General features: G+C 35.8%; 52 protein-coding genes, 1 pseudogene and 1 other annotated feature (1 of these 54 running past the window's edge). Of the genes and pseudogenes, 26 read left to right on the forward strand and 27 right to left on the reverse strand.

The features are described 5' to 3' along the window. The first annotated feature begins 583 nt into the window (after positions 1 to 583). The 3 genes from AB5M32_RS05600 (at position 584) to serS (ending at position 4,049) form a co-directional block, all read left to right on the forward strand. Positions 584 to 1,273, forward strand: coding sequence for a response regulator transcription factor (locus tag AB5M32_RS05600; protein WP_010736768.1), 690 nt, complete (start codon positions 584 to 586; stop codon positions 1,271 to 1,273). After that, positions 1,260 to 2,468, forward strand: a complete 1,209-nt coding sequence (locus AB5M32_RS05605; RefSeq protein WP_178287007.1) for a cell wall metabolism sensor histidine kinase WalK — start codon at positions 1,260 to 1,262, stop codon at positions 2,466 to 2,468. Before AB5M32_RS05600 ends, AB5M32_RS05605 begins: the two co-directional genes overlap by 14 nt. 38 nt (positions 2,469 to 2,506) lie before the next feature. Beyond that, positions 2,507 to 2,725: a binding site (T-box leader), on the forward strand. A gap of 52 nt (positions 2,726 to 2,777) precedes the next feature. Then, complete coding sequence (serS, locus tag AB5M32_RS05610) at positions 2,778 to 4,049, forward strand: serine--tRNA ligase (RefSeq protein WP_053766574.1); 1,272 nt, start codon at positions 2,778 to 2,780, stop codon at positions 4,047 to 4,049. 229 nt (positions 4,050 to 4,278) lie between these two features. On the opposite strand, the gene fabF is transcribed toward serS, so the two are convergent. The 16 genes from fabF to rpmH all read right to left on the reverse strand — a co-directional run bounded on the left by fabF (position 4,279) and on the right by rpmH (position 22,083). After that, positions 4,279 to 5,508, reverse strand: a complete 1,230-nt coding sequence (fabF, locus tag AB5M32_RS05615) for a beta-ketoacyl-ACP synthase II (protein WP_094940640.1) — start codon at positions 5,506 to 5,508, stop codon at positions 4,279 to 4,281. 416 nt (positions 5,509 to 5,924) lie between these two features. Continuing rightward, positions 5,925 to 7,409, reverse strand: coding sequence for an IMP dehydrogenase (gene guaB, locus AB5M32_RS05620; protein ID WP_010720519.1), 1,485 nt, complete (start codon positions 7,407 to 7,409; stop codon positions 5,925 to 5,927). A 320-nt stretch (positions 7,410 to 7,729) separates the two neighbouring features. After that, entirely contained in the window at positions 7,730 to 8,425 is a 696-nt protein-coding gene (locus AB5M32_RS05625) for a DUF1129 domain-containing protein (RefSeq protein WP_010720518.1), read from the reverse strand. Positions 8,426 to 8,511: 86 nt separating this feature from the next. Further along, complete coding sequence (gene ychF / locus AB5M32_RS05630) at positions 8,512 to 9,612, reverse strand: redox-regulated ATPase YchF (protein WP_368024362.1); 1,101 nt, start codon at positions 9,610 to 9,612, stop codon at positions 8,512 to 8,514. Positions 9,613 to 9,620: 8 nt separating this feature from the next. Next, positions 9,621 to 9,812 carry a DUF951 domain-containing protein gene (locus tag AB5M32_RS05635; protein WP_010720516.1) on the reverse strand — a complete coding sequence of 64 codons (192 nt, stop codon included), beginning with the start codon at positions 9,810 to 9,812 and terminating at the stop codon, positions 9,621 to 9,623. Between the two features lie 119 nt (positions 9,813 to 9,931). Continuing rightward, the gene (locus AB5M32_RS05640) at positions 9,932 to 10,822 is read right to left on the reverse strand and encodes a ParB/RepB/Spo0J family partition protein (RefSeq protein ID WP_010720515.1); all 891 of its coding nucleotides are present in this window, start codon (positions 10,820 to 10,822) and stop codon (positions 9,932 to 9,934) included. Then, positions 10,809 to 11,576 (reverse strand): ParA family protein, encoded by a 768-nt coding sequence (locus AB5M32_RS05645; RefSeq protein ID WP_010736770.1) that lies wholly within the window; start codon positions 11,574 to 11,576, stop codon positions 10,809 to 10,811. The genes AB5M32_RS05640 and AB5M32_RS05645 overlap by 14 nt, the downstream gene beginning before the upstream one ends. 11 nt (positions 11,577 to 11,587) lie before the next feature. After that, positions 11,588 to 12,301 (reverse strand): 16S rRNA (guanine(527)-N(7))-methyltransferase RsmG, encoded by a 714-nt coding sequence (gene rsmG / locus AB5M32_RS05650; RefSeq protein WP_010720513.1) that lies wholly within the window; start codon positions 12,299 to 12,301, stop codon positions 11,588 to 11,590. 342 nt (positions 12,302 to 12,643) lie between these two features. After that, positions 12,644 to 13,675, reverse strand: coding sequence for an FUSC family protein (locus AB5M32_RS05655; RefSeq protein WP_178287003.1), 1,032 nt, complete (start codon positions 13,673 to 13,675; stop codon positions 12,644 to 12,646). 568 nt (positions 13,676 to 14,243) lie between these two features. Continuing rightward, a complete protein-coding gene (gene mnmG, locus AB5M32_RS05660) occupies positions 14,244 to 16,142 on the reverse strand; it encodes a tRNA uridine-5-carboxymethylaminomethyl(34) synthesis enzyme MnmG (RefSeq protein ID WP_010720510.1) in 1,899 nt (632 codons plus the stop codon). Between the two features lie 15 nt (positions 16,143 to 16,157). After that, positions 16,158 to 17,555, reverse strand: coding sequence for a tRNA uridine-5-carboxymethylaminomethyl(34) synthesis GTPase MnmE (mnmE, locus tag AB5M32_RS05665; protein WP_063627679.1), 1,398 nt, complete (start codon positions 17,553 to 17,555; stop codon positions 16,158 to 16,160). A gap of 607 nt (positions 17,556 to 18,162) precedes the next feature. Further along, complete coding sequence (locus AB5M32_RS05670) at positions 18,163 to 19,641, reverse strand: hypothetical protein (protein WP_081248848.1); 1,479 nt, start codon at positions 19,639 to 19,641, stop codon at positions 18,163 to 18,165. 233 nt (positions 19,642 to 19,874) lie between these two features. Continuing rightward, a complete protein-coding gene (gene jag / locus AB5M32_RS05675) occupies positions 19,875 to 20,642 on the reverse strand; it encodes an RNA-binding cell elongation regulator Jag/EloR (RefSeq protein WP_063627680.1) in 768 nt (255 codons plus the stop codon). A gap of 14 nt (positions 20,643 to 20,656) precedes the next feature. After that, positions 20,657 to 21,478 (reverse strand): YidC/Oxa1 family membrane protein insertase, encoded by an 822-nt coding sequence (locus AB5M32_RS05680; protein ID WP_010720506.1) that lies wholly within the window; start codon positions 21,476 to 21,478, stop codon positions 20,657 to 20,659. Next, a complete protein-coding gene (rnpA, locus tag AB5M32_RS05685; RefSeq protein ID WP_010720505.1) occupies positions 21,475 to 21,831 on the reverse strand; it encodes a ribonuclease P protein component in 357 nt (118 codons plus the stop codon). Before rnpA ends, AB5M32_RS05680 begins: the two co-directional genes overlap by 4 nt. Before the next feature lie 117 nt (positions 21,832 to 21,948). Then, positions 21,949 to 22,083, reverse strand: coding sequence for a 50S ribosomal protein L34 (gene rpmH, locus AB5M32_RS05690; protein ID WP_002293121.1), 135 nt, complete (start codon positions 22,081 to 22,083; stop codon positions 21,949 to 21,951). Positions 22,084 to 22,614: 531 nt separating this feature from the next. Here rpmH and dnaA point away from each other — a divergent pair. From dnaA to rpsR, 9 genes are all read left to right on the forward strand, one after another. Next, the gene (dnaA, locus tag AB5M32_RS05695; protein WP_010720504.1) at positions 22,615 to 23,949 is read left to right on the forward strand and encodes a chromosomal replication initiator protein DnaA; all 1,335 of its coding nucleotides are present in this window, start codon (positions 22,615 to 22,617) and stop codon (positions 23,947 to 23,949) included. Between the two features lie 189 nt (positions 23,950 to 24,138). Continuing rightward, complete coding sequence (gene dnaN / locus AB5M32_RS05700) at positions 24,139 to 25,269, forward strand: DNA polymerase III subunit beta (protein ID WP_010720503.1); 1,131 nt, start codon at positions 24,139 to 24,141, stop codon at positions 25,267 to 25,269. Between the two features lie 211 nt (positions 25,270 to 25,480). Continuing rightward, positions 25,481 to 25,723, forward strand: coding sequence for a S4 domain-containing protein YaaA (gene yaaA, locus AB5M32_RS05705; RefSeq protein ID WP_010720502.1), 243 nt, complete (start codon positions 25,481 to 25,483; stop codon positions 25,721 to 25,723). After that, positions 25,710 to 26,831, forward strand: a complete 1,122-nt coding sequence (gene recF / locus AB5M32_RS05710; protein ID WP_034697664.1) for a DNA replication/repair protein RecF — start codon at positions 25,710 to 25,712, stop codon at positions 26,829 to 26,831. The genes yaaA and recF overlap by 14 nt, the downstream gene beginning before the upstream one ends. Then, positions 26,832 to 28,778 (forward strand): DNA topoisomerase (ATP-hydrolyzing) subunit B, encoded by a 1,947-nt coding sequence (gene gyrB / locus AB5M32_RS05715; protein ID WP_010736776.1) that lies wholly within the window; start codon positions 26,832 to 26,834, stop codon positions 28,776 to 28,778. It begins immediately after the preceding gene. 19 nt (positions 28,779 to 28,797) lie between these two features. After that, positions 28,798 to 31,296 (forward strand): DNA gyrase subunit A, encoded by a 2,499-nt coding sequence (gyrA, locus tag AB5M32_RS05720; protein WP_010720499.1) that lies wholly within the window; start codon positions 28,798 to 28,800, stop codon positions 31,294 to 31,296. 399 nt (positions 31,297 to 31,695) lie between these two features. Beyond that, positions 31,696 to 31,995, forward strand: a complete 300-nt coding sequence (gene rpsF / locus AB5M32_RS05725; RefSeq protein WP_010720498.1) for a 30S ribosomal protein S6 — start codon at positions 31,696 to 31,698, stop codon at positions 31,993 to 31,995. Positions 31,996 to 32,046: 51 nt separating this feature from the next. Next, entirely contained in the window at positions 32,047 to 32,559 is a 513-nt protein-coding gene (gene ssb / locus AB5M32_RS05730) for a single-stranded DNA-binding protein (protein WP_010720497.1), read from the forward strand. 25 nt (positions 32,560 to 32,584) lie between these two features. Continuing rightward, positions 32,585 to 32,821 (forward strand): 30S ribosomal protein S18, encoded by a 237-nt coding sequence (gene rpsR / locus AB5M32_RS05735; protein ID WP_002288370.1) that lies wholly within the window; start codon positions 32,585 to 32,587, stop codon positions 32,819 to 32,821. Between the two features lie 147 nt (positions 32,822 to 32,968). On the opposite strand, the gene AB5M32_RS05740 is transcribed toward rpsR, so the two are convergent. Then, positions 32,969 to 33,376: a hypothetical protein gene (locus tag AB5M32_RS05740; protein WP_063626388.1), complete on the reverse strand. Its 408-nt coding sequence runs from the start codon at positions 33,374 to 33,376 to the stop codon at positions 32,969 to 32,971. 238 nt (positions 33,377 to 33,614) lie between these two features. Between AB5M32_RS05740 and AB5M32_RS05745 the strand changes: the two genes are divergently transcribed. Both AB5M32_RS05745 and rplI read left to right on the forward strand, forming a co-directional pair. Next, positions 33,615 to 35,588 (forward strand): DHH family phosphoesterase, encoded by a 1,974-nt coding sequence (locus AB5M32_RS05745; RefSeq protein WP_063626389.1) that lies wholly within the window; start codon positions 33,615 to 33,617, stop codon positions 35,586 to 35,588. 5 nt (positions 35,589 to 35,593) lie between these two features. After that, positions 35,594 to 36,046: a 50S ribosomal protein L9 gene (rplI, locus tag AB5M32_RS05750; RefSeq protein ID WP_010720494.1), complete on the forward strand. Its 453-nt coding sequence runs from the start codon at positions 35,594 to 35,596 to the stop codon at positions 36,044 to 36,046. 393 nt (positions 36,047 to 36,439) lie between these two features. On the opposite strand, the gene AB5M32_RS05755 is transcribed toward rplI, so the two are convergent. Further along, positions 36,440 to 36,622: a hypothetical protein gene (locus AB5M32_RS05755; RefSeq protein WP_368024363.1), complete on the reverse strand. Its 183-nt coding sequence runs from the start codon at positions 36,620 to 36,622 to the stop codon at positions 36,440 to 36,442. A gap of 228 nt (positions 36,623 to 36,850) precedes the next feature. Next, positions 36,851 to 37,102: a hypothetical protein gene (locus AB5M32_RS05760; protein ID WP_256736250.1), complete on the reverse strand. Its 252-nt coding sequence runs from the start codon at positions 37,100 to 37,102 to the stop codon at positions 36,851 to 36,853. A 465-nt stretch (positions 37,103 to 37,567) separates the two neighbouring features. Between AB5M32_RS05760 and dnaB the strand changes: the two genes are divergently transcribed. From dnaB to AB5M32_RS05785, 5 genes are all read left to right on the forward strand, one after another. Then, complete coding sequence (dnaB, locus tag AB5M32_RS05765; RefSeq protein WP_010720492.1) at positions 37,568 to 38,935, forward strand: replicative DNA helicase; 1,368 nt, start codon at positions 37,568 to 37,570, stop codon at positions 38,933 to 38,935. A 437-nt stretch (positions 38,936 to 39,372) separates the two neighbouring features. Then, positions 39,373 to 40,665, forward strand: a complete 1,293-nt coding sequence (locus AB5M32_RS05770; RefSeq protein WP_010720491.1) for an adenylosuccinate synthase — start codon at positions 39,373 to 39,375, stop codon at positions 40,663 to 40,665. Between the two features lie 336 nt (positions 40,666 to 41,001). Then, positions 41,002 to 41,865, forward strand: a complete 864-nt coding sequence (locus tag AB5M32_RS05775; RefSeq protein ID WP_010736781.1) for a DegV family protein — start codon at positions 41,002 to 41,004, stop codon at positions 41,863 to 41,865. A gap of 261 nt (positions 41,866 to 42,126) precedes the next feature. Then, entirely contained in the window at positions 42,127 to 42,207 is an 81-nt protein-coding gene (locus tag AB5M32_RS05780; protein ID WP_368024379.1) for a putative holin-like toxin, read from the forward strand. A gap of 383 nt (positions 42,208 to 42,590) precedes the next feature. After that, positions 42,591 to 42,677: a putative holin-like toxin gene (locus AB5M32_RS05785; protein ID WP_223603319.1), complete on the forward strand. Its 87-nt coding sequence runs from the start codon at positions 42,591 to 42,593 to the stop codon at positions 42,675 to 42,677. Between the two features lie 317 nt (positions 42,678 to 42,994). Here the strand turns inward: AB5M32_RS05785 and AB5M32_RS05790 are convergent, their stop codons facing one another. Continuing rightward, positions 42,995 to 44,617, reverse strand: a complete 1,623-nt coding sequence (locus AB5M32_RS05790; protein ID WP_010720489.1) for an ABC-F family ATP-binding cassette domain-containing protein — start codon at positions 44,615 to 44,617, stop codon at positions 42,995 to 42,997. A 408-nt stretch (positions 44,618 to 45,025) separates the two neighbouring features. Here AB5M32_RS05790 and AB5M32_RS05795 point away from each other — a divergent pair, with 408 nt between their 5' ends. Beyond that, positions 45,026 to 45,547 (forward strand): HdeD family acid-resistance protein, encoded by a 522-nt coding sequence (locus AB5M32_RS05795; RefSeq protein WP_053766578.1) that lies wholly within the window; start codon positions 45,026 to 45,028, stop codon positions 45,545 to 45,547. A gap of 99 nt (positions 45,548 to 45,646) precedes the next feature. On the opposite strand, the gene spxB is transcribed toward AB5M32_RS05795, so the two are convergent. Next, a complete protein-coding gene (gene spxB, locus AB5M32_RS05800) occupies positions 45,647 to 47,377 on the reverse strand; it encodes a pyruvate oxidase (RefSeq protein ID WP_178286999.1) in 1,731 nt (576 codons plus the stop codon). Between the two features lie 167 nt (positions 47,378 to 47,544). Between spxB and AB5M32_RS05805 the strand changes: the two genes are divergently transcribed. After that, positions 47,545 to 48,363 carry a ZIP family metal transporter gene (locus tag AB5M32_RS05805; RefSeq protein WP_010720486.1) on the forward strand — a complete coding sequence of 273 codons (819 nt, stop codon included), beginning with the start codon at positions 47,545 to 47,547 and terminating at the stop codon, positions 48,361 to 48,363. 98 nt (positions 48,364 to 48,461) lie between these two features. Here AB5M32_RS05805 and AB5M32_RS05810 read toward each other — a convergent pair whose 3' ends face one another. Next, positions 48,462 to 48,653: a hypothetical protein gene (locus AB5M32_RS05810; RefSeq protein WP_010720485.1), complete on the reverse strand. Its 192-nt coding sequence runs from the start codon at positions 48,651 to 48,653 to the stop codon at positions 48,462 to 48,464. 216 nt (positions 48,654 to 48,869) lie between these two features. Here AB5M32_RS05810 and AB5M32_RS05815 point away from each other — a divergent pair, with 216 nt between their 5' ends. After that, entirely contained in the window at positions 48,870 to 49,451 is a 582-nt protein-coding gene (locus AB5M32_RS05815) for a TMEM175 family protein (RefSeq protein WP_010720484.1), read from the forward strand. Between the two features lie 90 nt (positions 49,452 to 49,541). After that, positions 49,542 to 49,682 (forward strand): hypothetical protein, encoded by a 141-nt coding sequence (locus AB5M32_RS05820; RefSeq protein WP_014834373.1) that lies wholly within the window; start codon positions 49,542 to 49,544, stop codon positions 49,680 to 49,682. 504 nt (positions 49,683 to 50,186) lie between these two features. On the opposite strand, the gene AB5M32_RS05825 is transcribed toward AB5M32_RS05820, so the two are convergent. Further along, a complete protein-coding gene (locus tag AB5M32_RS05825) occupies positions 50,187 to 50,636 on the reverse strand; it encodes a hypothetical protein (RefSeq protein WP_010720483.1) in 450 nt (149 codons plus the stop codon). Between the two features lie 530 nt (positions 50,637 to 51,166). On the opposite strand from AB5M32_RS05825, the gene AB5M32_RS05830 reads away from it, so the two are divergent. Both AB5M32_RS05830 and AB5M32_RS05835 read left to right on the forward strand, forming a co-directional pair. After that, positions 51,167 to 52,615, forward strand: a complete 1,449-nt coding sequence (locus AB5M32_RS05830; RefSeq protein ID WP_178286997.1) for a helix-turn-helix domain-containing protein — start codon at positions 51,167 to 51,169, stop codon at positions 52,613 to 52,615. A 374-nt stretch (positions 52,616 to 52,989) separates the two neighbouring features. Then, complete coding sequence (locus tag AB5M32_RS05835) at positions 52,990 to 53,541, forward strand: hypothetical protein (protein WP_010720481.1); 552 nt, start codon at positions 52,990 to 52,992, stop codon at positions 53,539 to 53,541. Positions 53,542 to 53,913: 372 nt separating this feature from the next. Here the strand turns inward: AB5M32_RS05835 and AB5M32_RS05840 are convergent, their stop codons facing one another. From AB5M32_RS05840 to AB5M32_RS05850, 3 genes are all read right to left on the reverse strand, one after another. Next, a complete protein-coding gene (locus AB5M32_RS05840) occupies positions 53,914 to 54,345 on the reverse strand; it encodes an IS3 family transposase (RefSeq protein ID WP_218620175.1) in 432 nt (143 codons plus the stop codon). 190 nt (positions 54,346 to 54,535) lie between these two features. Continuing rightward, entirely contained in the window at positions 54,536 to 56,446 is a 1,911-nt protein-coding gene (locus AB5M32_RS05845) for a P-loop NTPase fold protein (RefSeq protein WP_178286995.1), read from the reverse strand. Positions 56,447 to 56,491: 45 nt separating this feature from the next. Next, positions 56,492 to 56,683 (reverse strand): DNA methyltransferase, encoded by a 192-nt coding sequence (locus AB5M32_RS05850; RefSeq protein ID WP_368024364.1) that lies wholly within the window; start codon positions 56,681 to 56,683, stop codon positions 56,492 to 56,494. Here AB5M32_RS05850 and AB5M32_RS05855 point away from each other — a divergent pair. Continuing rightward, a pseudogene (locus AB5M32_RS05855) lies at positions 56,651 to 57,093 on the forward strand (site-specific integrase); the annotation flags it as partial. The gene AB5M32_RS05850 and the pseudogene AB5M32_RS05855 sit on opposite strands and share 33 nt — an antisense overlap. 190 nt (positions 57,094 to 57,283) lie before the next feature. Here AB5M32_RS05855 and AB5M32_RS05860 read toward each other — a convergent pair. After that, positions 57,284 to 57,671, reverse strand: partial view of a restriction endonuclease gene (locus AB5M32_RS05860; RefSeq protein ID WP_178286991.1) — the 3' portion only. 170 nt of this gene lie beyond the right edge of the window; 388 of the gene's 558 nt are visible here — the last part of the coding sequence; its start codon lies off the right edge, out of view; the stop codon is at positions 57,284 to 57,286.

The raw sequence follows: 57,671 nt of genomic DNA on the forward strand, positions 1-57,671 counted from the left end.
GTTGAGATTGCCGTAGCAACTTTTATATCATATCAGAGCGACGTTTGTTTGTCAACTCTTTTTTTAAAAGTTTTTTTGACTTCGTTTTATTAGAAGTGTTTCAGCAACTCATTTATCATAACTCGTCGTTTGTTATTTGTCAATAACTTTTTTGAAGTTTTTTTCGATAGAATCAAGCTTCATAAGCTGTCTTTTTTTACGACTCAGTTATCTTATCATGGTGCGATCCCTCTGTCAACAGTTTATTTCAACTATTTTCACTAGCGATCTTTGCTCTTTCGAACAAATAATAATATACCAACAGCAAAAATAAAAGTCAATAAGAAAAAAGCTGTTTTATCAACATTTTTAGCGTAATCGATCGTTCTAATCCTATAAGTGAAAAACGTTCGCTTTTAACCAGTTTTTCATTAATGATAGCCTTCTCAGCACTGTGATTGTTCAGTTTTCTATTTATGAGCCACTTCACTTAGCTCTTACCTTCTAAAATTTTCCTTAACAAAGTGTTGCTTTTATCTATTTAGACATTTTTTTGCTAGAATGAATAGTAAATAGTATCATTCTAACTCTGGAGGAACAATCTATGAAAATATTAATTGCTGATGATGATAAAGAAATTGTTGAATTACTAAGTATTTATGTTCACAATGAAGGATACGAAGCTGTTAAGGCTTATGATGGGAAAGAAGCATTATCAAAGATTCGAACGATACCTGATATTGAGTTATTGATTTTGGATATTATGATGCCTGAAATGGATGGCATGCAGGTCGTTAAAGAATTACGAAAGGAATCGCAAATACCGATTATCATGTTGACAGCAAAAACAACCGATATGGATAAAATTAAAGGGCTTGTTGCTGGTGCTGATGATTATGTTACAAAACCATTTAATCCTTTAGAAGTTATGGCACGCGTAAAATCTTTGCTTCGTCGAACAAAAATGCAAATCACACCGGATCAACCGGATATATTAGAAGTAAACTCTTTGATTATTAACAAAGATTCCCATGAAGTAAAAACAATTGATGGGAAAGAGATTCAGCTTACAGCATTAGAATTTGGGATTCTATACTTATTAGCAAGTCATCCTAATCGTGTGTTCAGTGCAGATGAAATCTTTGAGCGTGTATGGAAACAAGAAAGTATTGTTTCCGCAAAAACTGTTATGGTCCATGTTAGTCATTTGAGAGATAAGATCGAAGAAGCAACTGGTGGAGAAAAAGTCATTCAAACCGTTTGGGGAGTGGGCTATAAAATTGATGCAAGATAAAAAAAGAGGAACAGAAAAACGGCGACGAATCAATCTAACTTCTAAGGAAATCAGTGAGTTATTAGCAGAAGGTATTATCACCGTGATTCTCCTTCTACTATTAAATGTTGCGATTTTGGTTGTCCTTACTTCAATAATTAGTAGTTCCCCTTCATTGACTAATGCGATTTGGGATTCAAAAAATATTTTTGCTCAACGATTGAATAGTGATTTATTTTGGAACGGTCGAAATTTTCTGATTCCCCTTTTCTTTCTTTTAGATATCGGCGTATTATACTGGCGGTTGATCCGTCGCTACCGACAAATGCAACTACGTCATATTATTAGCGAGCTTCACTATATCGCTAATGGTAATTATGACCATCGAATCCCTTTTGAATTAACAGGTGATCTTAGTCGTGTAGTAACAAGCATTAATGGTTTAGTCGATAGTACAGTAGCTGCGATCGAAGATGAACGGAAAATTGAAAAATCAAAAGATGAATTGATTACTAATGTGAGTCACGATATCCGTACCCCTTTAACCTCTATTATTGGTTACTTAGGATTAATCGAAGATGGCCAGTATCAAACAAAAGAGGATCTTTTGAAGTATACCCATACAGCTTATATCAAAGCAAAACAAATGAAATTACTAGTGGATGATCTTTTTGAGTATACTAAAGTCAGACAACCAGCTGTTCCGGTCAATTTTTCGGCTTTTGATCTGATCCAGCTAATTGAACAACTAGCTGCTGATTTTGAATTAGAAGCATCAAAAAAACATATCCAAATCCTTGTATCATCACAGGTTCCATCATTAACTATGGATGGGGACACTGAAAAACTAGTTCGTGTCTTTAATAATTTACTGACGAATGCTTTAAAATACGGCAAAGGCGCTACAAAAATTGTCATTGAAGTCGAAAAAGTTGGCTCAGAAGTCGTTGCGACAGTAAAAAACAATGGAGCTATGATTCCTCGAGAATCAATCGATAATCTTTTTGACCGTTTTTACCGAGTAGAAGAGTCTCGTTCACAAGAAACCGGTGGGACGGGTTTAGGTTTAGCCATTGCTCAAAGTATCGTTGCTTTACATGGTGGTTATATTTATGCTAAATCTGATAAACAATGGACTTCATTCATCATGCATCTCCCAATAAAAAGAAATGAAAAATTACCAATCAAAAGTCAGGAACATATTGACGAAAATTAAAATATCCGATATTCTTATTACAATCATTTCTATATATCATATCTATATAGCACAGAACCCAGTACATTTTATTTTTTTCAAGAGAGCTGATGGATGGTGTAAATCAGCAAAAAATAAGTTGGAAGTTCCAGTTCTTTGATGTGTACCTTTCGAAATAAGAAAGGTCGGCAAAACAGCCGTTATCTGTTAACAAGAGCAGCATATTTATATGTTGAACTCGGGTGGTACCGCGAATGTTAGACCGATTCGTCCCAAGATAATTGAGGGATGGATTGGTCTTTTTTTTATTATATTTAAGGAGGAATTGCAATGTTAGATGTAAAAATGATGCGTCAAAATTTTGATTATGTCCAAGAAAAATTAATGACTCGTGGGGTCAAAAAAGAAACCTTAGCTGAATTTATGGAATTAGATGAAAGTCGTCGAAAATTACTTGTTAAAACGGAAGAATTAAAAAAATATCGTAATGATGTTTCAGCAGAAATTGCACAATTAAAACGGAACAAAGAAGATGCAACAGCTAAAATCAATGAAATGAAAGAAGTTGGGGGCAACATTAAAGCCCTTGATGAAGAAGTAGCGCAAGTAGATGAAAAGTTACATCAAATTGCGACTACCTTACCAAATTTACCAGATGATTCTGTACCTGTTGGAAAAGACGAAGAGGACAACGTGGAAGTTCGTCGTTGGAACACGCCTCGTAATTTTTCATTTGAACCGAAACCACATTGGGAAATCGCTGAAAACTTAGGTATCTTAGACTTTGAAAGAGGGGCAAAAGTTTCTGGAAGTCGTTTTGTTTACTATAAAGGATTAGGCGCTCGCTTAGAACGTGCCGTTTATAACTTTATGCTAGATCAACACATCTATGAACATGACTATACAGAAATGATTACTCCTTATATCGTAAATAGTCGGGCTATGTTCGGAACTGGGCAATTTCCTAAGTTTAAAGAAGATGTTTTCCAATTAGAAGATACAGATTTGACATTGATCCCAACAGCGGAAGTTCCATTAACAAACTATTACAACGATGAGATCTTAGATGGGCAAGATTTACCGATTTATTTCACTGCTCTTAGTCCCGCATTTCGTTCGGAAGCAGGGAGTGCCGGCCGTGATACCCGAGGATTGATTCGTTTACACCAATTTAATAAAGTAGAAATGGTCAAATTCTCTGATGCAGAACATTCTTATGATGAGCTAGAAAAAATGACAGCCGATGCTGAAGATATTCTACAAAAATTACATTTACCTTACCGTGTAGTAGCATTATCTACTGGAGATATGGGCTTCTCTGCTGCCAAAACATATGACTTAGAAGTATGGATCCCTGCACAAGAAACATATCGTGAAATCAGCTCATGTTCAAACTGTGAAGATTTCCAAGCACGACGCGCAATGATCCGTTACCGTGATGAAGACGGAAAAATCCACTATGCTCATACACTGAATGGTTCAGGACTTGCAGTCGGCCGAACTGTCGCAGCGATCCTTGAAAACTACCAAAATGAAGATGGATCAGTGACTGTTCCAGAAGTATTAGTTCCTTACATGGGAAATTTAAAAGTGATAAAGTAGACCACCTTGTCTTATTTATATAAAGATGTCATGAAATAAGCGGTCAGCTCCTCGCTTATTGTTGAGGAGTTGCTTCTTGAACGCCGTTTATTCGTTTTTAGAGATACTAGAAGAGCCTGAGACAAGTTTTGTCCCAGGCTCACTAATCTTAATATGTTTATTTTCTTTTTAAAAAGGACTATTACCCCACTCTCTTCTTGTTCAGAAGTTCTGTAATTTACCGGCTTTTTTATAATTTTCTTATAATTATAGAGGTATTATGCCCACCAAAGCCAAAACCATTTGAAAGAATAATATTTGCTTGATGATGAATTTTATTATTGGGAATATAATTCAAATCACAATCTTCATCAGGTTCTGTCAGGTTAATAGTTGGTGGTAAAATATTATACTCCATCGCTTTCAAGCTAATCACTGCTTCAATGCCTCCTGCTGCACCTAATAGATGTCCTGTTGAGGACTTTGTAGAGCTAATCAATAATTGTTCAGCATGCTTTCCAAAAACCTTTTTGATTGCTCGACTTTCACTAATATCTCCAACTTTAGTACCTGTTGCATGCGCATTTATATAATCAATTTCATTTGCACTAATTTTCCCCATTTCAAGTGCTTTTTGGATGGCACGACTGGCTCCTTCTGAATGAGGTGTAGTCATATGATAAGCATCTGAAGTCATCCCGTATCCGATAATTTCACCTAAAATTTTCGCTCCGCGTGATCTTGCATGTTCGAATTCTTCTAAAAAAACGATCCCAGCTCCTTCTGACATGACAAAGCCATCCCTATTTTTGTCAAAAGGTTTCGAAGCTAAATTCGGTTGCTCATTCCTCGTAGATAAAGCTTGCATTTGGTTGTACCCAGCAAAAGCAATAGGTACAATCGAAGCTTCTGCTCCACCTGCAAGTATTGCTTCACTTAGCCCATATTTAATTCTAAGAAATGCTTCTCCTATCGCTTGATTTCCCGAAGCACAAGCTGAAATAGGACACAAAGTCACATCTTTAAATCCAGTCTTAATTGATACGAAACCTCCCGCTATATTGCCTATTGACTTAGGAACTACTAAAGGAGAAACACGATTACTTCCTTTCTTTTCCATAATGTTTTGATTTTCAATTAAAGAGTGAATACCACCTATTCCTGTACCAATCATAACGCCACATTTTTCCAAATCAAAATCCTTATGATCAAAACTCGCTTCAGATAGCGCTTGCATAGAACTGATTACTGAAAAATGAGTGAAACGATCTGTTCTCTTGATCTCTTTTTGATTAAGATACTGGTCAATCGCATAATCAGAAATAACTCCACCAATCCTTGTTTCTAAATTACTAAATTCCTCTGCTTCTATCTTTTTTATCCCAGAAATACCATTACTCACATTTGTCCATAACTCTTCTGCATTTTTTCCAGAAGAAGAGATAGTTCCCCTTCCAGTTATAACTACTCTTTTTATCATCTTATAAACTCCTTACTATCATAAAATAACAAAATATAAATATAACTCAGATATATTCTAACATATTAAAAAATCTTAACTATATAGTAATTTAACTAAAAAAAACAAAAATTTGTTATTAAAACATAATTTTTTTAATAAATTTATCGTAAAAAATGCTTATTAGCTCCTTAACCGCTCAACTTCACAGTGGTTTAAATTTATACAACAGCAGCTTAGTGGTCACTCTTATTTGGATATTGAGCAAAAACAACATAGTCAGACGAAAAAAAGTCATCAATCTTAAAATTTAGAAAAACAAATTTTAAGATTGACGACTTTTTTACTTTAAAAACAATGCTCTAAGTATTCTACTTATTTCGAATATTCACTTGACTCCTAAAGCGGAATATGTTGAGTCTTTTTCCCTTAATTGATTAAGATTCTACTGAATAGTTAGGTGCTTCTTTTGTGATTTGGACATCATGTGGATGGGATTCTTTCAACCCATTGCCACTCATTTGGATGAATTGTGCTTCGTCACGCAATTGTTTCAAGTTGCCTGCCCCAACATAACCCATACCAGATTTTAATCCACCGATCATTTGGAAGATAATATCCGCAACGCTTCCTTTGTAGGCCACACGTCCTTCGATTCCTTCTGGTACTAATTTATTCGCTTCATTGACGCTACCTTGGAAATAACGATCTTTTGAACCTTTTTCCATTGCGCCCAATGAACCCATACCACGATAAGTTTTAAAACGTCGGCCTTGGAAAATCTCAAATTCACCTGGAGATTCATCTGTACCTGCCAACATACTACCTAACATGACGGCATGCCCTCCAGCAGCTAATGCTTTGACGATATCACCTGAATATTTGATTCCGCCATCAGCAATAATTGCTTTGCCATATTGTCGTGCGACAGAAGCAGCATCATAAATTGCTGTTAATTGTGGTACACCTACACCGGCAACCACACGTGTTGTACAAATTGATCCTGGTCCGATACCGACTTTTACGACATCCACACCCGCATCATATAATGCTTTTGTTGCTTCCGCTGTCGCTACGTTACCGGCAATCAAAGTAGCATCTTTAAAGGTAGAACGAATTTCTTGGATTTTACGAATCACTCCAGCGCTATGACCATGTGCTGTATCAATAACGATCGCATCTGCTCCTGCTTCCAACAAGGCACCTGCACGCTCAAATGTATCACTTGTTACACCAACAGCAGCAGCTACAAGTAGACGTCCATGTTCATCTTTGGCAGCGTTGGGAAATTCAATCACTTTTTCAATATCTTTGATTGTGATCAATCCACTTAAACAACCATCGTTGTCAACGATAGGTAATTTTTCAATTTTATGTTTTTGCAATATTTTTTCTGCGTCTTTTAGAGAAGTACCGACTGGGGCTGTTACTAAGTTTTCTTTGGTCATCACATCATTGATTTCCATATGATAATCAGTTACAAAGCGCATGTCACGGTTCGTAATAATACCAACAAGTTTTCTGTTTTCTAAAGTCTCAACGATCGGTACACCGCTAATTCGATATTTGCTCATCAATTCTTCTGCATCTGCTACAAGATGTTGCGGTGTTAAGAAAAATGGATCAATGATCACACCACTTTCAGAACGTTTGACTTTGCGCACTTCGTCTGCTTGTTGACTAATTGTCATATTTTTATGAATAACACCTAATCCACCTTGTCTAGCCATCGCAATAGCCATCTTACTATCAGTTACAGTGTCCATACTTGCACTGATGATCGGGATATTCAACTTAATATTTTTTGCTAATTGTACACTCATATCCACTTCGTTTGGTAACACGTGACTTTCTGCTGGTATCAGTAAGACATCATCGAAAGTAAACCCTTTTTTCGTGAACTTTGTTTCCCAGTTGGACATTTTTAGTACCACTCCTCTAGTTTTTAGTTTATCTATTAAAATAATCGATTTTTTCTATTAAGTCAACCGTCTTCCCATAATCCGGACTGTTTCTAAGAATATCCTTATTATAAGCGCTTCCATTACAAGTCATATATGGTTAATAACGAGAAACTCTTTTAAGAGAAGCTACTGATTAAATTTACCAAGTTTCTCAAATCTTTGTTCTTTCTGTTTTAACCATTTCTCCATAAAAAATAAGAGACCACTATTCAAAACAAACAACTGTTTCAAATAATGATCCCTCATCATTGATATACATCGAATCGTACTTTAACGAATTATCTTCTAGGTACAGATAAACTTCCAACGATTCCATATTTTTTCTTCATGTAATAACGCAAAGCTAGTGCAGCAGCCCCAATAATGATGATAACTACTGGATCTAACAACGGATTCAGTACTGGAGGAAGAAGTGTGGTAGCGGAAAAGGCAACCACCCAGACCAATGTAGTTCCAGTTAAGATCAACAATGTTTTACCCATACCTGGCTTTTTACTACGATCTGCTCCCGGATACTCATATTGATAAATGTATTTATACATCAGGTAAAATACCCAACCACCAACAGCTGATCCAAAGACCAAAGTTGTGATTCCATAAGCTGGCGTTGTTCCACGTGAAAACAATCCGGTAATAGCAATCATGATACTCAACAAACCTAATAACAGGAATGTATTGTCTAGCCACATCAATAGTGGTTTAGAATTTACCTTTGCTTCAACTGGTTTGTTGATAATTGCTTCAGTTCTTTCAGAAACAGTTCCAAATAATTGTCTGGCTGTTTTTCCACCTTTTTGTTCAGACACTAAGGTTGGAAGGATGTCATGAAGTGCTTTTACCTTTTCCTCTTCGGATAGATTAGCTGCTTCTAAAGATTTTTTTAAGTCAAAAATATATTGTTGGTTTCTTTTAGTTAATTTTTCTTCTAATTGATTGTTTTCTTTTACAATTTCACGTAATTGTTCTGATTCCATGATCTAAATAGTCCTCCTTAGCCGCTACTTTAACGGTTGTCACAAAAGACATTCTAACATACTATACGTATCGTTTGATAGCCCTTTTATACATTAAAACGGAATAACATAACGTCGCCATCTTGGACTACATAGTCTTTACCTTCTAGACGAACACGGCCAGCTTCTTTGGCAGCATGCATATTTCCATAATGATCTAGATCTTCAAAAGAAACAGTTTCCGCACGGATAAATCCACGCTCAAAGTCTGAATGGATAATCCCAGCTGCTTGAGGTGCTTTGATGCCTTTTTTAAATGTCCAAGCCCGAACTTCTTGTTCTCCTGCTGTAAAGTACGTAGCTAATCCTAGCAAATCATAAGCTGCACGAATTAATTGATCTAATCCAGACTCTTCAATTCCTAAAGCTTCTAAGAATTCTGCTTTATCTTCTTCGTCTAGTTCAGCAATTTCTTCCTCTGCACGTGCGCTGACTACGATAACTTCTGCATTTTCTTCGGCAGCAAAATTACGTACAGCTTGAACGTAGCGATTCGTATCGCTATCTGCTACTTCATCTTCTGCAACGTTTGCTACATATAAGATTGGTTTGGTAGTCAATAAAAACAATGATTTAACGATTTTTTGTTCTTCGTCCGTAAATTCGATAGAGCGAGCTGAACGGCCTTCTTCTAAGACTGGCTTGATTTTATCTAAAACAGCTAATTCAGCAACTGCATCTTTGTCTTTCGTTTTTGCGATTTTTGCTACTCGAGTATAGCGTTTAGTGATCGATTCCAGATCTGCCAATACTAATTCTAGATTGATCGTATCAATATCCGCTAATGGGTCAACTCGTCCTTCAACATGTGTGATGTTGTCATCATCGAAACAACGGACCACATGACAAATCGCATCAACTTGGCGGATATGACTTAGAAATTGATTTCCCAAGCCTTCCCCTTTACTTGCACCTTTAACGATTCCTGCAATATCCGTAAATTCAAATGTTGTTGGCACGGTTTTTTTAGGATGAACAAGTTCAGTTAAGCGTTGTAAACGCCAATCGGGAACTTCTACCATTCCTACATTCGGATCAATGGTTGCAAAAGGATAGTTCGCTGCTTCTGCTCCAGCTTTGGTGATTGCGTTAAATAAAGTTGATTTACCGACATTGGGTAATCCAACAATTCCAGCAGTTAATGCCATAGATTTATTCACTCTTTCTCTGCATTTTTTTCAAGTACTTTTTTTAATTTTTTCTCAAATTCTCGACGAGTCATCATAACGATGTGCCCGCAATTGACGCATTTGATTTTGATGTCCGCTCCCATGCGGATGATTTCCCAACGGTTGGTCTGACAAGCATGAGGTTTTTTCATTTCAACAATATCATGTAAGTCGTACATAAAAGTCCCCTCCTTTAGTCATTTCTCTTAAGAACGGTTCCCACGTCTTTTTGATATTCATATAGTGATCGTAAAAATTAAGGTTGATTGGTCTGAATTGAACGCTTCTTTCCTATTACTTATTCTTCATCGAATTGAATATTAAGGATATCAAGGATTCTTGTCAAATCATTTTGCGAAAGGTACTCAATTTCAATCTTTCCTTTACCGTCTTTTTCTTGGATAGCAACACTTGTACCAAACTTATCCATCAAGCGGTCTTCACTTTCACGTATATAATAAGGCTTTTCTTTTGCTAGTCGAGGGATTTTCTTTTTTTCTTTCCCATCGTTTTGATTTAATTGCGAAACAATTTGTTCCAACTGACGAACCGTTAGATTTTCCATAACTGCTCGATTCGCTAATTTTAGAATCAAACTTTTGTTTTTTAGACCTAATAAGGTACGAGCTTGTCCCATCGATAATCGTTGATCTTGGACCATTTCCTTCACTAAATCAGGTAACGTTAACAGACGGAGATAGTTTGCGATATATGGACGACTTTTACCTAAGCGTTTCGCCACTTCTGCTTGCGTAAGTTTAAGATTTTTCATCAGCATATCATAGGCTTCAGCTTCTTCTAATGGATTCAAGTCTTCACGTTGCAAGTTTTCCAAAACAGCGACTTGCATCATTGCTTCTTCATCAAAGTCACGAACAATTGCAGGGATGGTCGCTTTTTCTGCTAACTTAGAAGCTCGGAAACGACGTTCACCAGCAATGATTTCATATCCTTTTACTGCCGAACGACGGACGATAATCGGTTGAAACACGCCTGATTGCTCAATGGAGTTTGCCAATTCTTGAAGCGAGACTTCTTCAAATGTTTTACGTGGTTGATAAGGGTTAGGGCGTAATTCGTTTAGTGGTAATTGTACAACTGTTTCATCTTCAACATCCACAGTTTCTAAATTCTCTAAATCTTGAAATAACGCATCGATCCCTCGTCCTAATCCTTTACTTTTCTTCACGGTTAACCACTTCCTTTGCCAATGCTTGGTAAACTTCAGCTCCTCTAGAACGTGGATCATAATCAATGATCGGCATTCCATGACTTGGTGCTTCTGAAAGACGAATATTTCTTGGAATAATCGTTTCATAGACCTTCTCACGGAAATACTTTCGGACTTCTTCCACGACTTCATTTCCTAAGTTCGTACGTGCATCATACATTGTAAGTAAGACGCCTTCAATCTCCAATTCTGGATTGAAATGCTTTTGAACTAAACGAACTGTATTGAGTAATTGACTCAATCCTTCTAATGCATAATATTCACATTGCACTGGGATCAGAATAGAATCGCTAGCTGTAAATGAATTAATAGTCAAATGACCTAATGAAGGTGGGCAATCAATCAGAATATAATCATATTGATCGTTCACTTCGGCTAAAGAACCTTTCAAGCGAGACTCTCTGGCCATCATTGAAGTTAATTCGATTTCTGCTCCTGCTAATTGAAGAGTGGCAGGCACAATACTCAAATTTTCATGTTCGGTAACAAGAGTTGCTTCGGCAATCGGTAGCTCATTGACTAAGACATCATAAATATCTTGAGTAACATCTGGTTTTCGAATACCGACACCACTTGTGGCATTGCCTTGTGCATCCATATCCACTAACAAGACTCTTTTACCAAGACTAGCTAAGCAAGCACCTAAGTTAACAGTGGTCGTCGTTTTACCTACGCCACCTTTTTGGTTTGCAACAGATATTATTTGTGCCATCTCTTCTCCTCCTACTTGATTGGTTGCTTATTTGGCATACCAGGTTTTCTTGGGTATTTTTTCGGGGTGACTTTCTTCTTTTGGATTACCAAAATATGTCGCTTGTCAGATATTTTCGGTAATTCTATCGCATCTTCTTTGATAAACTTTCCCCCTAAGATCGCGATCGCATGCTTGGCTTCTATTAGTTCTTCTTCGCTTTTTGCAGCTTTCAGCGCATAAAAGTATCCTTCTTGTTTCACTAGAGGCAAACATAGTTCTGCTAAAACATTCAATCTTGCTACAGCGCGAGCAGTTACTAAGTCAAATGAAGCTCGGAATTGAGGATTTTGACCAAATGTCTCGGCACGATCGTGATGAAGTGCCGCTGTGATACCAAGTTCTTTTGTTAATTCCGTTAAGAAGTTGATTCGTTTATTCAGTGAATCAACGATCGTGATCTGTAAGTTAGGAAACGCAATTTTCAGTGGGATACTCGGAAAACCTGCGCCTGAACCTACGTCGCAAAGTGAAAGAGGCTGAGAAAAGTCCACCTCAAAAGCTAACGTTAATGAATCATAGAAATGCTTCAAATAAACGTCATTTTTTTCCGTGATGGCTGTTAAATTCATTTTTTCGTTCCACTCAACTAACCACTGATAGTAACGTTCAAATTGACTCATTTGTTGATCAGATAAATGGATGTCTTTATCTGCCAATGCTTGACGAAATTCTTCTGGTGTCATAATTAATCCTTTCATTGTGAAACAGCAATTGTTTCACGAAATCTCTTTTTACTTTAACGCAAAATGAATCGAGTTGCAATCTTTCTACCGGTAAATTTATAGGAGGTTTTAAAAAATTAAAAAGGAAGCACTAGGAAGTACACATCCTTCTATATGTAAGTAATTAAAAAAAAATAAATGCCTTAACTAGGTTATCTCTAATTTTTAACGCTAGTTGATTTTTTATTCAAATTTAAACAAAAAATGAACACATATCAAATGTATGGATTAAAAAAATCAGCTCGTCTTTGATCCTCACTTCAAAAACGAACTGGTTTTTTTTATTGTATATACTTTTATTTATTATTTTGTCTCTAATTTTCTCCGCACAACATTGAGATAGTGCTGTAACCCAACAGTCATGACCCATGCAGCACCTAAACCAATAAAACTTCCGATCACGATTCCCAAAAAGCGATATTCGATCAAGGATATCAAGTAGGCCCCACGAATTAGTGTCGATAACATCAGTGCCATCGGATTAAGAAAAATGTTGGCAACCGCATAATTTCTAGCAACCAAAAATTGTGAGATACCGTAAAGAAAAGTGATCAGAAAAATCGTTTGTAACTGAGTAAATGGTACAAAGGATAAAACAGCCGACACACATAAGCCCCCCATGGAACCAATCAAATATTGTACTTGCCGATGTTTCATTGCATCCAAATTCTCAGCTAAAAGAATAGAAGCACAAGAAAGAGTTAACCAGTAAGGATTGTGCAACTGCAATCCGTGACTAATATAGACGGAAAGAAATAAAGCAACACTGTAGAAAACAGAATCAATAATCACTAACGGTTCTTCTTGGAATCTCTCTTTTAAAGAGATTTGTTCAATGGCTTGTTCTGGACGTGAATCAAGTAACTTGGTGATAACTGCAGCGATCAATGAAAACATGACCCCTATGAAAAAATAAAGAGAAACCATTGGCAAATGATCAATCGGTAACTGCATACTTGTTCCCATCGCCGAAAGCATCGCAAAAAATAAGCCACCTGGTTTTGAAATATGGAACAACCGCAAAATAAACCGGCTGGCAAAAGCCACTACAGCTACAGCAAAAGGTTCCAACCATAAAACATAGGTTGATAACATTCCTAATACAAAAGCAAATAAAAGTCCACAGCCAATGAAAAACATGCGCTTAATTAAATGTTTCATGGGTATATTTTGATAATAGAAAAAAGTAAAAATCCCTAATGAAGAAAAACTTGAAATCAAGAAATTCTGGTTTATGTATCCTAACCATAGTACGATAAAAATCAATAGCATAAGGTTCATGATACGAAATGGGTTATCTTGAATCTTATTAAAACGAAAATAAGTTTTGAACAACCAATCGCTCCTTTCTTCTATCTTTATTTAGATGTTGAGGCTCCAATGTTTCGCTCTCGTTTCTATCAACATCATTTAGTATAACAACAATTTCTTTATTTTTCATAAAAAATAAGTGGGGGTTGAGACAAAAGTGTTTAGCATCAAGAAAGAAGAAAGAATTTCCAGAAATTGACAGAAAACACAAACACTAGTTTCTGCTGTTGATTGTTACCTACTTGATGCTTCTCAAATTTTTGGCTCAATCTATAAATAGGAGGGACTCGAGAATTACGAGGTAATTTCCCATCAATTCTAGCTCAACCTACCCAATTGAATTGTGTCCTGAAAAAAGGAGATTTACGCCATCAAAAAATGGACAAAAAGCAAAATACTTCCTGTCCATTGATGGTGCTAAGATTTCTCTTTACTGGTATCGTTGCTAAAAAGACGAAAAAACTATCTTCTAGAGATTCCAACAGGAGTATCTAGCTCTAAGAAATAAGCCGGAGAATCCAAAAATAGTTCCTCCTATTTTTTGAAATCTTCGGCTAATTTTCCAATGGAGCTACTTATGGAAAACCGTAAATCAGAGGTTTTCCACTTTCGCAATCTTCCCTTGTTCGATGTAGACCATCAAAATACTTAGATCAGCGGGGTTTACACCACTGATACGGCTAGCTTGAGCAATGGTTTCTGGTTGGATTTTTTGTAGTTTTTGTTTTGCTTCTGTAGCCAATCCATTAATTGCTGCGTAGTCGATATTTTCTGGTATTTTTTTGGCTTCCATTCGTTTTAATTTTTCTACTTTTTCAAGTGCTTTTTTAATGTATCCTTCGTACTTGATCTGAATTTCAACTTGTTCAATTTCTTTCGCTGTCAATGCTTCATTTTCCGGAATAAACAACATTAAATCGCTGTAGCTAATTTCAGGTCGCTTCAAAAAGTCACTCGCTAAAACCCCGTCTTTTAATGGCGCAGCATTGATAGTTGCCAAAAATGCTTGGACTTCTTCTGTCGGTTTGATCCGGACAGTCATCAAACGTTTAATTTCTGCTTCAACAGCAGCTTTCTTTTTCAGATAAGCTTGGTATTGGTCTTCTTTGACTAAACCTACTTGGTGTCCCATCTCCGTCAAACGTAGATCTGCATTGTCATGACGCAATAATAAACGATATTCAGCACGTGAAGTGAGCAAGCGATAAGGTTCATTGGTTCCTTTAGTCACTAGGTCATCAATCATAACACCAATATAACCGTCACTGCGTTTGATGATCAAAGGCTCTTTTCCTTGGACTTTGAGCGCTGCATTGATTCCAGCAATCAGCCCTTGGCCCGCTGCTTCTTCATAACCACTAGTCCCATTCGTTTGACCTGCAGTATAAAGGTTTTCGATGACTTTCGTTTCGAGCGTTGGACGTAATTGATGGGGTTCGACAACGTCATATTCGATCGCATATCCCGTACGCATCATTTCAACTTTTTCCAGTCCTGCGATAGAGTGTAGCATATCCACTTGGACATCTTCTGGTAATGAAGTCGATAATCCTTGAACGTATACTTCTTCCGTATGCAAGCCTTCTGGTTCTAAAAACAATTGATGTCTTGGTTTATCTGCAAAACGTACGATCTTATCTTCAATCGATGGACAATAGCGAGCGCCCACACCTTCAACGATTCCAGTAAACATCGGTGCACGATGCAAGTTATCACGTATGATTTTATGAGTCGTTTCACCGGTATAAGTCAACCAGCAAGATTCTTGTTCTAAGTTGTACGCACTATCTGGCGTGCTAAAACTAAAATGATTTGGTTCTTTATCGCCAGGTTGCTCTTCAGTCACTGAATAATCAATCGTACTTGATTTAACCCGAGGAGGTGTTCCTGTTTTGAAACGATCAATCGCAAAACCTAATTCTTTTAGATTATTAGCTAATCCAACAGAAGGTTGTGAATTGTTGGGTCCAGATGAATACTTCAATTCTCCGATGATGATTTCACCTCGTAAAGCTGTGCCAGCAGTAATGACGACAGCTTTCGCTTGGTAGCAAGCGCCAGTTGATGTCACCACACCTCGACAAACACCCTCTTCGACGATTAATTCTTCGACGATTCCTTGACGCAACGTCAAATTAGGTTCTTTTTCTATCGTATGCTTCATTTCTGCGGAATAAGCATGCTTGTCTGCTTGCGCTCTTAAAGCACGCACAGCAGGACCTTTTCCTGTGTTTAACATTCTCATTTGAATGTACGTTTTATCGATATTTTTACCCATTTCGCCACCAAGAGCATCGATTTCTCTCACTACGACACCTTTTGCTGGTCCTCCGACTGAAGGGTTACATGGCATGAACGCTACCATGTCTAGATTGATAGTTAGTAATAACGTTTTTGAGCCCATTCTGGCTGCAGCCAACGCTGCTTCTGAACCAGCATGTCCTGCCCCTACAACGATGACGTCATAAGTATCTGCTTGATAATGATTCAAGTACATTTCCTCCTTTTATTTTCCTAAACAGAATTGACTGAATAATTGAGTGATTAATTCATCTTGTACACTGTCTCCAACGACTTCCCCTAAGTAGTCCCAACAGCGTGTCATATCGATTTGAACAAGATCTACAGGCATACCTGCTTCAATCCCAGCAACTACTTCTGCTAATGAAATTGATGCTTTTTCAAGTAGAGCAATATGTCTGGTATTTGATACATACGTAGCATCTCTTTCACCGGTTTGCCCACCAAAGAATAAATCAGCGATAGCTGTTTCTAATTGATCTAAACCATCATTTTTAGCCACAGAAACGGCAAACACCGGTTCATCTTCTAACCATTGATCAAGTTCTTCTTTTTCTAACTTTTGCGGCAAATCTGTTTTATTTAAAAGTACAATCCGTTTCAAACCCTTAGTAGCTTCTAAAAGCTGCTCGTCTTCTCTGGTCAGTGGCTCACTTTGATTCAAAACCAATAAAATCAAATCCGATTCAGATAATGCTTTTCGACTTCTTTCTACCCCGATCTGTTCAACGAGATCTTCTGTTTCGCGGATTCCAGCTGTATCAATTAATTTCAATGGTACACCACGAACGTTCACGTATTCTTCGATGACATCTCGTGTCGTTCCCGCAATATCTGTTACAATTGCTTTTTCTTCTCGCAATAAGTGATTCAACAAGCTTGATTTTCCGACATTTGGACGACCGATGATAGCTGTACTTAATCCTTCACGCAAGACTTTTCCTTGTTTCGATGTAGCAAGTAAAGCTTGGATCCTTTGTTGGATCATCGTCGCTTTTTCAAGCAATAATCGTGTAGTCAATTCTTCCACATCATCGTATTCAGGATAATCGATATTGACTTCTACTTGTGCTAATGTTTCTAAGATCTCTTGTCTTAATGAACGAATCAACGAAGAAAGATTGCCATCTAATTGATTTAAAGCTAAGCCCATTGCTTTGTCCGTTTTCGCCCGAATTAAATCCATCACGGCTTCTGCTTGAGAAAGATCTACACGACCATTTAAGAAAGCTCTTTTTGTAAATTCTCCAGGTTCAGCTAGTCTTGCTCCTTCTCGTAATAGCAGTTGTAAAATTTGATTTACGACTACGATCCCACCATGACAATTGATTTCAACGACATCTTCACGAGTAAATGTTTTAGGTGCTAACATAACAGAAACCATAACTTCATCAATGATCTGTTCATTCTTCGGATCAGTAATATGCCCATAATGAATCGTATGACTAGGTACTTCCAATAAGCTTTTCTTGCCACAACGATAGACTTTATCTGCTAACGCTACCGCTTGGTCTCCACTAAGTCGAACAATACTGATCGCTCCTTCTCCTGGTGGGGTAGAAATTGCAGCAATCGTATCAAATTCTAAAGTAATTTCAGCCATTTTTTCACTCCCTTTTTAATTTTACGCACAAAAAAAGTGCCCACTTCACCCTTTACAATAAATGGTGAACTTCGCACTTTGACTGCTTGTCCATGATTAAATTCTGAACATAGGTTATCATATTTAGTTACAAGACACAAGTATTGAAAATAGAGAACTCTGACAACTTCTTCTTTTTTACAATATCGTAAAAATTTTTTTCATTTATACATTCATTCTGATTTGAGGATATTGTACATTCTTTTTATTTCATCCTTTGTATCGTCGCGTTCCTTTTCACGACTATTCAACATAAAAAATAGCCATTCAAAACAAATCGCTATCTCATCTCAGTTCTACAAAAAAACACACGAAGGCTAACCTCCATGTGCTTTTTCTATCAAAGTAAGACTACTTAAGCATCGTATACTCCGATAAGAATGATTTCTAATAAAATATACTTTGTTTAAAAAAGTTTGTCAATGTGATTCCTAAAAACAACCACGCATATCAACCTTTAAATTTTGCTTTTTCCTCAATATAACCGATCTTCTATGAATGATTAAATGAATTTTCAACTATAGGATAAAACGACATTTATTTTATCCCTATTCAGGAGGGTTTACCTCTATCTTTCTAATCCAGAACTTGATATTTCCAATCCAGAGTTTGGTCTTTCTGTTTTTTTCTTTTTTGAAACTTTTTTATTTATAGTATTAATTCTTTTCTTAGCTTCAGGACTAGATTTTGATTCATTTTTATTTACAGCAGCAACTTTTCTCAGGTATTCTTCACCCGTTTTTCTATTATGTAACTCGTTTTTAACATCTTTCTGATTTATAAGAAACTGGTTTGTAAGCACGTCTCCAACTTTTTCTCCAGCTTCATTTACAACATCTATTAACAATTCTTTTTTTACTATTTTCATGCTTGGCGTCTCTTGCGCCAATTCTTTTTTATTTTTAAGAAAAAACGCGTAATTCTGATCAAGTAAATCACTATAACTCTGGTTCTTGACCTCATCTTTAGCAACTTTTAGCAGCATTTCATCCATACCCTCAATTTGTTTACATTGATCATACTCTTTGTCTTTAATAATTGCCTTAGTTTTATAACCTAGTGTATATTTGAATGCTAATCCTATATTTTTTACGATACATGCCCCTGTCATTTGTGACCTTGCAACATAATTTTCAAACTTACATTCTGATGCATGATGATGAAGCTCTTTTAACGGAAATTCTGTTGTCTTATGAAAAAACAAATTATATTTATCTTGAAAAAAGCTTCCAAAGCTCACACCTTCTTTTCGGGACAAACTTAAAAAATCTCGCCATGTAGGAGCATATCTTCCTATACGAACAGCTTTTGAAATGGCTTCTATGTTTTCTTTTGATTCTTCAAACTCATATACATAGATTGATTTTAATTGTTTGGTATCCAGATCTACCCACAATTTTTCTACTGCTGCGAAACTCTCTACAAATTCTGCTTTATCCTCCTTACTAACGCCTTTCCAAAGGTCTAATTTCTCTTTATCGGAAAAATCATTCCAGTTTTCCCATTGATAAAACGACGCTATTTTATTTAAATGCTCAAGAGAAATTTTTCCATCAACATTTGGCGCTTCATTAGGTACAAGTTGACCTCCTTTATTACAAACGCGCACTTTAATTTTATTGTCTTCTTTTTGAATAAGCAGGCTGACACTATGAACATCGCCTGCTCTTCGGTTATACATGATTGGTATAACTAAAAAACTATCCGGATCATTATTTACCAAGTCTTTCATGCATGGCTTAAAATATTTGTTATCGTAACTACATCCTATACTACCGTTTAAAGAGTTTATTAAGTTCTTTCGTTCTCTACCATTTTCTGTAAACTGTTCAGGATTTTTTTCAACTACCTTTTTATACAAATACATATACTCTATAAGGTTATCATATTTTACTCCAGCCTCATTATCCAGCATATTGGAAGTCCAATTCCATTTTTGATTAAAGACATGCGACATTTCTGCAAGATACTTTTGTTCATTTTTTACATATTTTTCACGAGCTTTTTCGATATCTTTTATCATTTTTTTTCTTTTTTTCTCTTCCATTTTTCCCTTCCTTTTCCCCCAGTCGTATTCACAGTAACATAGATTATTTTGGAGAAAGAAACTTTTTTTTAGAAAACAGAGAAAAAAAGATTTCTTGCAAAACACAACAAAAATAAAGTAGCGAAAAAGTAATCAGTTTACTTTTTCGCTACTTCATTGATTTAAACTTCTCTTATTTATCAAGCATTATTTCATTAACAAGCATTTGTTAATGAAGCAAACTCTTTTAGTGTTTATAATCGTTTTTTTACAGGTTCTACTACTAGATAACGATAAGGCTCGTCTCCTTCAGAATGAGTTTTCACATATTCATTCTTGCTTAATGCCGCATGGATTTGTTTTCTCTCAAATGCCGGCATTGGTTCTAAGAAGACTGGTTGACCGGATTTAATTGCTTTTTCGGCAGTACGATCTGCTAAGCGTTGAATGATTTCTTGTCTTTTTTCACGATAATTACCAACGTTTACTACTACAGATAGTTTATTTTTAGCAACACGGTGAATGAAAACTTGTGCTAAATACTGTAAAGCATTTAATGTTTTGCCGTGTTTGCCAATTAAAATCCCTTGTTTTTGTGTATCTAATTGAAAAACGACGGTATTTGCTTCGCGGGTCATTTTTACTAAAGCTGGCGCATCTAATTGCTTGGTAATATCCGTGAGATAGACTGCTAATTCCGTTAAAGCTGCTTCATCGCCTAATTCACTGGTTTCTACTTCTTCTGGTTGGTCTTCTGTGAAGACTTCAATGGTTTCAGTTTCTTCTATCGTTTTTTCTAAAGGTTCTTCTAAAACTTCTTCTACCGTTTCTTCAATTGCTTCTGAAACAGTTTCACTAATTGAAGGTTCAATCTTAAGACGAGCATTCTTACGCCCGATCCCAAGAAATCCTTTCTTACCTTCATCTAGTATCTCAATTTCAACTTGCTCTTTATCCAATCCTAAATCGTTTAAACCAAGTTGGATTGCTTCATCAATTGTCGCAGCTTCATAAATCGGCATTAGCATTCCCTCCCTTATTTTTTACGTTTTTTCTTCGGACTCATGGCTTTTTTCAACGCACGTTCTTTTTCACGAATACGTTGAGCTTCTTCTTCTCGCTCTTTTCTAATCTTAAATGGATTATTGATTAGTAATGTTTGAACGACTTGGAAAGCATTAGATATTACCCAATATAATGAAAGACCACTTGCTAAGTTGACCCCCATAACTAAGATCATCACAGGCATCACAAAATTCATGATCTTCATTGATGCATTTGATTCAATTTGACTCATGCTACTTAGATACGTACTTGCAAAAGTAAATACCGCAGCAAGGATCGGTAAAATAAAGGTTGGATCTGCTGTTCCTAGATTTAACCATAAAAAGTTTCCTTGTTTTAATTCAGGCACACGTGAAATCGATTGCCATAACGCCATCAAAATCGGCATCTGTACTAACAACGGTAAACAACCAGCATATGGGTTCACATTATTTTCCGCATATAAACGTTGTTGCGCTTCACGTAACTTACTTTGTGTCTCAGGATCTTTTGAACTATATTCTTGTTGTAGTGCTTTTAATTTTGGTTGAAGTTCTTGGGTTTTTCGCATACTCTTGGTTTGAAAATGCATCAACGGCATCAAGATCACACGAATGATCAAAGTGAATAAAATAATCCCAATCCCTGCATTTCCAAATGACAATGCCTTGATCGCTTCTGCAAAATAATAAACGATGTAGCGATCCCAAATTCCTGTGCTTTGTGCACTTACTTCTCCAGTTCCACAACCGGATAAGACAACGACTAGACTGATAATGCCTGCCATCAAAAGTAAACGTTTGTATTTCTTCACTTACTCTTTTCCTCTCTATCGATTATTTTTGCAAGTTTTAAGACATGGACTAGATTGGAACGAATCTCATCGTAAGTTAGTCCCTTGACACTTGGTCTTGCAATCACGATAAAATCCAATTCCGGATCGATCTGTTCTTTTACAGAATAGACCGCCGCACGAATCTTACGTTTTACCTCATTGCGACATACTGCATTGCCCACTTTTTTACCTACTGAAAGCCCGACACGAAAATGTGGCTGGTCTTTTTTTTCTAAGCGGTAAACGACAAATTTACGATTAGCAAATGACGTTCCTGTATGGAATACGTTTTGAAACTCTCGTTCTTTTTTGACTCGATACGCTTTTCTCATTCGTTTTCTTTCCTTTTCTATCTTTCACTTACGTCCATAATCATAACATATTTCTCTTTATTCTTTCAGCTTTTCCCTAAAAAAGGGCATAAAAAAAACCACTGAAACCCCAGTGGCTTAAGCTGAAAGAACTTTTCTTCCTTTACGGCGACGGCTTGCTAAAACACGACGGCCATTTTTAGTACTCATACGTTTACGGAATCCGTGAACTTTTTGACGTTTACGTTTATTTGGTTGGTATGTTCTTTTCATGTATTCCACCTCCAAAATTTCTTATCTACTGTTAAAACACAGACATACTTTGATAGTATAACGACAATCAAGGTAATTTGTCAATATAAAATGAAAGGAAACTTCTGGATTTATGCATTCTATTTTTCCACAGTTTAGTTTTTTTCGTGTGATTCGTTTGTGGAAAAAGTTATACACAAGATTTATCCACAATTATTTTTTAGGGTTTTTTACACAGAATAAACACCTGTAAAAAAAGTAATCCACAAACAGTCATTTATCTGTGAATTGAATGCTTAACTCCTTGATAAACAAAGATTTTTTATCCACAACCTACCTGGGATTTCTGTCTTTAAAACACACTTATCCACCTGTTGATTAGTGATGTGGATAAGTATTTTTCCTCGTTGTGATTTTTTTTGTTTTTTTCTCTCTTAATTTTGTGGATAATCTCAAATAAAAAATTTTTTCTGCTCTTTCTGTGGAAAACTATATGAAAAAATGATAAATTAGTACTAGTTATTCACTTTTTAATGAAGGAGGAAGCCTTATATGGTATCCCTCGATGCTTTATGGAACGAATTAAAAACAACTTATCAAAAGGATCTCTCACCTGCGAGCTATAATACTTGGATCGAAACCGCTCATCCACGTTCATTGGATCAGAGTCAATTAGTCGTCGAAGTACCAAGTAAAATTCATAAAGAATATTGGGAAAAGAATCTAACAACCAAAATTGTTGAAGTTGGTTACATGCTAACTGGAAAAGAGATCATTCCAAGGTTTGTAACTGGTGAAGAGGTGGAGCAAGAAGTCGTCGAAGAAATCAAAAGTCCTAAAATACCTGTTGCAAATCCAATAAAGAAGGCGATGTTGAACCCAAAATATACATTTGATACCTTCGTTATCGGTAAAGGAAACCAAATGGCTCATGCGGCAGCTTTAGTCGTTGCAGAAGACCCTGGTTCCATTTATAATCCTTTGTTCTTTTATGGTGGTGTCGGCCTTGGTAAAACCCATTTGATGCATGCTATCGGACATCAAATGTTGTTAAGCGAGCCTGATGCAAAGGTCAAATACGTTAGTAGTGAAACATTTGCCAATGACTTTATTAACTCGATCCAAAATAAAACTGCAGAGGAATTTCGCCAAGAATACCGAAACGTCGATCTTTTGCTGGTCGATGATATTCAATTCTTTGCTGAAAAAGAAGCAACACAGGAAGAATTTTTCCATACTTTCAATGCACTCTACAATGAAGGAAAACAAATTGTATTGACGAGTGATCGTTTACCAAATGAGATTCCAAAATTACAAGAACGTTTGGTTTCACGTTTTGCGTGGGGATTGTCAGTTGATATCACACCACCCGATTTAGAAACGAGAACTGCGATTTTACGTAAAAAAGCAGCAGCCGAACGTTTGGAAATACCCGATGATACCTTGAGTTACATTGCCGGACAAATTGATTCAAACATCCGTGAATTAGAAGGAGCACTCGTTCGCGTTCAAGCATTTGCTGCGATGAATAGTGAAGATATCTCAACTAGTTTAGCTGCAGATGCACTGAAAACACTAAAATCTGGTAAAGGTCATCCACAATTATCTATCTTACAGATCCAAGAAGAAGTCGCGAAATATTATCATATTCAGTTAAAAGACCTAAAAGGAAAAAAACGTGTCAAATCAATCGTTGTACCGAGACAAATCGCTATGTACTTAGCAAGAGAGCTAACGGATAGCTCTTTACCAAAAATTGGTGCTGAATTTGGTGGGAAAGACCATACAACAGTGATTCATGCTCACGAAAAAATCCAGCAATTAATGGAATCAAGTGTCAGCATGCAAAATGAAGTATCCGAAATCAAAAATTTCTTATTAAATTAACTTTGAAAAACGAAAAAACGCTTTGTGGATAAAATCAAAAAAAGCCTAAAAGTTATACACAGATTTTCCACAGCTGTTTTTTCTTTTATTTCTTGCATTTTTTTAGTTTTCCACAGAATCAACAGTACCTAATACTTTTATTATTTATATATTAACTAATAATAAATAAACGCTTAAAGGAGACACAACATGAAAGTAACTTTAAATCGAGCAAGTTTTATGCAAGAATTGCAAACTGTTCAACGTGCTATTTCAAGTAAAACCACTATTCCAATCTTGACTGGAGTCAAAATTACTTTGACTCAAGAAGGATTAACGCTAACTGGGAGTAATGCAGATATTTCTATTGAAACTTTTTTATCTGTTGAAAATGAAAAAGCCCAAATGCAAATTGAATCAACTGGAGCAATTGTGTTACAAGCTCGTTTCTTTAGTGAAATTATCCGTCGCTTACCAGAAGACACCTTTACTCTTGAAGTCTTAGAGAATAAACAAGTAGCCATTACTTCAGGAAAAGCCAACTTCTTAGTCAATGGGTTAGATGCAGACAATTACCCTCATTTACCTGTCGTTGAAAGCCATAATCAAATGAAATTACCGGTACATGTCTTAACGAAATTGATCAATGAAACAGTATTCGCTGTCTCACAACATGAAAGTCGTCCAATTCTAACAGGGGTCCATTTTATTTTAGAAGGAAATTCTCTTTTGGCTGTCGCAACTGATTCCCACCGTCTAAGCCAACGAGTGATTCCAGTTGAACAAGCAGCTGATCATTTTGATATCGTGATTCCTGGTAAAAGTCTGACTGAATTATCTCGTTCATTGACAAATGAAGAAGAAATCGTTGAGATCAGTATCATGGAAAACCAAGTACTCTTTAAAACAGAAAACATGTATTTTTATTCCCGTCTGTTGGAAGGAAACTACCCCGATACGAATCGGTTGATTCCTTCAAGCTTCAACACAGAAGTAGAATTTTCTGTTCCAAGTTTCCTTGCAGCGATTGAACGTGCCTCATTACTTTCTCATGAAGGACGTAATAATATCGTTCGTTTATCCATCCAATCAGATGCGGTGATTCTATATGGAAACTCACCTGAAATCGGAAAAGTAGAAGAAAGTCTGAATTATGTGGCAAGTAGTGGGGATCCTTTGGATATTTCCTTTAACCCTGATTACATGAAAGCTGCGTTACGTGCGTTTGGTGATATGAGTATCAAAGTGAAATTTATTTCTTCTATTCGTCCGTTTACATTAGAACCAACAGAAGATGGTGTTCAATTTATCCAGTTAATCACACCAGTACGTACGAACTAATCTGTATATCATTTTGAAAAAGTAATGAAAAAAACAAAAAATAAACAAAAAGCCATAAAATCACTTTTAAGGCTTTTTGTTTATTTTTGTTTAAAACACCTTTTTTCGCTTAAATCGTCTTATATGGAAAAATATATGGATAAATTTGTTTTATTGCCTAAAAAAAGGTATAATAGAGTATACATTTATTAATGAAAATGAGGGATGAACATTGAAACAACAAGTCATTCTAAAAACAGAATTTATGACGTTGGGTCAAATGCTAAAAGAAGTCACAGTAATTAGCAGTGGTGGACAAGCAAAATGGTATTTAGCTGAAAACACTGTCTTGGTAGACGGCGAACCAGAGAATCGTCGTGGACGAAAACTTTATCCCGGCATGATGGTTGAAGTTCCAGAAGTGGGAACTTTTTTTATGGTAAAAAAAGGAATAAACGATAATGAGGCTGAATAAGCTGTATCTAAAAAATTATCGAAACTATCAGGAATTAAAGATTACGTTTACTAAAAACCTTGTCATTTTTTTAGGAGAAAATGCCCAAGGTAAGACGAATCTTTTGGAAAGTATTTATGTTTTGGCTATGACGAGAAGTCACCGTACCAGCAGTGAGCAAGAATTGATCGGATGGCAAGGCGAGCAAGCACTGATCCAGGGCGAAGTGACAAAAGGAACCTCTAAGATTCCTTTGGAGATCCTTCTTTCAAAAAAGGGACGCAAAACAAAGATCAATCATATCGAACAAAAAAAATTAAGTAGCTATGTTGGTCAATTAAATGTCATTTTATTTGCACCTGAAGACCTTTCATTAGTAAAGGGTAGTCCGCAGATCAGGCGAAAATTTCTTGATATGGAGTTAGGACAGATCAATCCGATCTATCTTTACGATTTGGTTCAATATCAAGGTATCCTAAAACAAAGAAATCAATATTTGAAACAACTGAATGAAAAAAAACAAACAGATTTACTTTATTTAGATATTTTATCTGAACAGTTAGCTGAATTTGGAAGTAAAGTATTGAAAGCACGTGCACAGTTTGTTCGACGACTGGAATTTTGGGCAAATACATTGCACCAACAAATCACCCATCAAAAAGAGCAATTAGAGATTGAATATGTCACCTCGTTTTCTTCTTTAAGTACACAAACACAAGAAGAGATCCAAACACAATTTTTAGAATTGTTGAATCAAAACAAAAAGAAAGATATGTTTCGCGGAACAACGACAATTGGACCACATCGTGATGATCTTTCTTTTTTCGTCAATCAAAAAAACGTGCAAACGTATGGTTCTCAAGGACAGCAGCGGACCACTGCTTTAAGTGTTAAGTTGGCTGAAATTGATTTGATCAAAGAAGAAACTGGGGAGTATCCAATTCTTTTACTTGATGATGTAATGAGTGAGCTAGATGATAATCGCCAACTACATTTACTAGAAACGATTGAAGGAAAGGTACAGACTTTCTTAACAACAACGACACTTGATCATGTAAAAAACAAAATGACTGTTGAACCAGAGATTTTTTATGTTCAGCAAGGGGAAATAAAAGGAGAAGAAGGCTAAATGACAGATGAAAAAAGTTTAGTAGAACGTGCAAAAGAATATGATGCCAGTCAGATCCAAGTTCTTGAAGGACTTGAAGCCGTTCGAAAACGTCCTGGTATGTATATCGGCTCCACAAGTTCGGAAGGATTACATCACTTAGTATGGGAAATCGTTGATAACTCTATCGATGAAGTCCTAGCAGGATTTGCGACGAAAATCCAAGTAATAATTGAAAAAGATAACAGTATTACTGTCATCGATGATGGCCGAGGTATCCCCGTTGATATCCAAGCCAAAACTGGTCGTCCAGCGGTAGAAACGGTGTTTACGGTACTCCATGCTGGTGGGAAATTCGGCGGAGGCGGTTATAAAGTATCTGGTGGTCTTCACGGGGTAGGTTCTTCGGTTGTAAATGCGCTCTCCACTCAGCTTGATGTAAAAGTCTACAAAGATGGAAATGTGTACTATCAGGAATATCGTCGTGGTGCTGTTGTCGATGATCTGAAGATTATTGAACAAACCGATCGAAACGGGACAACTGTTCATTTTATACCAGATCCAGAAATCTTTACGGAAACAACAGTTTTTGATTTTAATAAGCTAGCGACCCGTATCCGCGAATTAGCATTCTTGAACCGGGGAATGAAGATCTCGATTGAAGATAAGAGAGAAGAATCTCCAGTAGTAAAAGAGTACCATTATGACGGTGGGATCAAGAGCTATGTGGAATATTTGAATGCAAATAAAACGGTCATTTTTCCAGAGCCAGTTTATTTAGAAGGAGAACAACAAGACATCACGGTAGAAGTTTCCATGCAATATACCGATGGTTACCACTCCAACATCATGAGTTTTGCAAATAATATCCATACTTATGAAGGTGGTACGCATGAATCTGGCTTCAAGACAGCGTTGACACGTGTGATCAATGACTATGCACGTAAACAAAAATTGATGAAAGAAAATGATGATAACTTAACTGGTGAAGATGTGCGGGAAGGACTGACCGCAGTAATTTCGATCAAACACCCAGATCCACAATTTGAAGGGCAAACCAAAACAAAATTAGGTAATTCTGAAGTTCGGACAGTAACAGATCGTCTGTTTAGCGAGCATTTCATGAAATTCTTGTTAGAAAATCCAAGTGTTGGACGACAAATCATTGAAAAAGGATTGTTGGCTTCTAAAGCACGTCTAGCAGCGAAACGTGCCCGTGAAGTAACCAGAAGAAAAGGCGCATTAGAAATCAGTAATTTGCCTGGTAAACTGGCGGATTGCTCAAGTAATGATCCAGAAAAATGCGAATTGTTCATCGTCGAAGGAGATTCTGCCGGCGGTTCAGCAAAACAAGGGCGAAATCGTGAATTTCAAGCAATTTTACCGATTCGTGGGAAAATCTTAAATGTTGAAAAAGCAAGTATGGATAAAATTCTAGCCAATGAAGAAATCCGCTCTTTATTTACCGCTATGGGAACAGGATTCGGTGAAGACTTCGATGTTTCCAAAGCTCGTTACCACAAATTAGTGATTATGACGGATGCCGATGTCGATGGTGCCCATATTCGAACATTGCTCTTAACCTTGTTTTATCGTTATATGCGCCCAATTGTTGAAGCGGGATATGTTTATATTGCACAACCGCCGCTATACGGGGTAAAACAAGGGAAAAAAATCACGTATGTACAACCCGGTAAAAACGCTGAAGAAGATTTGAAACAAGTAGTTGCTTCTCTACCAGCTACACCAAAACCAAGTGTTCAACGATACAAAGGGTTAGGTGAAATGGATGACCATCAACTATGGGAAACAACGATGGACCCTAGCAATCGTATGATGGCTCGTGTTAGTGTGGATGATGCTATCGCAGCTGATCAAATTTTTGAAATGTTAATGGGTGATCGAGTGGAACCTCGTCGTGCATTCATTGAAGAAAATGCCCATTATGTGAAAAACTTAGATATTTAGTCATGAAGGAGGAAAAAAGATGAGTGAAGAAATCAGAGAGAACATCCATGATGTCAATCTAACTAGCGAAATGAAAGACTCCTTCATCGATTATGCGATGAGTGTTATTGTTGCTCGTGCACTACCGGATGTTCGAGATGGGTTAAAACCTGTTCATCGCCGTATTTTATACGGGATGAACGAATTGGGTGTGACCCCAGATAAAGCCCATAAAAAATCTGCCAGAATCGTTGGGGATGTTATGGGTAAGTATCACCCCCATGGAGACAGTGCTATTTATGAATCCATGGTACGGATGGCACAACCATTTAGTTATCGGTACATGCTAGTGGATGGACATGGTAACTTTGGTTCTGTCGATGGTGATGGAGCAGCTGCGATGCGGTACACCGAAGCACGTATGAGTAAAATTGCCACGGAGATGCTACGGGATATCAATAAAAATACTGTAGATTTCCAAAGTAACTATGACGATACAGAAAGGGAACCAGTCGTACTTCCAGCACGCTTTCCTAATCTGCTAGTTAACGGAACAACAGGGATCGCAGTTGGTATGGCGACGAATATCCCCCCTCATAATTTATCTGAGGTAGTAGCAGCGATCGATCTATTGATGGAAAATCCAGAAGTAACAACCAATGAATTGATGGAAGTTTTACCTGGTCCCGATTTTCCAACCGGTGGTCTCGTGATGGGTAAATCAGGTATTCGCCGTGCTTACGAAACGGGGAAAGGCTCAATAACTGTTCGAGCAAAAGTAGAAATCACGGAGATGCCTAATGGCAAAGAACGAATTATCGTAACGGAACTTCCTTATATGGTCAATAAAGCAAAATTGATCGAACGAATCTCTGAATTACACCGCGATAAACGGATTGAAGGAATTACGGATTTGCGTGATGAGTCTTCCCGTGAAGGAATGCGGATCGTTATCGATATCCGCCGTGATGCAAGTGCTTCGGTTATTTTAAATAACCTGTATAAGTTGACTTCATTACAAAATTCATTTGGTTTCAATATGCTGGCCATTGAAAAAGGCGTTCCTAAAGTACTGAGTCTTAAACAAATACTTGAAAACTATGTAGAGCATCAGCGTGAAGTGATCACTCGCCGAACGATTTTTGAAAAAGAAAAGGCAGAAGCACGAGCTCACATTTTAGAAGGTTTACGGATCGCATTGGACCATATTGATGAAATCATTGCAATTATCCGTGGGTCTAAATCTGACGATGAAGCAAAAACAACGATGATTGATCGTTTTGAATTATCTGATCGACAAGCACAAGCGATCTTAGATATGCGTTTACGTCGTCTAACTGGTTTAGAACGTGAGAAAATCGAAAATGAATACCAAGAATTATTACGATTGATCGAAGATTTAACGGATATTCTTGCTCGTCCAGAACGTGTGACCGAAATCATCAAAACAGAGTTAGCAGAATTAAACCAACGTTTTGGTGACAAACGTCGTACAGAATTACTAGTGGGTGAAGTTTTAAGTCTTGAAGATGAAGACTTGATCGAAGAAGAAGAAATCGTTATTACACTCACGAACAATGGGTATATCAAACGTTTAGCGAACAATGAATTTAGAGCACAACGTCGTGGTGGACGTGGTGTACAAGGAATGGGCGTGCATAACGATGACTTCGTCAAAAACCTTGTCTCTTGTTCGACACATGACACCTTGCTGTTCTTTACCAATAACGGGAAAGTCTATCGTGCCAAAGGATATGAAATTCCAGAATATGGTCGAACTGCGAAAGGAATCCCGATCATTAACTTGTTAGGGATCGATTCAAGTGAAAAAATTCAAGCAATTATTGCAGTCACCGGTGAAGCTCAAGAAGGACATTACCTCTTCTTCACTACTCGTCAAGGAACGGTGAAACGGACCACCGTAACTGCTTTTGCGAATATCCGCAGTAATGGATTGATTGCGATTGGCTTAAAAGAAGACGATGAATTAGTCAACGTGTTGTTAACAGATGGTCAATCAAACATTATCATTGGTACACATGATGGTTATTCGGTAACGTTTGCGGAAGGAGCTGTTCGGGACATGGGACGGACAGCGTCAGGAGTTCGAGGTATTCGTTTAAGAGAAGACGATTATGTGATTGGTGCTGCCTTGATGAATGAAAATCATGAAGTCTTGATCATTACTGAAAAAGGCTATGGTAAACGAACGAAAGTGAAAGAGTATCCAGTGAAAGGTCGCGGCGGTAAAGGGATCAAAACAGCCAATATCACTGAAAAAAATGGTCCATTAGCTGGACTAGCCACGATTGTTGGAACAGAAGATATCATGCTGATCACAGATAAAGGCGTTATTATTCGTTTCAATGTCTCAACTGTTTCTCAAACTGGACGTGCTACACTTGGCGTACGTTTGATCAAAATGGAAGCTGATACGAAGGTTGTGACAATGGCGGCCGTCGAGCCAGAAAGCACAGAAGAAACTGAGACACCAACAGAGACCGTGGAAGATACCACAATAGATAAAACAGAAGAATAGTCAAAAAACAGGGCTTGTCTCAGCGATGGGAAGCTTGTAAAAATAAGCCACAACCTCCGATACACAATGATTATCGGAGGTTGTGGCTTATTATTGTTTTATGTTTATGGATTCTTTTGCAACATAAAAAAGAATCCACCTACGAATAGCTCTTGTAGTTTTTATACTTTGTTATTGTAGGAGATCGTGTTTTTCAAGAGATTCAAAAAGAGAACTTTCGGCAGTCATTTAGTAAAGCATTTTATTAAAAACTTCTTTCTACACTATTTTCCCTTCAGCTTATTGCTTTTTTCACTCTATACGTGTATAATTAAAGATTGTGAGTAGTCTAATTTATTAGAAAACTCTCCTTGCTCTTGGGAATCTAAGAGCCGAAAGTCCATAGGGAGGTGAAAATCAATGGAAAATACGAAATATGAAATCATGTACATTATTCGTCCAAACATTGATGAAGAAGCAAAAACTGCTTTAATCGAACGTTTCGATGCAATCTTGAAAGATAACGGAGCTGAAGTTATCGAATCTAAAGATTGGGAAAAACGCCGTTTAGCGTATGAAATGAACGGTTACCGTGAAGGTATCTATCACATCGTTAAAGTGTCTTCTCCATCATCTGCAACTGCTGTCAATGAATTTGACCGTCTTGCTAAAATCAACGACGATATCATTCGTCACATGATCGTGAAAGAAGAAGCATAATTTATTGTTTCATGTGGAACAATAGAACAACGATGAGAGGAGATGAATCTTTTGATTAATAATGTTGTACTAGTTGGACGTCTAACTAAAGATCCGGATTTACGATATACATCAAGTGGCACTGCAGTAGCAACGTTTACTTTAGCTGTTAATCGTAATTTTACTAGCCAAAACGGCAATCGTGAGGCTGACTTTATTAATTGTGTGATTTGGCGTAAATCAGCAGAGACATTAGCAAACTATGCTCGTAAGGGGACTCTTTTAGGAGTTACTGGACGTATCCAAACTCGTTCTTATGATAATCAGCAAGGACAACGTGTATACGTAACAGAAGTAGTTGCTGAAAACTTCCAATTATTGGAAAGTCGTGCTGCATCTGAAAATCGTCAACAAACTGGCGGTTACCAAAGCTCTGGTCAATCGACAAATGATTTTGGCGGAAGTAATAACTATAATCAAACATCTCAATCATCCAACGGTATGCCTGATTTTGATCGTGACAATTCTGATCCATTTGGTTCAAGTTCAACGATCGACATTTCAGACGATGATTTACCATTCTAAACGAATTTGATAGGAGGGAAATAGAATGGCACAACAAAGAAGAGGCGGACGTAAACGTCGTAAAGTAGACTATATTGCTGCTAACCATATTGAATATATCGATTATAAAGATATTGAATTACTAAAAAGATTTATCTCAGAACGTGGAAAAATCTTGCCACGTCGTGTAACAGGTACAGGCGCTAAAAACCAACGTAAAATTACTGTTGCTATCAAACGCGCACGTATCATGGGCTTACTACCTTTCGTAAGTGAAGATTAATTGAAATAATGAAACGAGGAAATGGTTTTACTACCGTTCCCTCGTTTTTTACTTTTTGAGAATGAATGTTTAGATGTTTTATTATCAAAAAAAAGAGTGTCATCTATACTTAGAAGAATCATAGAGAAAAGCATCCACGATTTTCGTTTAGGATTGGGGATAAAGAATACTATCTTTAAAAATTCCATCTCCCCAAATCTGACTTTCCGACAAGCTGCTCTCAATCAACTCGATCGGTTGCTGATTGACTAAGATCATTGCACAACGGTAGCCAGCGAAAGGTTGATAAAGAGGCATGATGATTTCTTGTCCTTTCAATGCTAGTTCAATGTTATCGACTGTAAAAGCAACATGTGCTTCTTTTTGAATGATTGGATCAAGACGACAATCGGGACCAAAGGCATGGAGTTCGATTGGCATAGATAAAGAATTTTTCACATCCAGTGAGTACATATCGAATAAAGGACTATACTTTGTTCCTGGGTGATCTTTGATTTCTTCCAGATCGATTGGTTTACCGATATGATGGAAGCTTAATTTGTTCATTTTATTCATATAATGCTCCTTTGCCTTTTCTGAATTGCTCATTTGAACATTCAAAGTAGTAATAATTTGCTTTATTTCGGTTTGAGGTTAGATGATAACTGTCATTTCAAGGTTGAAAACAAGTTATTCTACCATTTTTTTTAATACAGTGAAAAGTATTTTCAGTTAAATAATCAAGCATTTGTTTAGTCGCTTGAATACGGGAAGTTATGGTAAAATTAAACTAATCAACTATGGGAGGAAGAAGATGGAAAAAGAAAAAGAAAACTTAACCCCTAGACCTCTCTTCATTTTTTTATTTCTATTGCTTGAAGTACTGGTTGTATTATTTATGCCATTTCGTTTTGTTAGCGCTTTGGTTGTGCTTTTGATGAACCTTTTTGGCTTACGTTATTGGTTGAAATTAAAACGATGGCTAATGATAAAAAATCGTGAAAAAATCCAACAAGCCTCAACGGTGGCTGAGAACAATCTTGCTTATGTCTCCGAAGTGATGCCAGTAGGAGTGATTGCGTACCAACCAACAAGCCAAAAAATTGAATGGTTGAACCCACTCGCCTTAAAAATCAAAGATCAAAGTAGCTTAACAGAAGAAGAACTATTAGATGCTTTCTTTACGGCAAAAGAGAAAAAGAAAAAACAAGTATATTTAGCAGATCGAACCTTTCAATTTGAAATGGATACAGTAAAAGGGGTCGTTTATTTCAACGATATCACTCAAAATCAATTGTTGAAGCTCCATCAAACCAACAGCCAACCAGTGATTGGTATCTTATCAATTGATAATTATGCAGATGCTATCGATAAGTTAGATGACAAAGAAATTTCTTATCTCAATTCGTTTGTGACTACAATGGTGTCTGATTGGATGAATGAATACCATGTCTTTTTTAAGCGGATCACTGCAGAACGCTTTTTCTTTGTAGCACAAATGATTGATTTGAAAAAAATGATGGACAAAAAATTTGATCTGTTGGATCGTTTACGTGCAGAAGCAGAGCGACAAAATTTGCCAATTACTCTAAGTATGGGGATTGCTTACGGGCAAGATTCGTTAGATGAAATTGGGGGAGAAGCCCAAAATAATTTGGACATTGCTCTAGTTCGAGGTGGCGACCAAGTTGTCGTGAAAGAACTACGTGAGGGAGCAAAACCTGTTTACTATGGAGGAAAATCAGCTAAGTCAGTCAAACGAACCCGTGTGCGGTCACGAGCAATGAGTACTGCGCTTCGTAAGATTTTTACTGAAACTGGTGATGTATTTATCATGGGGCATAAATTCCCCGATATGGATGCCATTGGTTCAGCATTTGGGGTAAGTTGCTTAGCTCGTTTCAATCAAAAAAAAGCGTATATCGTACTTGATGAAAACGAGATTATTCCAGACGTAGAACGATGTTTAGAGGAAATTCATAAACACCCTGAACTAGAAGCACAGCTGATTTCGCCCAAAAAAGCGATGGAGCTTAAAAAAGAAGAAGACCTGCTAGTTATGGTGGATTACCACAAACCCTCGCTATCGATCTCTCAGAGCCTATATGAGCAATTTGATAAGATCGTTATTATTGATCATCATCGACGTGGGGAGGAGTTCCCAAGTAAGCCGCTGTTGACGTATATCGAATCTTCTGCTTCTTCTGCTTCAGAGTTAGTGACAGAACTAATTCAGTATCAAAGCAATCGCACGAATCGCTTAGATCGTTTTGAAGCGACGTTGTTATTGGCAGGCATGACTGTTGATACGAACAGTTTTAATGTACGCACAACGGCACGAACTTTTGATGTAGCAAGTTATTTAAGGTCTTGTAGTGCGGATGCTTCCCTAGTACAATATTTATTGAGTTCAGATTTAGCAACCTATTTGGAAATCAGCCATTTGATTGCACAGAGCGAATATGTAACTTCAGATATTGTCGTAGCAGCTGGGACAGATGAAAAGGAATATAATAGTGTGATCGCTGCGAAAACGGCAGACACCCTCTTATCAATGATCAATATCAATGGGGCTTTTGTCATCACGAAACGAACGGACGGGCTAGTCGGGATCAGTGCTCGTAGTTCGGGCACGATCAATGTTCAAGTGATCATGGAGTCTCTTGGCGGCGGCGGTCATTTCACCAATGCAGCGACCCAATTGGAAGGTGTCACAGTAGAAGAAACCAAACAGCGTTTACTTGCTGCAATCAAAGAAAATAGGAATCAATTATATGATAAGGAGTAATGGATATGAAAGTCATTTTCTTACAAGATGTAAAAGGTAAAGGAAAAAAAGGTGACGTTAAAGAAGTACCGAATGGTTACGCACAAAATTTCCTATTAAAAAATAATTTGGCAAAAGAAGCAAATAAAAGTAGTATTAGCCAATTAGCTGGACAAAAAAAGGCACAAGAAAAACAAGAAGCTGAAATTTTAGAAGAAGCAAAAGAACTAAAAGGATTTTTAGAAAAAGAAGAAACGGTTGTCGAACTGAAAGCCAAAGCTGGTGAAGATGGACGTTTATTCGGTTCAATCCCTTCAAAACAAATTGCTGAAGGATTGAACAAGCAATACAAAGTAAAACTAGATAAACGAAAAATCGAATTGAATAATCCAATCCGTACGTTAGGTTACACGAACGTACCAGTCAAATTGCATCATGAAGTGACTGCAACGATCAAAGTGCATGTGGTAGCAGAATAGCTACCTCACCAATCATTTCTGTTAGCAGTCTCTTCAGGTTCTGTAATAGGACTTGTTGAGAAATGATCGCAGAGATTGAGAGTTCTTTTCAAAAAGAAAATCAGCCGGATTTTGATGAATCATGTCAAAATCCGGCTGATTTTCTTCATTTAATGGTAAAGATATTTGATAGGATGGTATAGAAAGCATACTTTCTTTTCGATTGATTTTAGCTACTTTATTCTTACAAGATTATGTGCTTTTTAATACCCTAGATCAAAAAAGTGGGACATTAACCAGATTTTTTTGTTCATGCCCTAGACTCTTTAAGCTTAGATTATTTTTTCTTGCGATATTTCAAAAATAGTAATATCATCACAAGGATTGTTGAATAAATTAATAAAGTTCCCAGTCTCATATACTACACTGCGTTTGTGACGTTAAACTGCAAATCGGAAATTCTGCTGTTAAAGTCATCCGCACTCCTCCATTTGATCTATTTTTACTAATCATTGTTTTTACATCACTTTGACCTTGATCGCAACGTTTGGCTAATACTGCAGCACCAATAATTGTCCCAACTACAGCTCCAATCACACCACCAATTACAGCACCATAACCCGCACCATTTACTGCTAAACCAACAGAACAAAAACCTAAATAGTCTCTTCAATTAGCTAATCCTGTCTTACTAGTGGCATAATCGTTGATACCACCATTAACAAATTTTTCTGACCACCCGGTAGTATCGTAAAGTCCTCGTGCGAACGTATTGTCACCATAAGCATAGTGGACTTCAGCGCCATCATATTTTAAGATAAGAGACTAGATCAAAGCTTTTGTTTCTGCTGAGTCTGGCTGATTCATTAACTGTTGTTTGATCTCTGGACGATTCACTTCTTGCACAAAATTTTTGTATAATTCATTGGATTCGACAATCGTGACTTTATCTAGTTGAAAATGGTTTTCAGCTGGTACACTAGCGGTTTTCTCAGCTGCATCAACGATTTGTGTTACTCCTGGTACTACAGATCCAAATAAAGACAGACAAGACAATAAAATAGCAACGAGTTTCATTTTTTCATGACAAACTTCCTCCTAAAATTTTTTGTGCGGACTAGAAAACGTTTTCTGTAATGAATTCTAGCACAATCAATAGTATATAGTATTAAATAATCATAAGTGATCTATTTTTTGTCAAAAATGAAAAAATAGGAAAAAATAAAAAAGTTTCCTTTTTTTTCTTTTTCGATTATGATAAAACCTATTGAACATATAGCTAGTTTGGTACTAGCGTAAAGGATTACTTGACTGATATACTTTTTATAGTTGTTAACTTTATCAAGGGGTCTTCGTTCTCAAAGTTTTTGCTAGTTTAAGATTTTGCTGGATTTACGTGTGTATTTTCTGTACTTATTCTTGACATTGACTGTCTCTTTTATTGATTTCGAAAGATAAGCAACCATTAAACTCACTTTTTTAAAGTGACTTTTTTACGATTTTCTTGTAAAATAAAGCAATTGAAGACAAGGAGCGATATGTATGAATGAAGTGTGGCAGGATCGAATTCCACCGCAAAATATTGAAGCTGAACAAGCGGTTTTAGGATCGGTTTTTTTAGATGCTGAAACGATCATTGATGCCATGGAGTACATAGAACCGAAAGACTTTTATCGTCGGGGACATCAAATCATTTTTGAAACAATGATCGAGTTAAATGACCGTAATGAAGCAATAGATGTAGTGACTGTAAAAGATCGGTTGGAGCAAGCGAACTTATTAGAAGATGCTGGTGGGTTAAGCTACCTTTCAGATTTAGCGTTAGCTGTGCCTACTGCAGCAAATATCGTCTATTATGCGAAAATCGTTGAAGAAAAATCATTGCTCCGCACACTGATCCAAACAGCTACTGGGATCGTGACAAAAGGGTTTGAACAAGGGGAAGAAGTCCAGTCGATTCTGGATGATGCCGAGCGCAGTATTTTAGAAGTATCAGAAAAAAGAAACCGCAGTGGCTTTCTATCTATTGCAGAAGTCTTGAACTCAACCATTGAAAATATTGACCAACTGGCCCAAAATAATGAAGAAATCACAGGATTACCGACTGGATACCAAGGACTTGATAAAATGACAGCAGGTTTTCAACCTGAGGAATTGATCATCCTAGCAGCTCGGCCTGCGGTAGGGAAAACAGCTTTCGCATTAAATATAGCTCAAAATGTCGGGACAAAAACCGATCGTTCAGTTGCTATTTTTAGTTTGGAAATGGGGGCTGAATCGCTTGTCAATCGGATGCTTTGTGCGGAAGGATCGATCGAAGCAAGCCATTTGCGTACCGGTCAACTTTCTGAAGAAGAGTGGTCTAATTTGATCGTTGCAATGGGTAGTTTGTCACGGGCAAATATCTTTATTGATGATACTCCAGGAATAAAAATTTCTGAGATTCGTGCCAAATGCCGAAAATTAGCGCAGGAAAAGGGAAATCTTGGATTGATCTTGATTGACTACTTGCAATTGATTGAAGGAAACGGGAGAGAAAATCGTCAACAAGAAGTATCTGATATTTCACGTCAATTAAAAAAGCTAGCTAAAGAATTAAAAGTACCCGTTATTGCGTTGTCCCAGCTTTCCCGTGGAGTAGAACAACGTCAAGATAAACGTCCTGTATTAAGTGATATCCGTGAATCGGGTTCCATTGAGCAAGATGCTGATATCGTAGCCTTCTTATATCGAGATGATTACTATGAAAGAGAAGGTGGCGAAGACAATGAGGATAACGAACCAAAAAACGACAATGTCATTGAAGTCATCATCGAAAAAAACCGTAGTGGTGCCCGTGGTACAGTAGAATTACTGTTTATCAAAGAATACAACAAATTTTCGTCGTTATCCCCGAGAGAAGAATATTGATTATAATATTGACTATAAAAAAGCACCTCCAAATTATCTCGTTAATTTGGAGGTGCTTTTTTAGCTATCGATCATTCCAACTGTTCTTTATCAAAAGAAAACGCAGCAGAATCACATTTGGGAAATAATAGTATAGTAAATTAGGAAGCAGTCTACCCTAGTAATCATTATTTCTAATAAGCAAAGATGTTTAGATTACGATTCTGTCAGTGGCAACGAGTAATAAACCCTAAAAAACTATCTTATTTGCTTTGTACTAAAGGAACTTTCTTCTCTGAATAGTTTGGTTTACACTAGTTTCTATTTAAAATTTATCATCGTTCGTTTTTCAAGCGTTTTTATAAAATAAATAAAAGAATCATTCGATTTTAGTTGAATAAGTAATGAGTTATTGTTACAATAATTCAGGATTAAATAAAATAAAACGAGGTGTTCAAATGTCATCTGTAGTAGTGGTAGGTACACAATGGGGCGACGAAGGGAAAGGAAAAATTACTGACTTTCTTAGTGAAAATGCTGAAGTGATCGCACGGTACCAAGGTGGCGATAATGCAGGACACACGATCAAATTCAACGGTGTTACTTATAAACTGCATTTGATTCCTTCGGGGATTTTTTATAAAGATAAAATCAGTGTGATCGGGAATGGTGTGGTAGTCAATCCTAAATCATTAGTCAAAGAGTTAGCTTATTTACATGAAAAAGGTGTAACTACTGATAACTTGCGTATTTCTGACCGAGCACATGTTATTTTGCCTTATCACATCAAATTGGATCAATTGCAAGAAGATGCAAAAGGTGAAAATAAAATCGGTACAACAATCAAAGGGATCGGACCAGCATACATGGACAAAGCAGCTCGTGTAGGGATCCGCATCGCTGACTTACTAGACAAAGAAATTTTTGAAGAACGCTTACGTTTAAACTTAGAAGATAAAAACCGTCAATTTGTAAAAATGTTTGATTCTGAGCCAATTGATTTTGACTCGATATTTGAAGAATATTATGAATATGGTCAACAAATCAAACAGTATGTTACTGATACATCTGTCATTTTAAATGATGCCCTAGATGCAGGAAAACGAGTATTATTTGAAGGCGCACAAGGGGTTATGCTGGATATCGACCAAGGAACCTATCCATTTGTTACTTCTTCAAACCCAGTCGCAGGTGGCGTAACGATCGGTAGTGGCGTAGGTCCATCTAAAATCAATAAAGTTGTTGGTGTATGTAAAGCTTATACTTCTCGTGTAGGAGATGGTCCATTCCCAACTGAATTGTTTGATGAGACGGGACAACAAATTCGTGAAGTTGGTCGCGAATACGGAACGACTACAGGTCGTCCACGACGTGTGGGATGGTTTGATTCAGTAGTGATGCGTCACTCAAAACGTGTTTCAGGAATTACTAATCTATCCCTTAATTCAATTGATGTCTTAAGTGGACTTGATACAGTAAAAATTTGTACAGCTTATGAGCTCGATGGAGAATTGATTTATCATTATCCAGCAAGTTTGAAAGAATTGAAACGTTGTAAACCTGTTTATGAAGAACTTCCAGGTTGGTCTGAAGATATCACAGCATGCAAAACACTTGCTGAATTACCAGAAAATGCACGTAACTATGTCAGACGTATTTCTGAACTCGTAGGTGTGCGTATTTCAACATTTTCTGTTGGACCTGATAGAACACAAACAAATATCTTAGAAAGCGTCTGGGCACAAATTTAAGCCATTCAGCTAAGTTCGTTGAGACAGGACATTCTTGTTCCTTAAGAATGAACGAAATAGCAGAAGTATAGGTAAGAATGCTCATGCGGTAAAGAAAGAAAACGTCGAAACTGCGAAATTTGTTTTTAACATTTTTGTAGATTTTGGCGTTTTTTTTCAATAAGTAATCAAAGTTGGTTTAGCGGTGAGCGTTGTTCTTCTTTTTAATCATCCATTAAAATTTTACGAAGACAATGGTTTTCCTTTTTACAAACATAGTTAACGTTATTTTCCATGCAAGAGATTTGCTATAATAGGAGTTAAGGGTAAAATGAAAAGTTGAAGGAGTTGAAGGGTGTGTATCAAATCGTAACCGATTCATGTTGTGATCTGCCTTATCAAGTGCTACAAGCAGCCAAGGTTGATTATTTATCAATGAAGATCCAGTTAGATGAAGAAGAATTAGTAGATGATCTGGGAAAAACGTTTAATTATGATCATTATATGGAACAATTAAGAAATGGGGCTACCCCAACGACCTCACAAATCAATGTGGGTCAATACTTAGAATTTTTCCGTCCTTACGTTGAACAAAATATTCCTATCCTTTATGTTGCTTTTTCCAGTGCTTTAAGTGGATCCTATAGTAGTGCGTTACAAGCAGTAGAATTATTAAAAGAAGAATATCCAGATCCACAAGTAAAGGTCTTTGATACAAAAGCCGCAAGCGTTGGGGAAGGGTTATTAGTATTGGAAGCTGTTCGATTGAAAAACGAGGGGAAAACATTAGAAGAGAACTTAGAATGGTTAGAAAACAATTACTTAAAAGTACATTCTTGGGTAACCGTTGATGATCTCAAACACCTTGAACGTGGGGGGCGTATCTCTAAAACTAGTGCTACACTAGGTAGTATTCTAAACGTGAAGCCAATTATCACAGTCGATCAGGAAGGACGTTTGACGAATATCAGCAAAGTACGAGGACGAAATAAATCGATACAAAAAATTGTTGAGGAAACTGTCAAAACCATTGTTGCCCCATTAGAACAAACTGTTTATATTGCTTATGCAGGCGATTTAGAAAGTGCTGAAAAAACAAAACAATTACTTGAAGAGAATATTAAGATGAAAGAAGTCAAGTTATATCCGCTTGGGCCTACCATCGCAAGCCATACAGGATATGGATGTATTGCGATATTCTCAATGGGAATCACTCGATAAAAAATTGTAGTCATTGTAGAAGAAATGCACCAAAAAAAGAACCATTCAGAAGAAAAAGAATATTCTTCGAGTGGTTCTTTTTTAGAATATAAAATAACTGATTTATATTAAGTTAAATCTTTTGTCGATAGTAAGTACTTCTTAAGTTTGCTATAATAAAGCCAGTAATTCGTGGAGTGTAAAAGATGGTAGCTAATCTCTTGAACAAGGGGTGATGCTTATGGTTAAGAGCTTTGTCCCTGGAAAGGAATAAAGTTGTCAGTGTATGAAGCAATACAACTCATGCTCGCATTTGCGACATTTGTGCTGTTGTTAATTGACAAAAAAGACCAAAAAAAATAACCATCTAAATCACTTTTAGCCGAGTTTTTAGATGGTATATATACCCAAAAAATAAAGCTACCGTCTTTTTAACGGCACGAATTACTGATGAAGGGGTTGTTAGAGCAATCCCTTTTTCATTTTCCATTATAGCTTATCAATTGGAAAAAAGTAAAGCGGTTGATTAAAAAATAGTTTTAAAAAAATGAAGGCACACGAATCAAATATATGTCAGGTAAAAAATAACGTTATTATTTAAAATTAAAGTTAATGAGGATAGTAAGTTTGTACTAAATTTGCTACAATAAAACCAGTAAATCGTGGAGTGTAAAAGATGGTAGCTAATCTCTTAGATAAGGGGTGATGCTTATGGTTAAGAGCTTTGTCCCTGGAAAGGAATAAAGTTGTCAGTATATGAAGCAATACAACTCATGCTCGCATTTGCGACATTTGTGTTGTTGTTAATTGACAAAAAAGACCAAAAAAAATAACCATCTAAATCACTTTTAGCAGAAGTTTTAGATGGTCACCATTCTAAAAAGGCTACCGTCTTTTTAACGGCACGAGTTACTGATGAAGGGATTGTTTGCGCAATCCCTTTTTCATTTTCTATTATAGCTTACACATCAGAAAAAATAAAGCGGTTGATTAAGCGAAATAAGAGAAAATGATGAATATAGAAAGTAAATGGATCGAAGGTGTCTTGGTAGTTGTGAAAGACAGTGTTTATCGTAGAAGAAAAGGACATCTCACCGACTGATGAGATGCCCCCGATAGGCTATTTTCTTAAGTCTACAATGATGTTGTCTTATTTCCAAAGCTCATCCAATTGTTTTTGGATATCTTTATTTTCTAAAAATTCATCATAGGTTGTATCTGCTCGATCGATAACACCTTTATCAGAAACGGCAATGATACGATTAGCCAATGTTTGGATAAATTGATGGTCATGTGAAGCAAAAAGGATAGAGCCAGTAAAGGCCATCAAGCCATCGTTTAGTGCTGTAATCGACTCTAGATCTAAATGATTCGTAGGATCGTCTAAAACTAAGACATTTGCTTTAGAAAGCATCATTTTAGAAAGCATGCAACGAACTTTTTCACCACCAGAAAGGACATTGACAGGTTTTAATACTTCTTCTCCAGAAAACAGCATGCGTCCTAAAAAGCTTCGTAAAAACGTATTATCGTCTTCTTCTTTACTTGCGTATTGACGTAACCAATCTAAGATCGTCAATTCATTATCAAATTCTTTCGTTGTATCTTTTGGTAGATAAGAATTGCTCGTTGTTACGCCCCATCTTACGGTTCCAGTATCAGGAGTGATCTCACCCATGATTACTTTAAACAAAGTTGTAGTTGTAATATCATTTTCAGCAACGAACGCAACTTTATCTTCTTTGCTTAAATTGAATGATATATCATTTAATATTTTCTTACCGTCGATCGTTACACTCACATTTTCGACCTGTAAAAGATCATTACCAATTTCACGTTCTGGTTTAAATCCAACGAATGGATAACGACGTGAAGAAGGTTGAATATCGTCAAGAGTAATTTTTTCTAACATTTTCTTACGAGAAGTTGCCTGTTTAGATTTTGAAGCATTCGCACTAAAACGAGCAATAAATTCTTGTAGTTCTTTGATTTGTTCCTCTTTTTTGGCATTGGCATTTGCTTGTAATTTTGCAGCAAGTTGACTTGATTCTAGCCAAAAATCATAGTTACCAACGTATAATTTGATTTTTCCAAAATCTAAATCTGCCATATGGGTACATACTTTATTTAAGAAATGACGGTCATGAGAAACAACGATAACCGTATTTTCAAATTCAATTAAAAATTCTTCTAACCAGTTGATGGATTGGATATCTAATCCATTCGTAGGCTCATCAAGGAGTAACACATCCGGTTTACCAAACAATGTTTGAGCTAAAAGTACTTTGACTTTTTGACCACCAGTAAGTTCACTCATCAATTGATGGTGCAATTCTTCTGGAATATTCAGTCCTTGTAGTAAAACAGCAGCTTCAGGTTCAGCTTCCCAACCATTTAATTCAGCAAACTCGCCTTCTAATTCAGCTGCTCGGATACCATCTTCATCAGTGAAATCTTCCTTCATATAGATAGCGTCTTTTTCTTTCATAACTTCGTATAAACGTTTATGTCCCATAATAACTGTTTCTAAAACTGTATATTCTTCATAGTCATAATGGTTTTGTTTCAATACAGCCATTCGCTCATCTGGTCCCATGGAAACGGTCCCCGTAGAAGGTTGTAAGTCTCCTGATAATACTTTAAGGAACGTTGATTTACCTGCACCATTTGCACCTATTAAGCCATAGCAATTTCCTGGAGTAAATTTAATATTAACATCATCAAATAGTTTGCGGTCTGAAAAGTGCAAACTTACATCATTTACAGTAATCAATTTTTTTCCTCACTTTATCTTTATAATATTTAACGAGCCTCCTAGAATTATATAGGGGAAAAGAGAAAGTTTCAAGGTAATCAATTATTCTTTGTGTTTCACGTGGAACATGGGAATAAAAAATACTAAAAAATTATGAAAGAGTGAAAAAATTTGTACTTATGAAGCAATGATGAGGTTCGAAGGTATCTAAGATAGAAAGGCAAAATGCTCGTTTATTTAGTAGAAGAATAAGTTGGTAATGAATATACGCAAATTATAAGAAGTAGTAGCTTTTACTAAAAATAATAGCAGCAAAAGCTGATCAGAAAAGAAATTACTTTTGCTTTTCATCACCAGCATATGTTTTGACGTTATTTAAAGAGAGCGTTAGTATAATAATAGATTAAAATGAAAGTTGGAATGAAAATGAATGAAAGAAAAACACTAGACTGGGGATCATTAATTTTAGGGATTTTATTTGTCCTTGTTTCATTAATCTCTTTTCAAGATCCTGTTGGTAATTTAGTGGCGATTGTCGTTGTTTTTGCTATTTTTGCCTTTTTAAAAGGAATTTTTGAATTATTTGTACGAAATCGCATGAAAGAATTGACAGGTTATAAAGGGAAAATGCCGTTGGTTATTGGTATCATTGATATTTTAGTCGGGATTTTCTTCTTGTTCAATATTGGTGCAGGAGTAGTTGCTTTACCATTTGTTTTTGCCATTTGGTTTATTGCCGACTCTATCTTAGCTTTATTTACAGCTGATTTAGCGAAAGGTTATAGCACAGGCTACTATTGGTTTACAGTAATCATCAATATTTTGGGTGTGGTATTAGGATGTATACTATTGTTTAATCCTATTTCCTCCGCTTTGACTTTAAGTTTTCTTGTCGGTTTTTATTTTATGATCTTTGGGATCAACCATATCGTATATGCTTTCAGATAAACAAAGTAAAGTATATAAAGAAGCAATCAGGCTGAATTTTCCTGGTTGCTTCTTTTTTATAGTTGATATGTCTGAATCTCTCAAAGAGTAGAGGTTCAATTATTTCCTTTTTTCATATAATTCATTCAATACAGGTAAATCATGCACTTCGTATTTTTCTTTGAATTGTTTGATTTCTTCTTCTGTATATTTTCTTGGATCAAGATGAAGATCTTCAACCGGTAAAGGACGTTTGTTATTGATTTTTACATCAATTACTACTGGTCGTTGGGATTTTTTAGCGGCATCAAATGCAGGTCTTAATTGGTGATACTCAGTAATCGTGAAACCATCAGCTCCCAGTGCTTCACTCGCTTTTCCGAAGTCAGCCTCTTCTAAAAACACACCAAATTTTTTCTGTTCAGTATCTTCTTGTTCTGCTTCAATAAACCCAAACGATGTATTCGATAAAACCACATTAATAATCGGTAGTTGGTATTTCACTTGTGTAATGATATCTTGCATCACCATTGCAAAACCACCATCACCGCTTAAAGTAAAGACTTGTCGATCAGGATAACTTAATTGTGCGGCAATGCCACCTGGAACACCATTCCCCATGGTAGCGAACCAACCAGAGGTCGTGTGTTTTTGTTTGCCGTTCATGTCTAATAATCGAATGGAATGGATCGTCGTATTCCCAACATCTGTTACAAAAATCGCATCTTCTTCAGCGATCCGATTGATTTCTTTATAAACAGCCTCAGGACGAATCGGTTGGTCTTCAAGGTCAGCGAATGAGTTTAACCAGTTTACCCAATTCGCTTTGTTTTCTTGATTGGCTAGATACCAACGATCTTCAGGACGTGGTTCGCCCAGCTTTGTTAATCTCGCTAATGTGGTATTGGCATCCCCTAAAATGGTATGGGAGGTAGCATGTCTTCGACCAAATTTTGAAGCATCGATGTCCACTTGGATAAATTCAGCCTCTGGGTTAAAGAACGCACGACCAAAAGGAAAGTCACTACCCATAAATAAAATCAAGTCGGCCTCTGCTAATGCTTCATTTGCAGGTTTTGTGGCCACACGTCCAGCAAAGCCTAGAAAGTTTTTATAGTTATCTGGAATGATGCCTTTCGCTAAAACAGAAGCAACAACTGGCATGGAAAAGTGTTCTGTAAAATCTTTGATTTGTGAAAAGCCATTACGAGTGCCTTGTCCAATGTAAAGTACAGGCTTTTTAGCTTTTTCAATAAAAGGAAGAGCAGCAATTATATCTTTTTCATCAGGAAGGATAGTACCTGTTTTATGAGTAGCTGCGTTAGATATTTCCTCTTCTTCAATGTCTGCAAAACCTAAATCAACAGGGATGGTTACAATAGCTACTCCTTTATTTTCATAGGCTGCTTTGATTGCTTCGTCCACGACATGAGGTAAACTTTCAGGTGTCATAACTGTCCGATTATAGACACTAACATCTGCAAAAATTGGATTTTCATTTAATTCTTGGAAAGAGTTATAGTTCATAGCAGTAGTTGCAACTTGTCCAAGCAACGCAACAACTGGAACATGATCCATTTGTGCATCATACAAACCATTGATTAAATGCGTGGCACCTGGTCCAGCAGAACCAAAAACAGCCCCAATTTTTCCTGTTAGTTTCGCATCGGCTGCTGCGGCTAGCGCTCCTACTTCTTCGTGACGTACTTGGATATATTTTATTTGATCTTTTTCATGATAAAGAGCATCCATGATTGAATTAAACGAACCACCAGGAATCCCATAAATGTGCTCGATTCCCCAACTTTCCATTACTTTGACCATTGCGATACCAGCATTGATTGTTGCCATATTCTCCCACTCCTTTATCAAATGAATGATAAAATTTCGTAACTTTATTAATTAAAGTATAGTGCTTTAAGAATAAAAGCCCAACTGATTCGCTTTTTTACACAAACAGTAGTCATGATTTTTTGAATATGCTAGAGTAATAAGTAAAGGCACGAAAGGAGAATAAAATGACAGAATGGCTACTAAGCTTAGCCCCGTGGCAACAAGCATTAGCAGGGACAGCATTTACGTATTTTATGACAGCTCTGGGGGCTGGGTTGGTATTTTTCTTTAAGGAAATCAAGAAAGAAGTATTGAATCTCATGCTTGGTTTCGCTTCGGGGGTCATGATAGCTGCTAGTTTTTGGTCATTGCTTGATCCTGCAATTACGAAAGCTGAAGAAAATGGCGATATCGCTTGGCTAGTCGTCAGTATTGGTTTTGGATTAGGTGGCGTCTTTCTGTACATTGCTGATAAAACGCTTCCGCATATGCATTTTGGCCCACAGCACGAAAAAGAAGGCCTACCTACGCATTTAAAACGAACAATCTTATTAGTTTTTTCGATCACCTTGCACAATATCCCTGAAGGTTTGGCTGTAGGGGTAGCATTTGGGGCTGCCAGTACAGCCGATAATCCAACAGCGGCCGTTTTGGCAGCCATTTCGGTTGCATTGGGTATTGGAATTCAGAATTTTCCGGAAGGTGCAGCTGTTTCGATTCCTTTAAGACAAGAAGGCTTGAGTCGAACAAAGGCATTTATATATGGACAAGCTTCAGGTATTGTTGAACCGATCGCAGGTGTGATTGGTGCGGTGCTAGTGACACGAGTAACCATCCTTTTACCTTATGCACTGGCATTTGCAGCAGGTGCGATGATCTATGTGGTTGTTGAGGAATTAATTCCCGAAGCCCAACAAACATTATCAAGTAAACGACATTTTGCCGTTTTTGGGGTGATGTTAGGTTTTATCATTATGATGGTACTAGATGTAGCTTTAGGGTAATACCATCAAATGATATATCATTTGGAACAACTGATAAAAATATAAAGAAAAAAGCAGCACAAGACTGGGGAATCTGTCGTGTGCTGCTTTTTTCAATATTAGTAATATTTTCGATGATGTCGACGATTTGTTCCAGAAATTACACGAATTAGCCAAATAATGATTGCAATAGGAATGAGTAATTTAATTGCAAACCATAAAATACTAGTAAAAAGGCTAATTACAAAACTACCTATAATCAATACCATTATTAGCATGAAAATAGTTAAAAAAGTATTTCTTTGTCCCATACAAACCCCTCATTTCTTTCTAGTTCCCAAAATAAGTTAAATTTAATAAAAATGTACTTAGAACTTAGCTTAGTTATTAGAGAACCACGATAGTTAAATCCTCTTGTTTCATTGAGTATAGCAGTATAAAGTGAGCGTTACCTCCAACTATAGACTGATTTAGTTGCTTTTTTCTAGCTATCTTTACTACAATAAGTCAGAAAAGGAGGCAAAAATATGCCAAAAAATCGTTTAGAAGCTTTTACCGATGCAGTTATCGCAATCATTATGACTATCTTGGTCTTAGAGCTTCACCAGCCGAACACTGACACTTGGCAAGCGCTAAGTGCCTTAGGATATCGTTTTATGATCTATATTGTCAGCTTTTTTACATTGGTCATCTATTGGAATAATCATCATCATATGTTTCAAGTCGTTCATAAAGTAAATTGGCGAGTTTTATGGGCGAATAGCTTTTTTATCTTTGCTTTATCATTTTTTCCCTTTGTCACGTCTTGGATCAGCGAGTATAGTCATAGTTTAGCGCCAGAGATCACATACGGTGTAGTAACTTTAGGAGCTAATATTGCTTACTATATTTTAGCAAGAGAGTTGGTTCAGTCTGATCCTAAAAATAAAAAGAATATCAAAGAATTACTAGATAACTATCGAAAATCCTACTGGTCAATTGGGTTAAATATTTTAGGAATTATTTTAGGCTATGTCATTACACCAATAGCTGTTTTAGTAACGAATGCTGTGATTTTACTTGGTTGGCTGATCCCTAGCCGTAAAATCGAATCTCAATATAGTAATTAAAGATGTTCAAAAAAATTAAGAGAAATATAACAAAAAGATAAAAAAATGGTCGAACTTCTAGAGGAAAATCTTCCTTGAAGAGGGATGCTTATGATCAATCAAAAAAAATTGAATATCGGTCTAACTACGAGCATGATAACGATCCTTATCTATATAGATCATCGGCAATGTAGTTTATTGGTTATTTTGTTATCTATGATGATTCCATTTGTTGTAGCATTAAAGAAGTAAGTAGCGTTTATTTTTGATCCCGGATCTTTCAGTCTAAAGAATTGAAAGATCCGGGATTCGTTGTATCTAATTATACACAGATACGTATCAGAGAGGTAATCTGTTCCGAAAGTTTTCCACAGGGGATAACGAAAACGAAAAGTTCCAACCTATTGATAAAAGCAGTTATACAATATTTTTGTATAAATATTAAATGAATAGGCAGATAACAATTTATATAGATTAATCCATCTGATTAAATAACTTTTGGTTTTTGAGTATAGTGTTATTTTATCTTTTTAAAATAACGGATTTAATAATTTGTTTATTTTCTTCACAGGAAGGATCGAATAAATTAGGAAAAATGACGAAAAACAAAGGGAACAAGCCGTCTCGAATTAAATAGTTAGTATAAAAGATCAATGGTCGAGTGGGAGAAGAAAAAACAGAAAAGTTATTCGAGGTTCTTTCCATTGAAAAGATAAAAGCCAATCAAATATACCTTGTAGGGGTATATTTGATTGGTCAGTCTGTTGTATGAGTGGCACTTGCGACAGGATAATTTTTTTTATAAGCAAAGTAGCGTGCTTCTTTTTTTGCTAAGCCAAAAGAATCAGATAGCTGTAAATTTTGAGGTGAGAATTGTATGGCGGGGATTGAAAATGTCTGTTTTTGTTTGTCTATAATTGAAATAGAAAAGTTGATTTCTTCTTGTTCGGCATTTGCTAACGTCACATAAGAATGTCTGTCGAAATGGATACCAACTACTGTGTAAATGCCCAGTAATTGAAGTTGATCTCCTTCAATTTTTACTAGTTCATCTTTTGTTGGCACATATTCCATCTTGGCTCCAGTAGTCATTTTCATTTCAGCTTTTGAAGTAACATCTTTTACAGGAGAAGCAAAGTATTCAATCATAAAAAATAAAGCAATTAAACCTAAAAAACTACTAACTATAATAATTGTTTTCTTCACCTTGGACACTCCCATCTAACAGTTATGACGTAAAAAAGTACATTTATGATAAAAATAGTTTTTTAATCATTAAAAATGGTATAATATATGCCTTTTTTTATTAATTTTTGTTATTAATTAATTACTTTAAAAACAGTATAAATTTAAATATAAAAAAAATAAAGCATAAAATACTTAATTTTAGCAGTTTATTTTACTGAAGAAATGTTTCAATCAAATAATTTATTTCGCTAAAATAATTTATTTAGTTATTTTTTAAAATGAGAAGGCGAATGATACTATTTTCTGTTGGCAAGATCAGCATTCTGTTTATTTGAAAGGTCTAAGGGCAAAAAAGGCTATAGATGATCTATTTATAAAATAGGTAGATAGGATTGCTTATTTTTCATATTTTTTATACCCATTTTTACTATTTTTTTGAAAAAAAAATTCTAATTCGTTAAAAATTTTCTTTAAAATATAAATAGGAACATTCAACTAGAAAAAAGTGAATGCTTTTTTCTAGTTGGTAAAAAGAGGGGAGGAAGTAAATGTTAAATATTTTATCGAAAAAAATGAAACGACAGTTACTTCTACTGGAATTGCTTTTTGAAGGAGAAACCTATCGCTTTCAAGATTTAGAATCTCAATTAAAGTGTTCTTCAAAAACATTGAGAAATGACTTGATGGATATCGATTCTTATGCAAAAGAAATTAATATACATACTGATCGTGAGAATGGGATATTTGCAGAAATTGCTCCTCATGTCACAGAAGAATATATTTACCGAATTATTATGAATGAATCGATTGAGTATCAATTTTTAGAAGCAATCGTGTTAAATAAATATACGAACTACTTGGAAGTAACGGAACAACTATTTATTTCAGAGAGCACTTTAAGGCGAATGGTGAAGCGCATCAATCTTTCCTTAGAGCAATATCACTTAAGAATTCGAGGATTGATTCGATTAACGGGAAATACACAATTAATTGAAAAGTTGACGATCCAGTTACTTTTAGAAAAATATGTGTGTTTAGAAGAGGCCTTCAATGAAGAAATTTGTCAAAAAAGTCGTCAATTATACTTAAAATACATAACGAATAATCAACTTCAAGATATAATTCGTAAACTGGAACACCGAAAACATAATCAGCTTTTATTTTATATTGCTATGAAAATTTACCAAGTAAAAAACGAAAAACAATTCATTGAAAAAGAGCAGAACAATCTTTTATGTTTAGGATCAAACGAGAAGCAAAATACTTCTTTATGGTTATCTCTTGAAGAGGATCAGGATCTGATAAAATACATCTTTGAACAGCCGTTTGTTTGTTCGCTACTGGATATACAGAACAACAGCGATGACTACCAACAAAAACCTTATTTAACAAAGATGGTTGGGATATTGCTTGATTATTTGGAAATAAAATATCAGATCAAATGTGAAGAACGACAAGAAATCTGCTATAAAATAATTAATGATGGCGACTATATGGAAAATCTTTCTTTTATTTTATATGATAAACATCATCAGTTTTTAAAACAGATACTTCCAGAAATCGAAAGTATTCAAGTAGGACTAAAGAATTATTTAATTAACAAGGATCAAAAAGAGTTATTAAAGTATATGAAAAATGACGAATTTACCAGAAAATTAGTCGCTTTGTTACTTGTCTACTGGAATGATCTACTAAAAAAGATTGAAACGAGTAAACAAATTAGGGCGTTGATTGTAACCAATTCTGAACAATATGCTAGCTACATTATTGCAAAGCTTGAGCTTTATCTAGGAGGACGATATCGTTTTGTAGCCAGCAAAACCCCGGTAGTTACAGATCAGATGCTACATAAGGAAAACTATGATTGTATTGTTTCCAATACGATGCTGAACAGACAGTTCAATATCCCTATATTTGGTATTTCTATATATCCCAAATCAAGAGAAATTCAAAACTTGATTTTCTTTTATCAACAAACAAGAACAGAAATTACATAGCGTGTTTGATATTTATTAACTTTGAGACATTGTTAGTTTGAACATAGGTGGTCAATAAGGGGAGACGCTGATCAATGGTGAAGGAATATTCCTCAGATAAAAGAGACAAAAAGAAGAGATAGGTTAAAAGTTAACCTAATTTTATGGGCTCTTTGTTAAATGATATGATATTGGTGAAGAGAAATCTTAGAATCATTTGGACAGAAAGAAGAAAAACTTCTTTCTGTTCTTTTAGAGAAGAGAAATATATCCTCATTGTTTTGGTAGTAATTCAAGTAAGTTTGCAGTAAAAATTACTCATTTAATATTAATGAAAAGTTTAATGTACTTTGCTATTATGGACTAATTAATTAGGAGACAAATGGAGGTTCTCAATGGAAGTACTGAGATTAGTTAGTCAATTTTATGCAATTATAGCGATACCCGTCTTTATTTTTTGTGGTTTTAGATTACGTAATCAAAGACGGGCTATGGAAAAGAAGAAAAAAAATAAAGTGAGTGAAATGTTCCCCGAACTTAGTAAAGAGGACTTAAAGCTGAGAAAAACAGCAATTATAAATTATCAAAATATGTATTTGAATACCACTTTTAAAAGAGGTATTCAAATGTTATTGACTGTTGCATTACTTGCAAGTATTATAGGCGCTTTGGTCACTAGTATGCTTTATCAAGATTTTTCGACTAGTTTCCTATTTATCATTGGCTTAACCTTTTGTATTTTACTTCTTAGTATAATCGCTCCGTCAAGTCAGAAACAAGCACAGTTTTGGGAGAATTATCTAAATCAACATCCCGATAATCCATTGAAAATCGTTCTGTTGGACAGGGAAGATGTCGAAAAGATTACTGCAATAAGAAAAAAACAAGTTATTAACTTTATGGTCATCGAGTTAGCTTTTCTGATTTTTTACGTTCTTTATTTTTAGCAAGTTCCCCGTTTTTATACGAATAATCAATTGATTGTCAAAAATAAGAGGGGGAAGAAATTAAACGATTGACTGGCTTCACATGAACGGTATGATACTCTTTGATAGTATTTATAAAAAATAGGAAGTGAACAGCCTTTGATAGAGAAAGATTCATTGGTTGTAAAACAAAAAGAACCGTGAGAGCCTTCTGTGGTTGGCTCCCCGTCAAGTGGACACGGAAATATAATAAAATTTTTAGAGAGCTGTTTGCTAATTTTGTGGCAAACAGTTCTTTTGTTTTTCATTGTTCAAACCTCGGCTGCGCTTGGTTGGCGTATCCCTTAGATGTGCGAAACAAAGGACATTTCACACATCTAAGGGATACGATTATCACGCTGTCATTAAAAGCTGTTGGTGAACTTGTAATGGCGTTTTGGATTTCAAGCATCGTTGATAACGGCCATTGTTATAGTAGTTGATGTAATCTTCGATCATCGATACGAGATCTTCGCGTCTTGTAAATTTACGACGATAGTATTTTTCACGTTTCAATGTTCCCCAGAACCCTTCCATTGGCCCATTATCAATACAATGGGCTACACGAGACATGCTTTGTTTCATCCTTTGATTTTTGATTTTATTTCTCATGTTTTTACTGGTGTACTGAAACCCTCGATCGCTATGGAATAGTGGATGAGCCACAGGTTCAAGTCGAATCGCTTCGTCAAAGGTATCAAAAACCAACTTATTATCATTTCTATCGCTAATGACGAAAGAAACAATACGCCGATCTGCTAAGTCTAGAATGGCACTAAGATAAATTTTTTTTTACTTGGTTTCCTAGAGTGTACTTGAATTCACTGACATCAGTTAACCATTTTTCATTTGGTTTATCTGCATGGAAATTTCTATTTAGATAGTTCTTGGCAATATGAGAAGAGTCAATTCTGATTCATCAGGGCCATAAATTATAGAGCCTTTTTTTGACTATTGTCTCACTCTCTATGTGTAATTATTTTTTATTTCGTTTGTTGAAAGTGTATCCTTTGTTTTCAAGTTCCTTTAATCTAGGTTTAATCTTCTGGATAGTGTAGCTATGATCTATAAATGTATTGTAAGAGTCAAAGTCACGTTTGTTTTCTAATAAAATGTATTGTTTATTTTCAGGAATTATATCAAATTCATGGATTCTATTATTGTCGAGTATTCCCTGAGCCACCCAAAATGAAAGATATTGAGTATCAGAAAGCTGTTCAATAATTTGCCAAACAGACACCGACCAGTCTTCCATTTTTGCATACATATTTTTTGATGAAAGATACGTAATTAACAAAATATCTTTCCGTCTAACATGTTCAAAGTTCTCAATTGAAAGTTCGATGTCTGGAAAAAGAACACCTAACGCCTGAAAGTGTAATTCGCTATATTTTTCAAGCAGATAAAGTTCTTGAGAAAAGTCAAAATCATACTCATTCAATATATTATGCCAAGAATCGTATATCTCTTTACGAATTTGCTCATCACTTTTATGCGCTCGCTTATCTGGAATACCCCACGTATTATTTCCCATATACCGTTTTCTAGGCATTAATTCTTCATTTTTTTCGTTGATAACATACTGTATTAGAGGACTATACTTGTATCCCTTTACTAATTTTAAAGTTGCAACAAAGATTATCTGTTTTTTGTCTTTTTCAAAGTCTTTATAGTTACTAGTTACATAAGTGTAAAAGTCTGAGTCCATGTCAGATAAGAGGTTACGTGTTAAGGACTCATTATCCTGTATAAACGAATTTAAAACTTGAACTGTTTGATTTGAAGGCTGCTCATACAAAAAGTATCCTTGTCTATTTTTTATAAATGGGTATGGATATCCTTCATTTTCTGTTCGCTGCATTGCATATAAAAGTGAATGAAGAATATCTTTGTTAGTAGAAATAAGAACTTCTTTTTCTTGATTCTGAAATTGCTCTGCAAAGTCAAATTCAGAATTAGATAGTAAGGTATTATAATGATCTGGATGAAACAGATAGACGTATATAACTAGTAGTTGATGGATGGGTTGAACATAATTCAGTTTTTCACGAGTAAAAAACTCATTATTTACGTAATCATTAAACTGTTCACGCTCACGTAAGTTACGTTGTTCATTGATTACCATCCTTTTAAACTCATCAGGAACAGAGAAGTATAGTTTGTTTTCCAATACGTTAAAATACTCGTTCCAGATATTCTGTGGTTGTAAAGCAAAAGGAAGTTCCACTTTGCGACTTATAATTTTTTGAAGAAATTTGCCATCATTTTGTGATAATTTACTGTAGTCTCCTACAAAAATGATAGGTATTCTATTTTCAAGAATATTAAATAATGTATATATTTGTTCCTGCAAGGGAGAATCAATTCTATCAAAATCATCTATAACTAGAACCTTGTTTCTAAAAGGATATTTTTTAAGTATCAATACGTAAAATGAATCAGATTTTATCTTAAAAAAGCTCCATACTGCTACAATCAAAGCTACTAATCCAGCAATTTGTGATATTAAAAGAGTACCCAAAAATTTAGAAAGCCCTAGATTTACAAGGTCTGTCATTAAGATTGAGATAACGACAGATAAAATCATAGCAGATCTTAAAATCCAGTATGTTTTTGGTAATAGTTTTGAAAAAGCGATAGAAACTACTGAACGCTCATCAGTCACTCTCCAAAAATCTAAAGTAATAAATCTCTTTTTGATTTCTTTTTTTGCTTTTTTTTCAGCTTCTCTTAGAAATTCTGTTTTTCCAGACCCCCATGCACCATTAAGAAAATAAGTTTTATTCTCTTTCAATAAATCTGAGAAGTTCTTTGCGGATACTGTAGTGTCAATGTGAGTAAGTCCAATAAATTCTGTTTGATAATCTTCGTTTAATACATGATGCAATTGCCAAGTCCTCCTTGTTTTAATATTTTATGAAGCATATCTAAGTTATTTGAGTACTCCTAGAATCTTTTTGAAAGTGTTCCCATCTTGCTCATATCCGTTGAACCGTTTCTTCAGTCTTTGGGCGGAGAGGGCAGATACATCGCTACCTAAAAATAAATCAATCACTAAATCGTCCAGTTGAGAATAGCATAATATCAAATCATCTATCAATGGAGTGATATAGATTTTGAACATAAAACGTTGAATATAAATAAGACACTTAATTATGAAAATAGTATTACCTATGAATTTGTTGAGCCTGAAATTTAAGCTAGTAAACGAGTGATTACTTTAGATGATGTAACAATTAACTACTTGCAAAAGTGGAAGCAACGGCAAGATGAACAAAAAGGAATGAACTTTATTTTATCTTATAATAGTGTTTTTACTCAAAATTATACTCTTCGGCATATTATAAGAAGATATGCTGATGTTGCAAAAGTACACAGTATAAGGATACACGCATTAAGACATTCACATGCTTCGCTCCTTATTAGTATGGGCATGAATGCATATTGGTAAAGGATCGCTTAGGACATGAGGATATTCAAACTACTTTAGGGACTTATGGACATTTATATCCCAACACGAATTTTACAGTTGCGGAATCTTTAAATAATTATATAAAGGTTGACTTACCAGAAGAGAGCCTAGTAAAAGATGTTAAAAATCAATTTAAAAATTAAATAAAGAGTCAAAAATGATTATTGACTCTTTATTTTTAGTTCTATTATCTATTTCATTTACAAAATTAGAAATATTTTATTTATATATATACTAAAAATTAGCATTGACTTACTTTTTAATAAACTCTTCCAATGCGTTATTGGAACGACTTAGATAAGAACAAGTAAAAGTACCTTTTCCGGTACCATCAATTAATACACCTGAATAAGGTTTTCCATAGTTATAAGGCTTTAGTCCAGACGCAACAATTACACCTTCCATAGAACGTGCTTGATAATCACTCATTGTATCTGTAAGCTGAATTAACGCTATTCCATGTTGGCTAGCATAATTAACAGCTCCACTTTGAAAATTCGATGTAGAAATTAGGATACCTTTATGAGCACCTATTGAATTAATCTTTGAATGTAATATTTGTACTTTTTCTCTATTAATTGGTGATTTGTAATGTTTACATTCAATTAGTGTTTTATATGTTACACCCATTAAAGAAAAT

Source organism: Enterococcus sp. C57, from assembly GCF_040887305.1.
In the GTDB taxonomy this organism is placed as follows: Bacteria; Bacillota; Bacilli; order Lactobacillales; family Enterococcaceae; genus Enterococcus_B; species Enterococcus_B hirae.

What these genes read in the sequence shown, in the direction of transcription:
- AB5M32_RS05600 (WP_010736768.1), top strand. Translation starts at nt 584, where the DNA reads ATGAAAATATTAATTGCTGATGATGATAAAGAAATTGTTGAATTACTA.
- serS (WP_053766574.1), top strand. Translation starts at nt 2,778, where the DNA reads ATGTTAGATGTAAAAATGATGCGTCAAAATTTTGATTATGTCCAAGAA.
- fabF (WP_094940640.1), bottom strand. Translation starts at nt 5,508, where the DNA reads ATGATAAAAAGAGTAGTTATAACTGGAAGGGGAACTATCTCTTCTTCT.
- guaB (WP_010720519.1), bottom strand. Translation starts at nt 7,409, where the DNA reads ATGTCCAACTGGGAAACAAAGTTCACGAAAAAAGGGTTTACTTTCGAT.
- AB5M32_RS05625 (WP_010720518.1), bottom strand. Translation starts at nt 8,425, where the DNA reads ATGGAATCAGAACAATTACGTGAAATTGTAAAAGAAAACAATCAATTA.
- ychF (WP_368024362.1), bottom strand. Translation starts at nt 9,612, where the DNA reads ATGGCATTAACTGCTGGAATTGTTGGATTACCCAATGTCGGTAAATCA.
- AB5M32_RS05635 (WP_010720516.1), bottom strand. Translation starts at nt 9,812, where the DNA reads ATGTACGACTTACATGATATTGTTGAAATGAAAAAACCTCATGCTTGT.
- AB5M32_RS05645 (WP_010736770.1), bottom strand. Translation starts at nt 11,576, where the DNA reads ATGGCACAAATAATATCTGTTGCAAACCAAAAAGGTGGCGTAGGTAAA.
- rsmG (WP_010720513.1), bottom strand. Translation starts at nt 12,301, where the DNA reads ATGACACCAGAAGAATTTCGTCAAGCATTGGCAGATAAAGACATCCAT.
- mnmE (WP_063627679.1), bottom strand. Translation starts at nt 17,555, where the DNA reads ATGGCTGAAATTACTTTAGAATTTGATACGATTGCTGCAATTTCTACC.
- AB5M32_RS05670 (WP_081248848.1), bottom strand. Translation starts at nt 19,641, where the DNA reads ATGGAAGAGAAAAAAAGAAAAAAAATGATAAAAGATATCGAAAAAGCT.
- jag (WP_063627680.1), bottom strand. Translation starts at nt 20,642, where the DNA reads ATGCCGATTTATGAAGCTGCGACAATTGATGAAGCAATCCAACTTGGT.
- rnpA (WP_010720505.1), bottom strand. Translation starts at nt 21,831, where the DNA reads ATGAGAAAAGCGTATCGAGTCAAAAAAGAACGAGAGTTTCAAAACGTA.
- rpmH (WP_002293121.1), bottom strand. Translation starts at nt 22,083, where the DNA reads ATGAAAAGAACATACCAACCAAATAAACGTAAACGTCAAAAAGTTCAC.
- dnaA (WP_010720504.1), top strand. Translation starts at nt 22,615, where the DNA reads ATGGTATCCCTCGATGCTTTATGGAACGAATTAAAAACAACTTATCAA.
- dnaN (WP_010720503.1), top strand. Translation starts at nt 24,139, where the DNA reads ATGAAAGTAACTTTAAATCGAGCAAGTTTTATGCAAGAATTGCAAACT.
- recF (WP_034697664.1), top strand. Translation starts at nt 25,710, where the DNA reads ATGAGGCTGAATAAGCTGTATCTAAAAAATTATCGAAACTATCAGGAA.
- gyrB (WP_010736776.1), top strand. Translation starts at nt 26,832, where the DNA reads ATGACAGATGAAAAAAGTTTAGTAGAACGTGCAAAAGAATATGATGCC.
- gyrA (WP_010720499.1), top strand. Translation starts at nt 28,798, where the DNA reads ATGAGTGAAGAAATCAGAGAGAACATCCATGATGTCAATCTAACTAGC.
- rpsF (WP_010720498.1), top strand. Translation starts at nt 31,696, where the DNA reads ATGGAAAATACGAAATATGAAATCATGTACATTATTCGTCCAAACATT.
- rpsR (WP_002288370.1), top strand. Translation starts at nt 32,585, where the DNA reads ATGGCACAACAAAGAAGAGGCGGACGTAAACGTCGTAAAGTAGACTAT.
- AB5M32_RS05740 (WP_063626388.1), bottom strand. Translation starts at nt 33,376, where the DNA reads ATGAATAAAATGAACAAATTAAGCTTCCATCATATCGGTAAACCAATC.
- AB5M32_RS05745 (WP_063626389.1), top strand. Translation starts at nt 33,615, where the DNA reads ATGGAAAAAGAAAAAGAAAACTTAACCCCTAGACCTCTCTTCATTTTT.
- rplI (WP_010720494.1), top strand. Translation starts at nt 35,594, where the DNA reads ATGAAAGTCATTTTCTTACAAGATGTAAAAGGTAAAGGAAAAAAAGGT.
- AB5M32_RS05760 (WP_256736250.1), bottom strand. Translation starts at nt 37,102, where the DNA reads ATGAAACTCGTTGCTATTTTATTGTCTTGTCTGTCTTTATTTGGATCT.
- dnaB (WP_010720492.1), top strand. Translation starts at nt 37,568, where the DNA reads ATGAATGAAGTGTGGCAGGATCGAATTCCACCGCAAAATATTGAAGCT.
- AB5M32_RS05770 (WP_010720491.1), top strand. Translation starts at nt 39,373, where the DNA reads ATGTCATCTGTAGTAGTGGTAGGTACACAATGGGGCGACGAAGGGAAA.
- AB5M32_RS05795 (WP_053766578.1), top strand. Translation starts at nt 45,026, where the DNA reads ATGAATGAAAGAAAAACACTAGACTGGGGATCATTAATTTTAGGGATT.
- spxB (WP_178286999.1), bottom strand. Translation starts at nt 47,377, where the DNA reads ATGGCAACAATCAATGCTGGTATCGCAATGGTCAAAGTAATGGAAAGT.
- AB5M32_RS05805 (WP_010720486.1), top strand. Translation starts at nt 47,545, where the DNA reads ATGACAGAATGGCTACTAAGCTTAGCCCCGTGGCAACAAGCATTAGCA.
- AB5M32_RS05810 (WP_010720485.1), bottom strand. Translation starts at nt 48,653, where the DNA reads ATGGGACAAAGAAATACTTTTTTAACTATTTTCATGCTAATAATGGTA.
- AB5M32_RS05815 (WP_010720484.1), top strand. Translation starts at nt 48,870, where the DNA reads ATGCCAAAAAATCGTTTAGAAGCTTTTACCGATGCAGTTATCGCAATC.
- AB5M32_RS05820 (WP_014834373.1), top strand. Translation starts at nt 49,542, where the DNA reads ATGATCAATCAAAAAAAATTGAATATCGGTCTAACTACGAGCATGATA.
- AB5M32_RS05830 (WP_178286997.1), top strand. Translation starts at nt 51,167, where the DNA reads ATGTTAAATATTTTATCGAAAAAAATGAAACGACAGTTACTTCTACTG.
- AB5M32_RS05835 (WP_010720481.1), top strand. Translation starts at nt 52,990, where the DNA reads ATGGAAGTACTGAGATTAGTTAGTCAATTTTATGCAATTATAGCGATA.
- AB5M32_RS05850 (WP_368024364.1), bottom strand. Translation starts at nt 56,683, where the DNA reads ATGTTCAAAATCTATATCACTCCATTGATAGATGATTTGATATTATGC.